This is a genomic window from Streptomyces sp. NPDC060366, from assembly GCF_042725135.1.
Classification (GTDB): domain Bacteria; phylum Actinomycetota; class Actinomycetes; order Streptomycetales; family Streptomycetaceae; genus Streptomyces.
The window spans coordinates 1-56,011 of the sequence record NZ_JBHXDC010000026.1; the positions used below are offsets into that span (position 1 = coordinate 1).

48 protein-coding genes and 3 pseudogenes (1 of these 51 cut by a window edge) are annotated in these 56,011 nt (G+C 69.4%); 20 read left to right on the top strand and 31 right to left on the bottom strand.

The genetic code is table 11. The annotated features are described in order from the left end of the window. Positions 1 to 19: 19 nt before the first annotated feature. Positions 20 to 391: a hypothetical protein gene (locus ACFWHU_RS35315; RefSeq protein WP_387230159.1), complete on the bottom strand. Its 372-nt coding sequence runs from the start codon at positions 389 to 391 to the stop codon at positions 20 to 22. Positions 392 to 1,366: 975 nt separating this feature from the next. Between ACFWHU_RS35315 and ACFWHU_RS35320 the strand changes: the two genes are divergently transcribed. Further along, positions 1,367 to 1,711, top strand: a complete 345-nt coding sequence (locus ACFWHU_RS35320) for a hypothetical protein (RefSeq protein WP_387230161.1) — start codon at positions 1,367 to 1,369, stop codon at positions 1,709 to 1,711. A gap of 820 nt (positions 1,712 to 2,531) precedes the next feature. Here ACFWHU_RS35320 and ACFWHU_RS35325 read toward each other — a convergent pair. Next, positions 2,532 to 3,020, bottom strand: a complete 489-nt coding sequence (locus tag ACFWHU_RS35325; RefSeq protein ID WP_385795407.1) for a GNAT family N-acetyltransferase — start codon at positions 3,018 to 3,020, stop codon at positions 2,532 to 2,534. Between the two features lie 666 nt (positions 3,021 to 3,686). Next, positions 3,687 to 4,163 (bottom strand): nuclear transport factor 2 family protein, encoded by a 477-nt coding sequence (locus tag ACFWHU_RS35330; RefSeq protein WP_387230163.1) that lies wholly within the window; start codon positions 4,161 to 4,163, stop codon positions 3,687 to 3,689. Positions 4,164 to 4,431: 268 nt separating this feature from the next. On the opposite strand from ACFWHU_RS35330, the gene ACFWHU_RS35335 reads away from it, so the two are divergent. After that, entirely contained in the window at positions 4,432 to 5,031 is a 600-nt protein-coding gene (locus ACFWHU_RS35335) for a TetR/AcrR family transcriptional regulator (RefSeq protein ID WP_385795413.1), read from the top strand. A 666-nt stretch (positions 5,032 to 5,697) separates the two neighbouring features. Here the strand turns inward: ACFWHU_RS35335 and ACFWHU_RS35340 are convergent. From ACFWHU_RS35340 to ACFWHU_RS35365, 6 genes are all read right to left on the bottom strand, one after another. Next, positions 5,698 to 6,066 carry a hypothetical protein gene (locus ACFWHU_RS35340; RefSeq protein ID WP_387230165.1) on the bottom strand — a complete coding sequence of 123 codons (369 nt, stop codon included), beginning with the start codon at positions 6,064 to 6,066 and terminating at the stop codon, positions 5,698 to 5,700. A 182-nt stretch (positions 6,067 to 6,248) separates the two neighbouring features. Then, positions 6,249 to 7,364 carry a DNA alkylation repair protein gene (locus ACFWHU_RS35345; RefSeq protein ID WP_387230167.1) on the bottom strand — a complete coding sequence of 372 codons (1,116 nt, stop codon included), beginning with the start codon at positions 7,362 to 7,364 and terminating at the stop codon, positions 6,249 to 6,251. A gap of 13 nt (positions 7,365 to 7,377) precedes the next feature. Beyond that, positions 7,378 to 7,680 (bottom strand): hypothetical protein, encoded by a 303-nt coding sequence (locus ACFWHU_RS35350; RefSeq protein ID WP_387230169.1) that lies wholly within the window; start codon positions 7,678 to 7,680, stop codon positions 7,378 to 7,380. 76 nt (positions 7,681 to 7,756) lie between these two features. Beyond that, entirely contained in the window at positions 7,757 to 8,812 is a 1,056-nt protein-coding gene (locus ACFWHU_RS35355) for an aldo/keto reductase (protein ID WP_387230171.1), read from the bottom strand. A 221-nt stretch (positions 8,813 to 9,033) separates the two neighbouring features. After that, the gene (locus tag ACFWHU_RS35360; protein WP_387230173.1) at positions 9,034 to 10,062 is read right to left on the bottom strand and encodes a saccharopine dehydrogenase family protein; all 1,029 of its coding nucleotides are present in this window, start codon (positions 10,060 to 10,062) and stop codon (positions 9,034 to 9,036) included. Between the two features lie 154 nt (positions 10,063 to 10,216). Further along, the gene (locus ACFWHU_RS35365; protein WP_387230176.1) at positions 10,217 to 11,197 is read right to left on the bottom strand and encodes a helix-turn-helix transcriptional regulator; all 981 of its coding nucleotides are present in this window, start codon (positions 11,195 to 11,197) and stop codon (positions 10,217 to 10,219) included. Between the two features lie 301 nt (positions 11,198 to 11,498). Between ACFWHU_RS35365 and ACFWHU_RS35370 the strand changes: the two genes are divergently transcribed. Continuing rightward, on the top strand, positions 11,499 to 11,771 hold the full coding sequence (locus ACFWHU_RS35370; protein WP_385795433.1) for a DUF1876 domain-containing protein: 273 nt from the start codon (positions 11,499 to 11,501) through the stop codon (positions 11,769 to 11,771). 294 nt (positions 11,772 to 12,065) lie between these two features. On the opposite strand, the gene ACFWHU_RS35375 is transcribed toward ACFWHU_RS35370, so the two are convergent. Next, positions 12,066 to 12,371 (bottom strand): putative quinol monooxygenase, encoded by a 306-nt coding sequence (locus tag ACFWHU_RS35375; protein WP_385795436.1) that lies wholly within the window; start codon positions 12,369 to 12,371, stop codon positions 12,066 to 12,068. Between the two features lie 111 nt (positions 12,372 to 12,482). Here ACFWHU_RS35375 and ACFWHU_RS35380 point away from each other — a divergent pair, with 111 nt between their 5' ends. Beyond that, positions 12,483 to 13,016, top strand: coding sequence for a winged helix-turn-helix transcriptional regulator (locus tag ACFWHU_RS35380; protein ID WP_387230179.1), 534 nt, complete (start codon positions 12,483 to 12,485; stop codon positions 13,014 to 13,016). Between the two features lie 74 nt (positions 13,017 to 13,090). Here the strand turns inward: ACFWHU_RS35380 and ACFWHU_RS35385 are convergent, their stop codons facing one another. Beyond that, positions 13,091 to 13,957 carry an NAD-dependent epimerase/dehydratase family protein gene (locus ACFWHU_RS35385; RefSeq protein WP_385795441.1) on the bottom strand — a complete coding sequence of 289 codons (867 nt, stop codon included), beginning with the start codon at positions 13,955 to 13,957 and terminating at the stop codon, positions 13,091 to 13,093. A 770-nt stretch (positions 13,958 to 14,727) separates the two neighbouring features. Between ACFWHU_RS35385 and ACFWHU_RS35390 the strand changes: the two genes are divergently transcribed. The 7 genes from ACFWHU_RS35390 to ACFWHU_RS35420 all read left to right on the top strand — a co-directional run bounded on the left by ACFWHU_RS35390 (position 14,728) and on the right by ACFWHU_RS35420 (position 23,853). Then, positions 14,728 to 16,701 carry an ABC transporter ATP-binding protein gene (locus tag ACFWHU_RS35390; protein WP_387230247.1) on the top strand — a complete coding sequence of 658 codons (1,974 nt, stop codon included), beginning with the start codon at positions 14,728 to 14,730 and terminating at the stop codon, positions 16,699 to 16,701. A 150-nt stretch (positions 16,702 to 16,851) separates the two neighbouring features. Next, the gene (gene hutH, locus ACFWHU_RS35395) at positions 16,852 to 18,387 is read left to right on the top strand and encodes a histidine ammonia-lyase (protein ID WP_387230181.1); all 1,536 of its coding nucleotides are present in this window, start codon (positions 16,852 to 16,854) and stop codon (positions 18,385 to 18,387) included. Next, positions 18,384 to 18,653 (top strand): acyl carrier protein, encoded by a 270-nt coding sequence (locus tag ACFWHU_RS35400; RefSeq protein WP_385795450.1) that lies wholly within the window; start codon positions 18,384 to 18,386, stop codon positions 18,651 to 18,653. Before hutH ends, ACFWHU_RS35400 begins: the two co-directional genes overlap by 4 nt. Beyond that, complete coding sequence (locus ACFWHU_RS35405; protein WP_387230184.1) at positions 18,650 to 19,780, top strand: AMP-binding protein; 1,131 nt, start codon at positions 18,650 to 18,652, stop codon at positions 19,778 to 19,780. The genes ACFWHU_RS35400 and ACFWHU_RS35405 overlap by 4 nt, the downstream gene beginning before the upstream one ends. Further along, complete coding sequence (locus ACFWHU_RS35410) at positions 19,777 to 22,173, top strand: beta-ketoacyl synthase N-terminal-like domain-containing protein (protein ID WP_387230186.1); 2,397 nt, start codon at positions 19,777 to 19,779, stop codon at positions 22,171 to 22,173. The genes ACFWHU_RS35405 and ACFWHU_RS35410 overlap by 4 nt, the downstream gene beginning before the upstream one ends. 73 nt (positions 22,174 to 22,246) lie before the next feature. Continuing rightward, complete coding sequence (locus tag ACFWHU_RS35415) at positions 22,247 to 23,188, top strand: hypothetical protein (RefSeq protein ID WP_387230188.1); 942 nt, start codon at positions 22,247 to 22,249, stop codon at positions 23,186 to 23,188. Beyond that, positions 23,185 to 23,853 (top strand): O-methyltransferase, encoded by a 669-nt coding sequence (locus tag ACFWHU_RS35420; RefSeq protein WP_387230190.1) that lies wholly within the window; start codon positions 23,185 to 23,187, stop codon positions 23,851 to 23,853. The genes ACFWHU_RS35415 and ACFWHU_RS35420 overlap by 4 nt, the downstream gene beginning before the upstream one ends. A 121-nt stretch (positions 23,854 to 23,974) precedes the next feature. On the opposite strand, the gene ACFWHU_RS35425 is transcribed toward ACFWHU_RS35420, so the two are convergent. Further along, a complete protein-coding gene (locus tag ACFWHU_RS35425; RefSeq protein ID WP_385795460.1) occupies positions 23,975 to 24,532 on the bottom strand; it encodes a TetR/AcrR family transcriptional regulator in 558 nt (185 codons plus the stop codon). A 214-nt stretch (positions 24,533 to 24,746) separates the two neighbouring features. Further along, positions 24,747 to 25,943, bottom strand: a complete 1,197-nt coding sequence (locus ACFWHU_RS35430) for an MFS transporter (RefSeq protein WP_387230192.1) — start codon at positions 25,941 to 25,943, stop codon at positions 24,747 to 24,749. 331 nt (positions 25,944 to 26,274) lie between these two features. Between ACFWHU_RS35430 and ACFWHU_RS35435 the strand changes: the two genes are divergently transcribed. After that, the gene (locus ACFWHU_RS35435) at positions 26,275 to 27,171 is read left to right on the top strand and encodes a LysR substrate-binding domain-containing protein (protein ID WP_387230194.1); all 897 of its coding nucleotides are present in this window, start codon (positions 26,275 to 26,277) and stop codon (positions 27,169 to 27,171) included. A 93-nt stretch (positions 27,172 to 27,264) separates the two neighbouring features. Here the strand turns inward: ACFWHU_RS35435 and ACFWHU_RS35440 are convergent, their stop codons facing one another. The 3 genes and pseudogenes from ACFWHU_RS35440 to ACFWHU_RS35450 all read right to left on the bottom strand — a co-directional run bounded on the left by ACFWHU_RS35440 (position 27,265) and on the right by ACFWHU_RS35450 (position 29,709). Then, positions 27,265 to 28,008, bottom strand: coding sequence for an SDR family oxidoreductase (locus ACFWHU_RS35440; protein WP_387230249.1), 744 nt, complete (start codon positions 28,006 to 28,008; stop codon positions 27,265 to 27,267). Positions 28,009 to 28,095: 87 nt separating this feature from the next. After that, positions 28,096 to 28,883: pseudogene (locus ACFWHU_RS35445) on the bottom strand (oxidoreductase). Positions 28,884 to 29,193: 310 nt separating this feature from the next. Then, the gene (locus ACFWHU_RS35450; RefSeq protein ID WP_385795469.1) at positions 29,194 to 29,709 is read right to left on the bottom strand and encodes a DinB family protein; all 516 of its coding nucleotides are present in this window, start codon (positions 29,707 to 29,709) and stop codon (positions 29,194 to 29,196) included. Between the two features lie 93 nt (positions 29,710 to 29,802). Here ACFWHU_RS35450 and ACFWHU_RS35455 point away from each other — a divergent pair, with 93 nt between their 5' ends. Next, on the top strand, positions 29,803 to 30,096 hold the full coding sequence (locus ACFWHU_RS35455; protein WP_387230196.1) for a hypothetical protein: 294 nt from the start codon (positions 29,803 to 29,805) through the stop codon (positions 30,094 to 30,096). Positions 30,097 to 30,311: 215 nt separating this feature from the next. Then, entirely contained in the window at positions 30,312 to 30,761 is a 450-nt protein-coding gene (locus ACFWHU_RS35460) for a spore-associated protein (protein WP_385795475.1), read from the top strand. A gap of 184 nt (positions 30,762 to 30,945) precedes the next feature. On the opposite strand, the gene ACFWHU_RS35465 is transcribed toward ACFWHU_RS35460, so the two are convergent. The 6 genes from ACFWHU_RS35465 to ACFWHU_RS35490 form a co-directional block, all read right to left on the bottom strand. After that, entirely contained in the window at positions 30,946 to 33,282 is a 2,337-nt protein-coding gene (locus ACFWHU_RS35465) for a glycoside hydrolase family 3 N-terminal domain-containing protein (RefSeq protein WP_387230198.1), read from the bottom strand. 146 nt (positions 33,283 to 33,428) lie between these two features. Further along, positions 33,429 to 35,363 carry a cellulase family glycosylhydrolase gene (locus tag ACFWHU_RS35470; protein WP_387230200.1) on the bottom strand — a complete coding sequence of 645 codons (1,935 nt, stop codon included), beginning with the start codon at positions 35,361 to 35,363 and terminating at the stop codon, positions 33,429 to 33,431. A gap of 145 nt (positions 35,364 to 35,508) precedes the next feature. Continuing rightward, on the bottom strand, positions 35,509 to 36,510 hold the full coding sequence (locus ACFWHU_RS35475) for a LacI family DNA-binding transcriptional regulator (RefSeq protein WP_387230251.1): 1,002 nt from the start codon (positions 36,508 to 36,510) through the stop codon (positions 35,509 to 35,511). 164 nt (positions 36,511 to 36,674) lie between these two features. Then, entirely contained in the window at positions 36,675 to 37,502 is an 828-nt protein-coding gene (locus tag ACFWHU_RS35480) for a carbohydrate ABC transporter permease (protein ID WP_385795484.1), read from the bottom strand. Positions 37,503 to 37,515: 13 nt separating this feature from the next. After that, positions 37,516 to 38,460, bottom strand: a complete 945-nt coding sequence (locus tag ACFWHU_RS35485; protein ID WP_387230202.1) for a carbohydrate ABC transporter permease — start codon at positions 38,458 to 38,460, stop codon at positions 37,516 to 37,518. A 32-nt stretch (positions 38,461 to 38,492) separates the two neighbouring features. Next, positions 38,493 to 39,785, bottom strand: a complete 1,293-nt coding sequence (locus ACFWHU_RS35490) for an ABC transporter substrate-binding protein (RefSeq protein WP_385795489.1) — start codon at positions 39,783 to 39,785, stop codon at positions 38,493 to 38,495. Between the two features lie 432 nt (positions 39,786 to 40,217). On the opposite strand from ACFWHU_RS35490, the gene ACFWHU_RS35495 reads away from it, so the two are divergent. Then, on the top strand, positions 40,218 to 40,412 hold the full coding sequence (locus tag ACFWHU_RS35495) for a CsbD family protein (RefSeq protein ID WP_385795490.1): 195 nt from the start codon (positions 40,218 to 40,220) through the stop codon (positions 40,410 to 40,412). 316 nt (positions 40,413 to 40,728) lie between these two features. On the opposite strand, the gene ACFWHU_RS35500 is transcribed toward ACFWHU_RS35495, so the two are convergent. The 4 genes and pseudogenes from ACFWHU_RS35500 to ACFWHU_RS35515 form a co-directional block, all read right to left on the bottom strand. Next, a complete protein-coding gene (locus ACFWHU_RS35500) occupies positions 40,729 to 41,838 on the bottom strand; it encodes a PP2C family protein-serine/threonine phosphatase (RefSeq protein WP_385795492.1) in 1,110 nt (369 codons plus the stop codon). Between the two features lie 343 nt (positions 41,839 to 42,181). Further along, on the bottom strand, positions 42,182 to 42,574 hold the full coding sequence (locus tag ACFWHU_RS35505; protein WP_387230205.1) for an ester cyclase: 393 nt from the start codon (positions 42,572 to 42,574) through the stop codon (positions 42,182 to 42,184). Between the two features lie 134 nt (positions 42,575 to 42,708). Next, positions 42,709 to 43,449, bottom strand: a complete 741-nt coding sequence (locus ACFWHU_RS35510) for an SDR family NAD(P)-dependent oxidoreductase (RefSeq protein ID WP_385795497.1) — start codon at positions 43,447 to 43,449, stop codon at positions 42,709 to 42,711. Between the two features lie 140 nt (positions 43,450 to 43,589). Beyond that, positions 43,590 to 44,445 (bottom strand): annotated as a pseudogene (locus ACFWHU_RS35515) (helix-turn-helix transcriptional regulator). Between the two features lie 272 nt (positions 44,446 to 44,717). On the opposite strand from ACFWHU_RS35515, the pseudogene ACFWHU_RS35520 reads away from it, so the two are divergent. After that, positions 44,718 to 45,661 (top strand): annotated as a pseudogene (locus ACFWHU_RS35520) (SDR family oxidoreductase). A gap of 185 nt (positions 45,662 to 45,846) precedes the next feature. Here the strand turns inward: ACFWHU_RS35520 and ACFWHU_RS35525 are convergent. Further along, the gene (locus tag ACFWHU_RS35525) at positions 45,847 to 46,947 is read right to left on the bottom strand and encodes a GntR family transcriptional regulator (RefSeq protein WP_385795505.1); all 1,101 of its coding nucleotides are present in this window, start codon (positions 46,945 to 46,947) and stop codon (positions 45,847 to 45,849) included. A gap of 207 nt (positions 46,948 to 47,154) precedes the next feature. On the opposite strand from ACFWHU_RS35525, the gene ACFWHU_RS35530 reads away from it, so the two are divergent. Next, entirely contained in the window at positions 47,155 to 48,558 is a 1,404-nt protein-coding gene (locus tag ACFWHU_RS35530) for a choice-of-anchor Q domain-containing protein (protein WP_387230207.1), read from the top strand. Positions 48,559 to 48,874: 316 nt separating this feature from the next. Then, a complete protein-coding gene (locus tag ACFWHU_RS35535) occupies positions 48,875 to 51,844 on the top strand; it encodes a family 16 glycoside hydrolase (RefSeq protein ID WP_385795509.1) in 2,970 nt (989 codons plus the stop codon). Between the two features lie 260 nt (positions 51,845 to 52,104). Here ACFWHU_RS35535 and ACFWHU_RS35540 read toward each other — a convergent pair whose 3' ends face one another. From ACFWHU_RS35540 to ACFWHU_RS35550, 3 genes are all read right to left on the bottom strand, one after another. Beyond that, positions 52,105 to 52,779, bottom strand: coding sequence for a formylglycine-generating enzyme family protein (locus ACFWHU_RS35540; protein WP_387230209.1), 675 nt, complete (start codon positions 52,777 to 52,779; stop codon positions 52,105 to 52,107). A gap of 25 nt (positions 52,780 to 52,804) precedes the next feature. Continuing rightward, complete coding sequence (locus ACFWHU_RS35545) at positions 52,805 to 52,969, bottom strand: hypothetical protein (RefSeq protein WP_387230211.1); 165 nt, start codon at positions 52,967 to 52,969, stop codon at positions 52,805 to 52,807. Positions 52,970 to 53,204: 235 nt separating this feature from the next. Next, positions 53,205 to 53,591: a hypothetical protein gene (locus ACFWHU_RS35550; RefSeq protein WP_387230213.1), complete on the bottom strand. Its 387-nt coding sequence runs from the start codon at positions 53,589 to 53,591 to the stop codon at positions 53,205 to 53,207. Positions 53,592 to 54,415: 824 nt separating this feature from the next. Between ACFWHU_RS35550 and ACFWHU_RS35555 the strand changes: the two genes are divergently transcribed. Together ACFWHU_RS35555 and ACFWHU_RS35560 are read left to right on the top strand one after the other, a co-directional pair. Then, positions 54,416 to 54,673 carry a hypothetical protein gene (locus ACFWHU_RS35555; RefSeq protein ID WP_387230215.1) on the top strand — a complete coding sequence of 86 codons (258 nt, stop codon included), beginning with the start codon at positions 54,416 to 54,418 and terminating at the stop codon, positions 54,671 to 54,673. A 14-nt stretch (positions 54,674 to 54,687) separates the two neighbouring features. Next, on the top strand, positions 54,688 to 55,734 hold the full coding sequence (locus tag ACFWHU_RS35560; protein ID WP_387230217.1) for a helix-turn-helix domain-containing protein: 1,047 nt from the start codon (positions 54,688 to 54,690) through the stop codon (positions 55,732 to 55,734). 150 nt (positions 55,735 to 55,884) lie between these two features. On the opposite strand, the gene ACFWHU_RS35565 is transcribed toward ACFWHU_RS35560, so the two are convergent. After that, positions 55,885 to 56,011, bottom strand: the end of a protein-coding gene (locus tag ACFWHU_RS35565; RefSeq protein WP_385795521.1) for a TetR/AcrR family transcriptional regulator. 485 nt of this gene lie beyond the right edge of the window; 127 of the gene's 612 nt are visible here — the last part of the coding sequence; the start codon falls outside the window, past its right edge; its stop codon occupies positions 55,885 to 55,887.

Here is a 56,011-nt window from a genome sequence, read left to right on the forward strand (position 1 = left end):
TCCTGACGGAATGACCTGCTCAGTGATTGATCGACAGCGGGTTGGCCGGCGTGTCACCACTGTTCGAATCCCAAGCGCGCACATTGACAGACTCCCAGCCCGCCTCCGGTACGTGGAACGCATACTCGAAAGTAAACATTCCACGATCAATCTCGATGCTGTCTTCGTGGTACACCACCGGATCGGCAGGGTTTCTGAAGATTGCCCACGCAATATCCACACCCCCCTCCATGGTGAAGTTCATTCCACGGATCCGAACATTAGAGCTGCCGATGTTCTCCCCAGCAATGCGTGGCTTCATTGGATAGGGAAGACAGAAATTAAGCGTGCCGTCGAGACTTACGGGGCTGTAATGATCTCCTCCGTCCGCCGGGCAGACCGAGTTGTACATGAAACCACCAAAGAATAGTGCCTGACATTTCCAGCAATTACGCCAATTGCTCTGAAGGTGATCACCGTCACCTAGACCGTGAACCAGTCTGTAGTTGGGTGCGGGGTCACCGTGAACGTGCCCGTGGCCGGGGCGTGCGGGACAGACGCCATCCTCCCCGTAATGCGGCGGACTGTCCGGGTGGCCAGAAAAGTAAAGAACGTAACAGTAGATGCATCGCCGCCAATCCGCCTGGAAGGGAACAAACGGCACCGATGTCTCACCTAGGGTGAACTGCGGCCCTGCGGGTTGATGCATACCACTCTTCGGGCACTTCCCCATGTCGTAATCCTCATGGTCGCCGTAGTAGCCGGCGTAAAAAAGCCCTTGGCAGTCCGAGCAGTTCCGCCACATAAGCGCACCTTCCATCTTCCGGTAAGCCGGCATCTACGCCTGCGTTGCCCCCGGAAGTCTGGGCATTTTGGGACCTCGCATGGGCCCATTTACTCGCCACTATGGAGTCGTCTCAGGTGAAGGGCATCCGGATGCACCCATTCAGGTGAAGTGACGCAGGGCAACGTCATCGCCGCAATATGTTGGACCAGGCCCGAGCTCATCTCGCGCCAGCATTGCTCGACCAGGACAGTCATGGGCATCTCGGCGGCGGCGTCCGCCTGTCCACTCCATAAGGAGAAGGCTCAGCCTGCCGTTTGACGTCGGAAGTCCCTCGGACGATCCTGACCGCGTTCGCCGTGAGGAGGACGTACGCCTGCCATGATCGGGTGCATGACAGTCATACGTCCCCGGCTCGTTGCTGCCCTGCCCCTTCTCCTGCTCGCCGTAGCGGCGGCCGGTTGCGCCGATCGGGCGGCCGATCCCCGCGCAGGCGGGCCGGGTCAGACAACGTCCTCGGCCGCGCCAAAAGGCCACTGTCCACTTCCCGAGGAACAGCCGACGACGCCGTCCCCCTGCATCACGTTCGACTGGAACAAGCGGGTGGCGGAGAACCACGCGTATCGAGAGCCGATGCCGATCACCGAAGAACAGAAGAAGGAGCAGATACCGCGGGCGGACGCGCTGGCCGCGGTCTTGAAGAAGCTCGCGGACGTCGGGACCACGGAGAGCGGCCTCCGAGCTGCGGCTGCCGACGCTCTCGAGCTGAAGCCGGAGCAGATCGAGATGAGGGGGCATGACTTCGCCCCACTCCGCGAAGTGCTGGTCGGCGGGGGCGAGGGGCGGGCGTGCGTCAACGGCACGGTCAACATCGCCGGCCAAGTCGACGCAGAGGTCGTCGGCCGCACAGCCGACGGACCGTGTCTGCCCGGCCTGGGCGGCCACTGAACACATGAGTCGATACCAACGGCTGGATCTCCGCGGCGTCGCCCGGCTCTTCCACGTTGCGCAGTACCACGTTGACGGAGTGTGAGAGTGACATCGCCCGGCGCGTTCCCTGGAAGAAGTGTCGCGCTGCCCGTTCTTCGAGGCCGGAAGGGCGTTTTCGACCTCCCTCGGTTACCGTCGAACTCGCCGGAGAATTCGGCGGGTTTCAGGAAGTCCAGCCCTTGGGTCGCGACGGAGAAGGCGAGAACGACCTAGCGGAGCGGTGCGCGCGTTCGACCAGGCGGTGAGGCCGGGCCGGGAGTCCCGAAGCCGTGCCGGGCCGTCGCCGTCTCCGAAATCACAGCGCTTGCCAGGGTCTTTCCGTCGGGACTGAAGACTCCCGAGCAGCGGTCGCCGGGGCGTAGGCGGAGACTGCCTGGGCCCCCAGCGTCCTTCCTCACCTGGGGCTACCAGTACGGGTTCGATTCCTTGGCCCGTCAGGTTCCACGACTCGAAGTCGGGGTTTGGGCCAACTGACGAGTGCGCTGTCGAGGCGTGTGCCGACGTGGCGTAGTAGGCAGCGAAGGGGATTCGGGCCTGACGGGCGAAGGCGGTGCGCGAGACACGGGCAACGGCCTCACTCCGAGACACGCGGAAGCCGCGTGCCGCGGCTTGAAGCCGTGGGGCCGCGGTTAGGTTCGGTACCGTGAGACGGCGTCGGCCGCCGAGCACGCGGCTGCGCTCCGTCCGGCCCTTGCACGGGCACGGTGGTTCGCGTAGGTGCGCCGCTCGGCCCTGTAGGAGAAGGCCCCCTCGGTTGTCGGCTTCCTGAGCTTGTCTTTTAACCGCCGGTGCGGGCACCGGCGTTGGGGAGTCGAGTGCTCGGGCAGAGGAAGAAGAGTTCGGGATCCCCCTCGTCGAGACCGTGGAGCAAACCGGCCGGGTGCCACTGGGCGTGTTGCAGTAGCCGCTGCATGGGGTGGTTGGAGACGTTGGTTGAAGTGAACAGCTTCGTGGTGGTGCACACGGTCTCGACCGCCGTGAGGAGACGTGCTCCTACGCCTCGTCGGCGGGCACTGGGGGCGACCATCAGCATGGTGAGGAAGCCCTGTTCGAAGAACGTGTACTCCAACACGCTGTAGCCCACAGGTCCTGATGTGTCTCGGGCCATGTGGATGACACCGTGTTCGCACCAGCGCCGGATGGTGTCCCGTCGCGCGTGGTCGCCTGCTGCCGCGACGGAATCGATCTTGGTTAGCGCCGGCCAATCCGATGTGTCGGCGCGGTCCACTTGGAGCCCACGGAGGTTCTCGACATCCATGTGGTGCATCGTGGCAGCGTACGGGTGGTCGACGCTCTCCTATTGGCATTCGGCGCGGCTCCCTTCTTGGGGTGGGCTGGTCGGTTGAACGCGTCGACAAATGCTGCATCAGTCGCCCCGGGTGATGGTTGAAAAGGAGGCCGCCGATAGGGCTTTTCGGCCACTTCGTGTCGTCGAACCGACCGATGGACATCGACGGTTTACTACGTCTGGACGGGCCTGACGCCCCGCCGGATGCAACTGGCTTGCGGAGAAGGTCATCTGCGACGCGTGAGGGCCAGCGGCTACCCCGCGTGGGTCAGTCGGCGAAGTTATGCCTGCAGCGCCGCTGACACCCTCGAAAGCGGCGATCCGACAACTATCGTCCCGTCCGTGCAGGATCAGTTCCTCAACACGTCCTGCCGGTTCCACGCCCCTATCAACCCCGTCGAAGCGTCGATCAACGTCCCGGAGAACGGGTCGTCAGGTTCGTCGGCGGTGAACGGGATTCACTCCGTCTCCGACCCCCTGGGTGATTCAGCAAGTAGGAGGCGTCACCAGTGGTCACATCTCATTCGGCAGGTGACGCACTCGCATGCCAGGTAAGGACTGACCGCGAGCCCGCACTGAACACCGGCCTTGTGCTCAGGGCTGAGTCTCCGGCCTTCGCTGTGTGCGGCCCTGGCCGACGGTGTTCTAGATGCCGGAGAGGACGGAGGGGTCGCCCTCGGTCCAGGCGTTGTCGACGGTGAGGTGCTGGATGACCCACACCTCGCCCTGCCTCGCCAGGTCGACGTCGTACCGGTTGGTCATCAGGACGTGGCGCGAGTGGTCCTCGCGGGGCAGATGCTGGCAGGCCATGATGCCTTCGAGGTGAGCCGTGTCGCCGTTGAGGTTGACCCGCGGGTTGCTCAGCGAGTGCGTGGTGTCCAAGTGGCTGAGCGAGCCCAGCAGGGCTGTGGCGATGGTCTCCCTGCCCTTGATCGGTGGGTACTCCTGGCCGGCCTTCTTCGTGGCCGGACCGAAGTCGGCCACCGCGTCGTCCGCGAAGGCTGAGGCAAGCAGGTTCTTGTCGCGCAGGTCGAGGCCTGCGGCGTAGCGGTAGAGGGTCTCCACCGCGGCGAACTTGTCCTCGATCGCCGTGGGGGAGGTGGTGCTGTCGGTCGTCGACATGATGCGTCCTTGGTCGATGGGTTGTTCCTTCTTCACCGTAGACCGCTGATCGACACCTGTCGAATAGTGGTAGCGTCGAGGGTGACCCAGTTGAAGGAGTGTCATGTACCGACCTGCTGGACAGGAGCAACGCCAACACAGTGACGAACGGCCCCACGGGCGCCCGGGAGGTGTCGACGCCATCTCTGAGCGCGGGCGCGCCGCACAAGTGGCCGTCGGAAGCCGAGGGGGTGGAGCCGGTCGATGACCTGCGCAGTAGTGTGCGTGCATGGTGAGTGATCAGTCCTCGGCCGTTGAAGCGGATCCGCGCTTCACCCGCTCGCGACGGGCGATCGCGGACGCACTGGCCGACGTCATGCAGCGGACGCAGTCATGTCCTTCGGTCTCCGCCCTGGCGGAAGCCGCGGGCATCCACCGCGCCACCTTCTACAACCACTTCGACTCGGTCGAAGAGGCCGCTGTGTACGTGATCGCGGAGGATTTCCGCGCCCTGCACGACCTGAACATCAGCGAGCGGCAATCGGGCGGAGACCCGGCCGAGGTGGCCGTGGCGACGCTGAACGCCATGCTCGACTCCCTCCGGCAGCGCAGGAGCCTCTTCCTGCTGGCTTCGACCTGGCGGTCGTCGAGCGGGCTGATGGGTATCGGCGACCTCCTGCTGGAGCAGCTCTACGCTCTTCGGCGTGATCTGGGCGTCGACGAGGGGGAGTCCGGCCCGCACAACTCGGTCGAGGACGTCTACACGGCCTCCGGTGTGCACGGAGTCTTCTCGGCAGCTGTCGGGGGGAACACCGACTGCGACCCGGAGGAGATCGCCGGCCGCCTGTACGCCCTGCTGCCTGCCTGGATTCGTCAGCCCCCGCAGTAGGCGACGACCCGAACCGGCGACTCTGCCCCGGCCATGACGGCGAGCACGCTCAACGGCATACCCCGCTGTCCGCCGACATGCCCTTCTCACCATGGCGCCCGGCATGACCGGCGGGCGGGCCGTCACGGCCCCGCACCGTCGGAGATCTCCCCCGCACGCATCCAAGCTGCAGTATCAACCGCATCGGCTCAGACGAGCCGGCCTCCGGCCCGGGCGACGGCCAGGACTTCCGCTACAACAACAAGCTGATCGAGCAGGTGGCGACCAACGCCGAGGCCGGCGGAGCGGTCAGCGTCATGCGTCTGACCGCGGGCCGCGAGGACGCACCCCCGCTGCACGCCCACAGTCGGGAGGACGAGAGCTGGGTAGTCCTGTCCGGCCGCGTCCGGTTCTGGTCGGATCGACCTCGCTGGACGAGTGCGAGGTCCACGACGCCGAACCCGGTGCCTACGTATACGTGTCCCGACTGGTCCCGCACACCTTCCAGACCACCACACCGACCGCAGAGGTCCTCGTCATCAACAACCCCGGAGCCATCGAAGGCCTCTTCCACACGGTCGGCGCCGCAGATGCCCGCGCGGACGCCGAGCACACCGACCTCACGTCGGACTGCGGCATCGTCAAGCTGTCGGGCCGGGGCGGTCGTAAGCCGCGTGTGTCAGCCCCTCAGGCGCCCATGCCCTCCAGGGTCCGTCGCAGGCCGGCGTCGATGTCGTCCATGGTGGCCACGTAGGCCCCCGGCATGTCGACGTCGAGTCGGTCGGCGAGCACGAAGACCCACCACAGGCATTCGGCCAGCTTGTGCCGCAGTTCGGTGTCCACGTCACCGTCGATGCCCCAGGTGCGCTCGGTGGCGAGCACCAGGCGCCCTACGTAGGCGGCGTCGTTGGTGAAGCCCAGCGCGAATTCCGGCAGGGTCCAGGTCCTGCCCAGGACGCGCTGTTCGATCTGTTCGTACTGGGCTCGGACCTTCAGCGCCCTGTCCTCGGCTTCGACGAGTCCGGCTTTGTCGTCGTGCGCCGAAGTCTCGTTCATGGGGTGTCCTTCCGGGGAGGTTATCGATGCTATTTGCAACGCTAAAGGCAGATGTGGACGTTTTCGGTCCTGGTCTTTCGGGTGTGATGACTCGGTCTGTCAGGTAGACGGGTGACGCGCGGGGCCGGTGCGGACGCGGACAGCGGTCGCCGACCAGGACCTCGATCCCTTTCCTGCGCGCGTCAGGGCGTGTCCGTGGTGGCCAGTTCGAACTCGGCCCGGTCGGACTCCACTCCATTGATCTGTACGGAGATCGCGTGCCGCCCGGCGTGGTACCGGCGCGTCGTGATCGGCCTGAACGAGTGCTCCCGCGTCACCTCGATCCGCTCGCCCGGCGCGAGGGTGCGGGTGGTGAGTTTGAAGGTCTTGCCGGTCCGGCCGCCGTTGGCCTTGCGGTGGTGCACGATGTAATCGATCGCCAGCCGGGCCGGGGAGTCACCGGCGTTGCGTATCGACGCGGTGAAGCGGACGCTCCCGCCGAACGGAACGACGTCCCGGTCCAGCCGGGGCCCGTCGACGTCCAGGACGGCGGGAGAGAAGCCGAGCAGTTCGAGCGCCCCGGGGTGGCCGCGTTTGACGAGCGTCCGCAGCCCTTGCCGGACCAGACGTTCGGTGTTGCCGTCGGAATCGTCCAGCCAGTTGCGTGCCGCGTGGACGACGACATCGGGATGGTCGCGGCTGAGGTCGTTGAGATGGTTGGCCACCGAGCGGCGCACGTACTCGCTCTCGTCCCGGTACAGAGCGTCCAGGACGGGCACGGTCACTCCGGGGCGAGCCAGGATCTCCGGCACCCGTACCGACCAGGGCAGGTAGGGGCGGGTGCCTTCGGAGGCGAGCCTGCGCACGTCGGCGTCCGCCGACCCGGTCCAGCCGCCGACGACGGTGCCGAGGGCCCGGTCGAGATCGTGTCGAAGCAGGGTTCTGATGGCGAACTCCGAGGACAGCCGCCCGGTGAGGCTCGCGAGCAGCGCCAACGCGTCATCGAAGGAGGCGGTGTCACCTTCCTGGACGGCACGGGTGGCGACAGCGCTGGTGACCGGCCAGATCAGCCATCCGGTGAAGTGCGGTGCCTCGTCGCGGGCGGTGCGTACGGTCCGGGCGAGTGTGGCGTAGTCGCCCGGGATGTCCGCCAGCAGTGCGTCGCGCAGCAGGTCTGCGCGCTGGCGCAGGGGGAGCGGGTCGATCTGTTGGGGCGCCGCTCGGAGCGCCGTGAGGTCGGCGTCCGGAGCGGCGGTCCGAATGGCGCGCGTGAGGCTCTGGGCGGTGTTGCGGCTGATGAGTTCGTCGGCGAACGGCATGCTGGTCTCTCCGTCAGGCGATGTTGTGCAGTGCGGTGGTGAGCTGCCAGTCCACGCTGTCGTGGTCGATGGTGGCGTGAACGGCAGAGTCCGCCATCTCACCGGTGATGCCCGCGGCACCGGCGCGCGCGTGCGGCAGGCTGTCGTAGGCGACGATGTCGATGATGCGTCCGTCGTCGGTCTCCACGATGCGTCGCCACAGGAAGCCGGGCTGCCGCTTGAGGTAGGCGTCGATATCGGCGTTCGCCTCGACGAAATCGGCGGCGGTGCGACCCGGAGCCGGGCGGAGAATGGTGATTTCGAACGTCTCGGCCATGGTGTGTTCCGTTCTCGTCGCCTGGTGCTCGTTCACGTGCGTCTGGGTGCGTCTGGGTGCGTCCGGGTGCGCGTGGTCAGCGGACGAAGGCCTTGGCGGCCAGTCCGTTGATCGAGGTATCGCCCTGCTGGAAGCCGACCATGGACTCGATCATGCTGTGCGGGTAGTCGAGGCTGGGTGCCGTCAGACTGTCGAGTTCGGTGATCTGGGCCTCGGAGAGCGCGACGTCGAGTGAGGCGAGGTTGGCGGACAACTGCTCCTGTGTACGGGCGCCGACCAGCGTGGACGTCACCTCGGAACGCTGACGGACCCAGGCGAGCGCCACCGCGGCCACGGTCGTACCGAGGCCGTCGGCCATCTCCTTCAGGGCGTCGAGGAGAACGAAGGTGGATTCGGTCAGGTAGGAGGCGGCGTACGCGGTGCGGCCGGAGCCGGCCACCTCGGTGGTGGTGGACGAGTACTTGCCGGACAGGACACCGCTGGCCAGCGGGCTCCACGGGGTGATGCCGAGCCCGAAGCGGCGGGCGGCGCCGAATGTCTCACCCTCGACACCGCGGGCGAGCAGGGAGTACTCGACCTGGAGGGCGGCTACGGGCTCACAGTCGCGCAGCCGGGCGGTGGTGGCGGCCTCCGCGACCCACCAGGCAGGCACGTTGGACAGGCCGATGGCGTGGATCTTCCCTGCGCGCACCAGGTCGGTGAGGGTGGACAGGGTCTCCTCGAGGGGCGTGTGCCTGTCCCACTGATGCATCCAGTACAGGTCGACGTACTCAGTGTTCAGCCGGCGCAGCGAGCCCTCCAGCTGGGCACGGATCGCCTTACGGCCGGCGCCGCCGGAGTTGGGGTCGTCGGCCACCATGCTCCCGCCGAACTTCGTCGCGAGGACGACACGGTCACGGCGGCCGGGTCGCTGCGCGAAGTAGCGGCCCAGGGTCTCCTCGGAGGCGCCGCCGTTGTACATGTTGGCGGTGTCCACGAAGTTGCCGCCCGCGTCGAGGTAGTGGTCCAGCATCCCGAACGAGGTCTCCGGCCCGGAGCCCCAGCTACCGTCGTCGAAGTTCATCGCGCCGAAGGCGAGCGGGCTCACGCGCAGACCGGAGCGGCCGAGGGTGCGGTACGAGGTGAGAGACATGGCGATCCTTCTTGGTTCTCGAAGCTGAGTTCGTGAAGGTGAAGATGTGGTGGGGCGTGGACACACCTGCTGTCCCGGAGCGGCCGGCTCACCCCCGTCGGGCGAACACCATCAGTCCGGTTGCGCGACACCTCGCCAAGAAAGACGTGTCCCACCCGGGTGCCACACTCCTGGGTCCCGCGCAGTTGCCTGCGGCGGTCGGCCGATGTGCGAGGCGGTCCCTAGAGGTCCTTGATCTGCGTGTCACCGACCGAGAGAGCCAGCTCAGGACCGTAGGCGGAGGAAGGCGACTGGAAGCCGGGGGTGAAGGAGCCGGCCAGGACGCGGCGAGCGATCTCCACGGACGAGAGCTGAGTGAAGCGGTAGCCGGTCGGTGTGTCGATCAGGGACCGGGCCACGCTGCCGTCCCGGCCGGTGACCTCGGCGACGACCTTGCTGCGCCCCACCTCCCGCTCCTGCGCGGTCGGCCCGTCGGGCAACGCCGAGAGGTCGAGGTCGATGGGCAGCGGCCGGCCCATCTGCACGTACACCTCGATCGAGGGGACGCCCGTGGCGTAGTGACTGGTGATCAGGTCACCCATGGACACGGACACGCACTCCTCCAAACCCTCGTCCCCGAAGTCGAACGAGGCGACCTTGGGCTCCGGCAGCTCGACGATGTCCCCGTCACTGCGGACCAGCACGCCCAGGTCGCCGATGCCTTCGGTGGCGCTGACGATCGACCCGCGGGAGAAGAGGTTCAGGCCCGCCGCCTCCTCCGGGGTGGCGCTGAGGAGCTTGAGCGCGAGACGCAGGCCGACCGGCTCGTCGACGCGTGCTGCGGCGTGGGCGGCGACGCAGTCGCTGGGTACGACGTCCCAGCCGACGCCGGACATGACCATCACGCCGGCGGCCGTGGCCTCGGCGTGCCGGGAGCGCGCGGTGGCGAAGACGTCGTACTCGGCGGTGGTGTCGAGGTAGTGCACACCCTTGTCGATGCAGGCGTCCATCAGCGGGCCCGCGGTGCGGTGGAAGGGGCCGGCGACGTTCAGGACCACGGTGATGTCGTCGAGTGCTTCGCGCAGGAGGGCGGGGTCGTCGACCGTGAAGACGCGGCTCTGGAAACCCAGTTCCTCGCCGAGTGCCGTGACGCGCTCCCGGTTCCGGCCGGCCACGACGACGTCGAGGCCTGACTGCCTCGCGTGCTCCGCGACGAGTCTCCCGGTGTAACCGGTGGCTCCGTAGACCAGCAGGCGGGGGGTGGCTGACATGGGTGTGCTCCCGAGAACGGTGAGGACAGAAGAGGGAAGGCCCACCCGGAGCGGCGACGCGCTCGGCGGTGTGTCCCGCATTCAGGCTAGGAGCAGATCCGGACACCTACTGTCCTGGTCTCTCACCGGTTCGGCCCGGGCGTTCCTCCGGCCGTCACCCCTGCTCGTCGGCCGCCGGCCGACGTACGTCGTTGCCGGCGTAGAGGGCATCGAGGCGGGTGAGCAGCGCCTTGCGGACGGAGCCGGGTGACAGGACTTCCAGCGGCGTGCGCAGGCTGAGGAGGTAGCCCGCGAGCTGGTCGGGGTCGGATCCGCCGATGACGATGACCGTCGCATCCGGCCCGTCCGGTTCGTGGGTGGCGACAATGGGTGCCACCAGGCGCCGGGCTTCGTCGTAGGGCAGGGGAAGCCGGACGCGGGCGTAGAAGGGGTACCCGGTGCGGGTGATGGTGTCGGAGACCATCCGGGCGGCGTCAGGAGCATCGGGCAGGCTGACCACTTCCCCGGTGGACCTGGCTTCGACCACCCTGTCGGCGCGGAACGTCCGCCAGGCCGAACGCTCGACGTCGCGGGCCACGAAGTACCAGTGGGCGCCGGTGTACACCAGACGGTGCGGATCGACGCACCGCACGGTGGTGGCCCCATGCATGTCGCGGTAGGTGAGCGTGGTCCGTTCGGACGCCCGGCAGACTGAGGCCAGCAGCAACAGCACGTCCGCGGGCGCCTGCGGGGTCTCGCAGCGCTCCGTGTGCTCGACGGTGGCATCCAGGCCCGCCAAAGTCCTCGCCATCCGTGCGGGCAGAATCTGACGCAGCTTGAGCAGCGCCGACAGCGCCGCCGGGTCGGCGCCGAGTGCGGCGCCTTGTGCGGCCTCCCTGAGTGCCACGGCCACGGCGAACACCTCGTCGTCGTCCAGGTTCAACGGCGGGATGCGGTTGCCCGCGCCGAAGCGGTATCCGCCGCCCGGCCCCGGTACGGACTCCACGCCGTACCCGAGCTCACGCAGCCGGTCGATGTCCCGGCGCACCGTGCGTTCGGTGACGTCCAGTTGCCGTGCCAGCTCCGCGTTGGACCAGGTGGGCCTGCTCGACAGCAGGGACACCAGCCGCAGGAGCCGGGCAGAGGTGGCGATCACGGTACGAACCTATCCGGGTGCCACATGCGGCGTCGTCCCGCGTACGTCGCGGCCGGCGCCGAACTCTCTTGCGTACGGGGTTGGCGCGGCATCAGGCGGTGACCGCACCCCGCTCAACCGGCGCGGCTGGGTAGCCGATCGCCGCGGCGCTCGCGCTGCCGGCCTCGGGAACGCCGACCAGGAACTGCTGCATCGCCCGCCTTCGACTCGCTCCGGGGCTGGGTCGGGCGCAGGCTGGAAAGGGGGAGCGTGCAGCGTCATGCGTGCACGACGCAGGGGGGTGACCTGGAGGCGATTCATCATGTCCACGCTCGTCGGATGGCACGTGGAACTGCAGTTCACCGAGGAAGGCAACCGCACCGCCGCTGCGGCACTGGTCAGACTTGCCGACGGCTCGGAACTGAGAGGTCGGGGCTACGCGTTGCGTCACCCGACCGACCCGGAGCAGCTGCGGGTGGGCGAGGAGATCGCGGGCTCGCGGGCCTTGGCGGACCTCGCGTCGCAGCTCCTGGAGAAGGCGCACGCGGAGATCGACGAGACGACGGGCCGTCACTCGCACCCGATCAACCACTGAGGGCCCGGCTCCGCCGAGCGCCTGTCTCCGTGCCTTCGGTTTCGGACGGGCGCCCCGGATCCGCACTGGCAAGCTGATCGGCAGCGAAGGAGGCCGTGTGACCGGGTTGCGATTTCGCTTTGCAGAAGGCTGCCGCTCTTGATGCGGTTCCGCTTGCCTGATCGCCAACGCCTGGCGCTGCCCGCCCAGGCAGCCGTGGGGCGCGCCTGCCGTACCGCAGCGGCCACCAGACCGACCATTCCTGCCGCCTCGCCAGTACCCGGGCGTGAGCTGAGGAGATCCGCCGGACTGGGGCTAGATCTCCGCCTTTTCGCCGACGAGGTTGCCCTTCATGAGCCACGTCGGGCCTTCGGCGTAAGCGCTGACGTCAGCGAAGAATTCCGCGAAGTAGGGGCCGGTCGCGTGCGTGTTGAAAGCGTCGGCGTCGGCGTAGACCTCGTTCAAGTAGATGAGGTTGGGGTCCGCCTCGTCAGCGATGACTTCGAAGCGATGAGATCCGGGCTCATTCGCGAGCGACTCGCGCGCTGTCTTCCGAGCTGCGCGAACGAAGTCCTCCCGACGCTCCGGCTGGACAGTGAACGAAACGAGAAACTGGTACATGATGCTCACTCCTCTGACCCCGAGGCTGGGTAGTTCACTGACTGAACTGCCTTCTCAGAAACCGTAACACGCGCCAGTTCGTTGAGTGAACTGAGCTGTTACGGTGGAGCCATGTCCTTGCCCAACACTTACGCAGACCGCAACTGTTCACTGGCGCGGACCCTGGAGGTTGTCGGGGAGCGGTGGACGCTTCTGATCGTGAGGGACGCGTTTTATGGTGTCCGCCGGTTCGGCGAGTTCGTCACCCAGCTCGGGATTCCGCGGGCCGTCCTGACGAACCGGCTGAAGTCGCTGGTGGGCGAAGGTGTCCTCAGCCGTCACGACGAAGCGACCGGCATCGAGTACCGACTGACCCCCAAGGGCGTCGCCCTGTGGCCAGTCCTGCATGCTGCGATGAACTGGGGGGAGGCGTACTACTCGCCGGCCGGAGCGAAGCGGGTGCTGCGCCACGCACAGGACGGCGGACTTATCGGCCCCGGCGGCCAATGCCAGGAATGCGGCTCAGCTGTCCCGGTGCCGGATGTCCACGTCGAGCCGGGTCCCGGATTCCAGGAGGAAGGCCCGGACCAGGACGTCGTGTCCCGGGCGATCAACACGCCGCGACGCTTGCTCGAACCGCTCGCGACGTCCCGGGCTCCCGGCTGACCCGGGCCCCGGACCGCTCGATCGAAGAAACACGCGTGCGGAAGGCGCACGGGAGCCCACGCGGCACGCGCGGCTCACCCCTCGGCGAGTTCGGTCAGGGCGTCGAGACGGGTGGGCGTCCAGCCGAGCTCACGACGCGCCCGGGCGCCGCTGAACTGCTGGTCGAGGGCGAATGCCTCGGCGATCGGCCCCATCCGCCGGACGGCCTCCTGGAGAGTCAGCGATTCGATCCTGCCGGGGTGTCCGGCGGCGTGGCTGAGCGCCTGGGTGACGTCCGCCAGCGGAAGGTTCTGGCCACTGACTCCGGCGTAGACGGAACCGGCCGGGGCGTTCAGGGCCAGGACGTACAACTCGGCCAGGTCGTCGACGTGGACGAGCGCCCAGTGGTTGAGGCCGTCCCCGATGCGAGGCACGGCACCTGCGGCGCGTCCCGGCTCGACGAAGAACGCCTGCGCGAGTCCGCCGGAGCGGCCGTAGACCAGCCCTGGCATCACCACCACCGGGCGCTCCCCGGTGGCGGCGCGGGCCAGCACCAGCTTCTCGTTCTCCGGCCGCCAGGCGGTGATGCGCGGCGGGCTCAGCGGGGCGTCCTCGTCGACGACCCCGTCGGTGTCGCCGTACACCCACACGCCGCCCGTGTGCACGTAGGGGCGCTCTCTCACACCGTCCTGAAGTGCCTTCGCCGCTGCGCGGTCGACGTCTGCGGTGCCCTCGGCGTACGCCACGCCGAGGTGAATGACCCCGTCGGCCGCACGGGCTGCCTCACGGAGGACATCGGTGTCGGTGAGCGCCCCCTCAACCGGGACGGCACCAAGGTCGGACACGGTGCGTGCTGCTTGCCGGCTGCGCGCCAGCGCGGTTACACCGATGCCGTGCCTGGTCAGTGCCCGGATGGTGGAGCGGCCGATATAACCGGAGCCGCCGGTGATGAAGATCTGCATCGCTCTCACTGCCCTTGTCGGTGGCGGAGGTGGGATTTCGCCGCTCCTCCATCCTGACCCCGTGCCGCAGTCGCATCCAAGATCTCTTCGGCCGGTGGTGATGCCCTCAGGGCACCAGTACTCGGCAGTGGCGATGTCGGCGAACTCCGCGAGCAGTCGAGAACGGGTCCCGCGCTCCGGGCGAGGCGAATTCCTCGCGCGGGCCGATTTCGGCGAAGACCGACAGCCGGGGCCGCCCGTCTCCGCACCGACTGAAGCAGCACCGGGCCCGTGGCCGCTGTCCTTCGGATCGGGCCGGGCACTGACGAGAGCGGTCTGGTAGGCGATGAAGACGAGCTGGGCCCGGTCCCGGGCGTGCAGTTCCTGACTGACGGCGTCCGCCGCGAACGGGCTGACCGCGCTCGCGACCTGGGAACCCTTGTCGGTCTCGGCGACGAAGTCATCGGGCGTTGGCGCCGTTGGCGTCCAGCGCCATCGGAAGGCACCACGGCCGAGTCGATACAGGAAGGTAGCCACGAGAACACATCTCCAGGTCAGGTCTTGGGTACGCAGCCAGACTCGCCTCCGGGCCCCCTCCACGTCGTCGTGCGCCTGCCGTGACTGCGCACTGGTGCGCTCGGCGGAGAGCGCGAGTCGCCTTCGCGCGGGTTGGACACCGGGGACCGCCCGACCGGCCGGGCAGGGGACGGGTATTCCTCATCCGTACTCCGGAACACGGCAACACGGTTTGACCTGAAGGTTGGTTGAGGTTCTACGGTCCTCCCATGAGTATGGAGTCCACAGCCTGGACGCAGTTGCACAACGTCATGAACGCGCACTCCGAACGCCGGCCGTTCGCCCGTGCCACCCTCCGGAGAATCGCCGGCTTTGCCCGGCCGCACCGCCGCCGCATCATCCTGTTCGTCCTGCTCGGGGTCGCCACCGCGCTGCTCGCGGTGGCGACCCCGGTCCTCGCGGGCCGTGTCGTCGACGCGATCGTGTCCGGCGGTGACGAGCGGCTCGTGGTTCAGCTCGCTCTGCTCATCGCATTCATTGCGGTCGCCGAAGCCGGTCTCGGCCTCCTCGGCCGCCGACTCTCCGCCACCCTCGGCGAAGGGCTGATCCTGGATCTGCGGATCGCGGTCTTCGACCACGTCCAGCGCATGCCCGTCGCCTTCTTCACCCGTACCCGTACCGGAGCCCTGGTCAGCCGGCTCAACAACGATGTGATCGGCGCACAGCGCGCCTTCAGCAACACGCTCTCCGGTGTCGTCAGCAATGTGGTGACGCTGCTGCTGACCCTCGCCGTGATGCTCACACTCTCCTGGCGCATCACGCTCCTCGCGCTCGTCCTGCTGCCCGTGTTCGTGATGCCCGCGCGCCGGATGGGCACGCGCATGGCGAGGCTCCAGCGGGAGGCGGCCGACCTCAACGCCGCCATGGGCAACCGGATGACCGAGCGGTTCTCGGCACCCGGCGCAACCCTGATCAAGCTGTTCGGGCGGCCTGCCGACGAGTCCGCGGAGTTCGCGGCGCGGGCCCGCAGAGTACGGGACATCGGAGTCCGTACGGCTATGGCCCAGTCCACGTTCATCACCGCCCTGACACTCGTCTCCGCCCTGGCCCTCGCGCTCGTCTACGGGCTCGGTGGCTCCTACGCCCTGCGCGGCAGCCTCGACCCCGGCGCGGTGGTCGCGCTCTCCCTGCTTCTCGTCCGCCTGTACGCGCCGCTGACCGCGCTCGCCGGCGCGCGCGTCGAGGTGATGAGCGCCCTCGTCAGCTTCGAGCGGGTCTTCGAGATCCTCGGTCTCAAGCCCCTCATCGTGGAGCGACCCGACGCCCAGCGGGTTCCCGACGGGCCCGTCTCCGTCGAGTTCGACGCCGTACGCTTCGGTTACCCCTCCGCCGACAAGGTCTCCCTGGCCTCGCTGGAAGAGGTCGCCTCGCTCGACACCCGCGGCGGCGCCGAGGTGCTCCACGGCATCTCGTTCCGCGCCGAGCCCGGCCAGACGGTCGCCCTCGTGGGCTCGTCCGGCGCGGGCAAGTCGACCATCGCGCAACTGCTCCCGCGCCTCTACGACACCGACGCGGGCGCCGTCCGTATCGGCGGTGTCGACGTACGCGACCTGTCGGCCGAGTCACTGCGCGCCACGCTCGGCATGGTCACCCAGGACGGTCATCTCTTCCACGAGTCCGTTCGCGCGAACCTGCTGCTCGCCCGGCCCGAAGCCACCGACGACGAGCTGTGGGACGTCCTGGGCCGGGCCCGCCTCAGCGGTCTCGTCCGGTCACTGCCCGACGGGCTCGCCACCGTCGTCGGCGAGCGCGGCTACCGGCTCTCCGGCGGCGAACGCCAGCGCATGACCATCGCCCGGCTGCTGCTCGCCCGTCAGCGTGTCGTGATCCTCGACGAGGCGACCGCACATCTCGACAACACCTCCGAGGCCGCGGTCCAGGCGGCGCTCGCCGAAGCTCTGGAAGGCCGGACCGCCGTCGTGATCGCGCACCGGCTCTCCACCGTACGGGCCGCTGATCTGATCCTCGTGGTCGAGGACGGCCGGATCGTGGAACGGGGCACACACGTAGACCTTCTCCGTGCGGAGGGGCGCTACGCGGAGTTGTACCGCACGCAGTTCGAGGGTGGAGAAGCGGGTGGATACGTCGCGCGCGACCGGGATCCGGGCAAGCTTGAGCTCTGTGACCTCCCGCCCTGCCGGGACCTCGGCGCGGGAGGCGGCGCGGACGTCGCGCGTACGGCCGGGTAGGGCGGGCCGCCGCAACGGCCGGCTTCCGCGCTCCACGATCTCGCGTTTCCTCTGGGGTGGTCAGTCGTTGATCAGTCAGCGCCTGAGCAACTGTTGCGTATACCGCTCCGGATCGCTGCGTCCCAGTACACGAACCGCAGGGATTGAGCCATGCTCCTGGACTCCGACCTCCTCCCCACGATCCCACTCACGGGCCGGCTCACTCCGGAGGTGCTCGAGCGGGCCGCTCTTCCCGTCCACTTCGAGCCCGGCCCGGAGGTGCGCCAACGGGTCGCCGAATGCCGTGAGTTCACTCTGCTGGCCATGGGGGACGGGCAGCAGGTGTACGGGGCGACCACCGGGTTCGGCCCGCTCGTGGGCTTTCCCGGCCGGGACAACGGCGCCGAGCAGTGCGACAACGCGCTCAACCATCTGGTGGCCGGGCAGGGCGGGGACCTGGCTCCCGCTGTCGTGCGCGGCGCGCTCACCGTCCGGCTCTGGTCGCTGTCCCAGGGCCGTTCCGGTGTCTCGCCCGAGGTGATCGACGCGCTCCGCGCGGCCCTGCGAACCTCCTTCGCACCCGCGGTACCGACATACGGATCGGTCGGTGCCAGCGGAGATCTGATCCCGCTGGCCTACGCGGCACGAGCCCTGCGCGGTCAAGGGCACGCCTACCTCGGCGGGGAGCGCCTCCCGGCGGACGAGGCGCTGCGCCGTGCCGGTCTGCGTCCGCTGGAGCTCGACGGACGCGACGCGCTCGCCCTGGTCAACGGAACGTCGGTGACCGTCGCCGCGGCCGGTCTGGCACTTGTCGGGATCCGGCGCTCGTACGAGGCCGCGCTCACTCTCAGCGCCTGTCTCACCGAACTGCTCGGTGCCGCACCCGCCTTCCTCGCTCCGCAACTGCTCCGGGCGTACGGGCACCCCGACGCCGCGCACGCGGCCGCCGCGCTGCGCGAGCGGCTCGAAGGCGGTGTTCCCTCGGGTGACCGGCCACTTCAGGAGCCGTACAGCATCCGCTGTACGCCGCAACTGCTGGGTGCCGCCAGGTCCTCGCTCGGGCACGCGGCGCGGGTCATCGCTGATGACCTCGCCGGGGTCAGCGACAATCCGCTCTTCTTCGCCGAGGACGGCCTGGTCGCCCACGGCGGCAACTTCTTCGGGCAGCCGGTGGCCTTCGCCGCCGACCTCCTCTCGATCACCGCGACACAGATGGGCAACCTGGCCGAGCGCCAGCTCGATCTGCTGGTCGATCCGCACCGCAACGGGGGACTGCCGCCGATACTGGCCGTCGAGCCGGGCCGTCAGCACGGGGTGCAGGGCGTCCAGTTGGCCGCGACCGCCACGGTGGCCGCGATGCGCCGGGAGGCCGTTCCGGCGTCCGTGCAGAGTCTGCCGACCAACGGCCACAACCAGGACGTCGTGCCTTTCGGTACGCAGGCCGCTCTCACCGCCCTGGCCCAGGCGGAGCGGCTGCGCTGGCTGCACGGCTCGCTGGCCGTGGCCGTACGGCAGGCCGCGCATCTGTCCGGGCGCCGGTCGGCCGCTCCGCGGTGCGCCGATGTCGTGGATCGCCTGATCGCGGCGATCCCTCCGGTGGACCCCGACCGGCCGCTCGATGTCGAGGTGCGGCGTGCCGCCGATGTCCTGGACGAGTTCAGCCGTATCGCCGACGCCGACGCCGAGGGCGAGGTGCGGTGCTCATGACCGAAGCCGTCACCCCCGCCGTCGAGTTGGCCGCCAGAATCCGCGCCGTGGTCGAGGGGGCACTGGGGCGGTCGCTGGACGACTGGCCCGCCGACGTGTCGCTCACCGAGTTCCCGAGCGCAACCTACGACAGCCTCATGCAGTTGGAGGTCGCCACTCGGCTTGAGCGTGAATTCGGCCTGGAGACAGGGGCGTTGGACATGAGTGATGTCGGCTCGCTGGACGCGGTCGCGGCCCGGCTCGCCGAATTGGGCGGCCCTTCATGACCACAACTCCCGACCCGTACACCGAGCTTGTCTTCGACGCGCTGTGGGACACGCCCGGCATCGGCTCGGCCCCGGCCGGGGCCGAGCCCCCCGCCGCGCCGTGGCACCTCCCGTGGGACCGCCTCCCCGCGGCGGACGCCGCGGCTGTCCGTGCGGGACTCGAATCCCGAAGTTATGTATTCCGCACGTCAGGCAGCACCGCCGAGCCCGTGAGCCGCACCCTGTCCGGCTCCCGGCTGAGCGCCGACGGCACACAACTCGCCCGCCTGGTGCACCCGTACGCCCCGCAGGCCGTTGTCAGTTTCGCACCGGTCCGGCACGCTTACGGGGCCTCGGCGACGATGCTCCTGCCCGCGGTGACGGGACTGCCGGTGTGGTTCTGGCCGACGTTCGACTGCCCGCCGCCGATCGTGCCGGCCGCCCGGATCGTCGTGGTCGCCATCCCGTGGACCTTCCGCATCCTGGGCCGGCACCCACGCTGGCTGGCTTCCTTCGAGCACATCACGTTCCTGCACAGCTCCGCCGAACTCCCCCCTGAGGCTGCGGAATTGTGCGACGGCGAGCGCACCGCCGTCGTGGAGGTACTGGGCTCCACCGAGACCAGCGCGGTCGCCCACCGACACGGCTGGGACCCGTCGGGCCCCTGGACCCTGTTCGACGACGTGGCGTTCGCACGCACCCCCGACGCCGAGTCCGGCCCCGCGCAGGCCGGTGACGGTGTTCCTCTGACGGTGTCAGGCCCGCGACTGGCCGCCCTCCCCGACGGCAGTCACCCGGCCTGCCACGAACTGGACGATCTGATCCGGCCTCTGGACGACCGGCGCTTCCTGCGGCTGGGCCGCAGGGCCCACTTGGTGAAGGTCAACGGAGTCCGGCACGACCTCAACGGGATCGCCGCCCGGCTCCGTACGGCCCTGGACTGTGCGGACGTGGCCTGCGTACGAGTCCCCGACCCGCTGCGCGGAGAGACCTACGACGTACTGGTCGCGGGCGGTACCGGACTCACCGAGGACGCGGTGCGGGCCACCGCGCGCAGCCTCGGCGCGGCGCCACGGGAGATCAGGATGGTGGATCGCGTCCCCCGCAGCTCCCTGGGCAAGCCTCTCGCGCCCCGGACGACCCCATGACCGCGCCGGCCGCCATCGCGGGCGTCGCGGTGACCGGGATCCATCTCGCATGCGCACTGGGTGACACCCCCGCCACCGTGTGGACGGGAATCTCCGGAGCCCTCCCGGGACTCACGCGGCGCGCGGAGCGCCACACCTGCGGTCTGCTGGCGCGGGACGGCAGTGAGGACACCGTACGGCTGGCAGTACGACACGCTGTCGCGGCCTGGGAGCAGGCCGGGCTCGCCAGGCTCCCGGAGGCCGGCCCGTCCGCCGGGCGGGTCGCTTCCGGGCCGGTTGTTCCCCAGCGGGTCGCTCTCGTGCTGGGAACCACCGACTGGGGAGCCGCGGACTTCGGGCACCACCTGCCGGCGAACCGGGAACAGGCGCTGGCACGGCCCCACACCACGGCGGACGCGATCGCCGCGGCGCTCGGGCTGACAGGGCCGCGAGAGGTCTTCGTCAACGGCTGCGTCGCCTCCGCCTGCGCGCTCGGGCGCGCCACCGAACTGATCCGCGCGGGAAGGGTCGACACCGCGCTAGTGGGCGGAGTCAACGTCCTCGACGACTCTGTACTCGCGGCCTTCGACAGCTGGCGGGCCCTGGACCGCGGCCCGTGCTCCCCGTACGACCGCAGCGCCGGCACCAGCCTCGGAGAGGGCGTGGCCTTCCTCGTCCTGGAGGACGCGGCGGCGGCCGAGCGGCGAGGGGCGGAGCCGGCCGGATACCTGACCGGTCACGCACTGACCGGCGACGCCCACCACATCACGGCGCCGCACCCGCAGGGCGAGGGCCTGCGCAGGGCGGTCTCCGCCGCGCTCGCCGACGCCGGTCTCACGCCGGACGAAGTCGGCTACATCAACGGCCACGGGACCGGCACCCGGGCCAACGACACCGCCGAACTGGCCGCCCTGGCAGCCGTGTTCCCGAGCGGAACGACACTGAGCAGCACCAAGTCCCAGACCGGCCATACGCTGGGCGCCTCAGGTGCCCTGGAAGCGGCCGTCACGCTGCTCGCCCTCCAGCGCGGCGTTGTGCCCCCCACCCTCGACGGCGCCCTGGGCCCGGCCGCCGACCCGCCGACCGACTCTGTCACGCCGGCAGCCGAAGATCTCTCGGGGCCCACGGCCCGCGGCGAAGCACAGGACACGACCGACTTCCGCCACGCCGTCAGTGTCTCCGTCGGCTTCGGCGGACAGAACGCCGCTCTCGTATTCGCCGCCGCCCGGCCCCCGGTGAGGCTGTCGAAACCTGCCGCACGGGAGGTGATGGTCACCGGCGCCGGAGTCATCACCCCGAGCGCGTACGGACGTTCGGCGTTTCTCGCCCACCTGCGCACCGCCGGACCCGCACCGCTCGAACCGGCACGTGAGGCAGTACTCGACGAGGACGAGCTGGCACCTCATATCCCCTCGGCGCTCTGGACCAGGCTCGACCCCTTCGGCCGGATCGTGCTCGCCGCCGCCGGCCTCGCCCGGACAGACGCGTTCGGCGAGGACCCGCCCGCCGGGGAACGCGTCGGAGTGGTCATCGCCACCGCCTCCGGTCCGGTCACCACGCACACCGCCATGGCGGAACTGCATGCCCGGGGCCTGACCCCCAGCCCGCTGCTCGCTCCCAATTCGGTCGCCGCGGTCCACGCCGGGCACGCGGCCATGGCACTCGGCGCCCGAGGCCCGGCGGCGGTCGTCAGCGCGGGGGACGCCTCCGGTCTGCTCGCGCTGGGCCAGGCCGCCGACCTGATCCGTCACAACCACGCCGACACGGTGTACGTCATCGCCGCGGACGAGGCGGCTCCCGCGCTGCGCGCCGCCTTCGCCCACCACGGGCTGCTCAGCAAACACACCGGCCGTCCGTACGATCTCGACGCCGACGGGGGAGTGCTCACCCCGGCCGGGGTTGCCCTGGTCCTCGAGTCCGCCGGGCAGCCGGCCCGTCGAAGCCTCCGGACGCTCGGCAGCGTGCTCACGTGCGCCAACGCCGGGGCGCCCGTCGAGCCCGGCGGCGTCGAGGCGTCCGGCGAAACACTGGCACGGTGCCTCACCGAAGCCGCGACCCGCTCCGGCCTCGTACCGGGAACACCCCTGCACCTCTACGGCACCTCGTGGGGGAACCCGGCTCTCGACGAGGCCGAAGCCCGCGCACTCGCCACGGTCCCCGGTGCCGTACTACCGACGAACATCACCGGCATCACCGGCCACACCCAAGCCGCCGGGGGGCTGCTCGCCGTCCTGGCGGCTCTGGAAGCCTGCACGGACCCGGCCGTCGGCCGGCGCCCGCTCACCGGAACCCGGCGCCCGCTCCCCGAGATCACCCGCTCCCTCAGCCACCCCGGCCCCGCCCGCGCCGCCCTGGTGACCGCGACCAGTTGGGGCGGCACATGCGCGGCGGCAGCCGTACGCGCACCCGCTTGACACGTCACTCCTCCCGAAAGCGACGACCGTCGATGACCGCTGTCCCGCCTGCTGTACTCCTCCCTGTCACGTCATGGTGAGCGTCTCCCCGACCGGCTCAGCCCCGACCGGCTCGGCCCCGACCGGCTCGGCCCCGACCGGCCCCGCCCCGACGGTCACGCTCTCGCCGCTGCTGCTGCCCATGCCGGACGAGGAACCAGCCAACTGCTCCCACCCCGACTGCCCGGATCTGCTGCGCGTCGAGCTGTCCGCCCTGCGCCACGCGCTGTCCGGTGAGCCACCGGCGACCCACATCGCACCCTCCGATGAGGTGGACCGGGCCCGCCACCGGTGGTTCGTCGGCCACCATGCCGCCTTCGCCGTATGGCAGTTGCAGGCCCGCGCCCTGCACGCCGTCGCGGCGACCCCGGAGCCCGCGGCTCAGCCGGCGGTCATCAGGGCGGCGACCCTGTACGACGCCTACTCCGTGCTCTTTCTCTACTCGGGCAGTTGCTCGCCCGAGCTCTACGCCGCTGTCGTACGCCCTCACATAAGCGCGGCGCACCCCGCGTTCAGCGGCGCGTGGGCCCGTGACCACGCCGCGGTTCCGGCGGCCCTGCGCGTTGTCCGGGCCCGCCACCCCGCCGCCCTTCTCGCTCCGCTGACCCGCGCCGTCCGGGACAATCAGCGAGCACACATGGCGGTGGCCGGGAAACTCGTACCCAGCGGCGCTTCCCTGCTCCAGCAGGCCGGGCGGCACCCCGCCAACATCACCACCGCCGCCGAACACGACCTGTACGACGCGTACTTCCGCGTGCACCGGCAACCGGTCTGCCGTCTCGGCTACGAGACGCAACTGGTTCGCCGCCTCGCTCAGTGCGCGAGCGACATCATTGGGTACGGCCTCGGCCCGAACCCGGACGGATGCCCCGAACGCTTCACGCACGACGCGCTGTCCCTCCTCACGGCTCCCGCCGAGCACATCGCGGCACGGCAGGCACCAACTCCACCCCTGACGAAGGAAGTCACGACATGAGCAGCCCCGCGGACCAGATCAAGTCGGTCCCCCTCACCCCCGCCCTGTACGACTACATCGTGGCCCAGGCAGAGCCGCCCACCCCCGTCCTGGAACGGCTGATCGCCCGCACCCGGGCACTCGGCGGGCCCTCCCAGATGCAGATCCCCCACGAGCAGGGAGTCCTGCTCACCCTGCTGGCCCGGCTCACCGGCGCGCGCCGCATCGTCGAGGTGGGCACCTTCACTGGTTACTCGACCCTTGCTCTGGCCGCGGGGCTGGCCCCCGGCGGCACCGTCCTGACCTGCGACATCTCCACGGAATGGACCACCATCGCCCAGGACGCGTGGGAGGAGGCCGGCCTCAGGGACCGTATCGATCTCCGCATCGCCCCGGCCCTCGACACCCTCCGGGCCCTGCCCGCCGAGCCGTATATCGACGTCGTCTTCCTGGACGCGGACAAGACGGGCTACCGTGCCTACTGGGACGAACTCGTACCGCGCGTACGTCCGGGCGGGCTCCTCCTCGCCGACAACGTGCTGTACGGCGGTGCGGCGGCGGACGCCGACGCCGAGGGCAACGGCCTCGCGATCCGTGAGTTCAACACCCATGTCCGTGCCGACAAGCGGGTCGAGTCCCTCCTCCTGCCGATCGCGGACGGCCTGACCATCGCCCACAAACGCTGACCATCTTCCAGGGCCTCCGAGGGCTTGCCCGGTGACGTCGAGCGGTTCGCGGTCAGGCTCGCGGATCTTCCGGCCGGGGCTGCGGGGGCCTTGCGATCTGGTGGCTCCTGCGGCACTTCGGTCAGATGGCCCGGCTGCCGGTCGTGGTGATGCGTGTGACGGCTTCCAGGGTCAGGGCGTGGTTGTGGGGTTCCTGGGCGAGGGCGCGGTGCAGGGTCAGGCCCTCGATGAGGGCGTCGAGTTGACGGGCGGTGTCCGGGTCGAAGTGCTTCTCCAGGTGGGTGCGGCTGCGGGCCATCCACTCGTGGGTGAGTTCCCGGTAGGAGGGCTGCCGGGCGGCGAGGGTGTACAGCTCCTGGGTGAGGACGAGGTCGCGCCGGCTTCCGTCGGACAGGGTGTGGATCAGGCCGGCGACCGCGGCTCTGGCCTGGTCACGGTCGGCCGGGGCGCTGAGGTAGGTGTCGAACAGCTCGACGATCTGGTCGGTGAAGCGGCGGAACGCCTCCCGCAGCAGTTGGTCGATGCCGCTGAAGTGGTAGGTCATCGAGCCCAGGGGCACTCCGGCGCGGGCGGCGATCTTCCGGTGGGAGACGCCGGCGACTCCCTCGTCGGCGATGAGGTCGAGGGTCGCGGCGAGGATGCGTTCGCGGCGCTGGGGGTCCGTGTGTCCGGTGGCCATGGGTGTGCGGGCTCAGAGGGTGCGGAGCGGGCGGACGAGGTTACCGGCGGCTCCGACGTCCGGGGGGTCGCCCGCCCGCGTGCGCTCCGGGTTCGTGCGCGGGGCCTCGGTGAGGTGGTCCGTCGTCGGCATGCGTGCGAGCCTACACGCGAGAGCGTACGAACGTACCTTCTGGTCGGTTTCGCCCCTTGTGCGGCCTGGGTGGATGTGTCGCTCAGCGCCGCCGGGGCTGGAGCACTCCGGCGAGGAGTACGACGAGTACGCCGGCCAGGGGGACCACCAGAAGGCCCAGCCGGAGGCTGGTGCTGTCGGCGGCGAGTCCGACCAGGGGCGGGGAGAGCAGGAAGCCCAGGCGCATGAGCCAGGAGACGATCGTCAGGCCCGAGCCGGGTTTGAGGCCGGGCAGTGCGTCGGCTTCGTGCATCGCGGCGGGTACCAGGGTCGCGACGCCGAAGCCGGCGGCGGCGAAGCCGAGGAGGGTGCCGGGGAGGGTGGGCACGGCCAGGGCCAGGCCCATGCCTGCTGCGGCGATCAGGCCGCCGGTGCGGGCCACGGTGCGCTGACCGAAGCGGTCGACGAGGCGGTCGCCGATGAGGCGGCCGACGAACTGGGCGCCGACCAGAGCGATGTAGCCGGTCGCCGCGAGTGCCGCGGAGGCGTGCAGGGAGTCGGAGAGGTAGAGGGCGGCCCAACTGTTGCCGGCGTCCTCGACGAGTGTGCCGGCGGTGGCGATCAGGACGAGGGCGACCAGGACGTACATCGTGCGGCGGGCGGTGCCGGTGTGGAGTGCGTCCTTGGGCTGGTGGTCCTCGGTCTCCGGTTCGGTGTCGGGGCCGGGCAGGCAGTACCGCAGGGCGAGGCAGGCCGCGGCGGCGAAGACGACCCCCGATATCGCCAGATGCTGCCCGCGCGAGAGGCCCAGCGCGATGGCGCCGGCGGCCATCGCGCCGCCGGTGACCGCGCCGACGGACCAGGTGGCGTGGAAGGAGTTGATGATGGACCGCCCGTAGCGGCGCTGCACGCGCAGGCCGTGCGCGTTCTGCGCGACGTCCGTGAGCGCGTCCATCGCCCCGGCCAGGAACAGCGCCACCGCGAGCAGGGGCACCGATCCGGCGACACCCGCGGCGAGGGCGCCGGCGCCGGTCAGGAGAGTGCCGACGACCGCCACGCGCGCCGAGCCGTACCGGCGGACGAGCACTCCGGCAGCCGGTCCGGCCACGATGGCACCGGCCGGGAACGCCGCGACGGCCAGCCCGTAGACGGAGTTGCTCATCCCGAGGCCGGCCTTGATCTCCGGGTAGCGCGGCAGCAGATTGGCGAACAGGGCCCCGTTGGTGAGGAACAGCACGGCGACGGCGGTACGAGCCCGCCGCTCGACCGCGGAAGGCCGGACCAGTGTGTCGACTGTCATGTGCGCGACCCTACAGGGGGAGCGTACGAACGTACACTCTGGGTCGGGGCGCCTCACCGGACGCGGTTCACCCGCCGCGTGACCTGGAAGCCACCCGCTGCGGAGGCCGGCGAACGCGGCCGGACTGCGTCCCGAACGCCATGAGCTCGCCGACGCCCGCCGGCCGAGGGCTGGGGTCCTTGGCCGGGCGTTTCGTTGGGCTGGACAGGACATGGCCGACCGGCTTCAGCCGTGTCCGCGGGAATCATCGCGGGCGGAGCCGAGTTGGCCGCTGTGACGACGATTACCAGCAGGTGAACCGCGGTCCGCCGCGGGGAGGGGGCGGGAGCCGATGAGCCTTCGTCAGTACGAGTACGCCCTGGCCGTTGCGGAGCAGGGCTCGGTGACGGCGGCGGCGGAACTGCTGCGCGTCGCTCAACCGTCGGTGTCCCAGCAGATCCGCGGCCTGGAGCGGGAACTCGGCGTGGAACTGTTCGCCCGTACGCCGACCGGGCTGGTGCCCACCGCGGTCGGTCGCGCGTTCCTGCGGGAGGCGGAGGTCGCGGTGAGCGCGTCGCGGCGGGCGAGGGCGACGGCGCGGGCCGGTGCCGACGAGCTGGTGGGCGAGCTGGTGGTCGCGGTGCAGATGGGCTTCGGCACGCGGCAGCTGCCAGGCGCGCTGGGCGCGCTGCGCCGCCGCTTCCCGCGGCTGGAGGTCACCGTCTTCGAGGAACCGAGCTCCGCCGAGCTGGAGCGGCTGTGCCGCCGGGGTGTGCTGGACCTCGCCCTGATGGCGGCGTGCGAGCGGAGCCCCGCCGACGCCCACCACCTCGGCGACGAGGAGCTCGTCGTGGTGCTGGGCGCCGGACACCGGCAGCTCGCCGCGGACCGGGTCGAGCTGCGGGAGCTGGAGGGGGAGCCGTGGGTGAGGTTCGACCGCGACAGCGCGCTCGACGGCGTGCTGCTGAACGTGCTGCGGGACAACGATCTGCCCCCGACCACGGCCGCCCGCGTTACCCAGACGGCGACGGCCGTACGCTGGGCCGCCCACGGATTGGGCGCGGCGCTCGTCCCGGCCGCCGCAGTGCCCCACGGTCACGAGCACCTCGCCCGCCCCGTGTTCCCGGTCGTCTCCCAGCCCGTCATCGCCGTGGTCCGGCAGGGCGCGGGCCCGGCGGAGACTGCCCTGCTCGAACTCCTGCGTCAGGAGACCTGGCCGGAGCCCGCTTCCGTCTCACCGGTGCCCTGACAGCGAGAGGGAAGCGGGGGCGGCCGAATCCCTTTTCGAGCAGCCAATGTCCCGTAATGCCCCGCGAGTCGATGACGGAACGGCACGTCAGGGTCAGAGCTGGGTGGCGCCTCCGTCCACGGCGAACTCGGAGCCGGTGGTGTAAGTGGCATCGAAGGCGAGGAAAACGGCCGCCCTGGCGACCTCGTCGGGGGTGCCGAAACGCCGCATGGGATTGTCCGCGACCCGCTCCGCCTTGAACTGTGCGGCGGCCTCTTCGGTCATCATGGCGTCCAGAATTCCCGTGTCGATGGGACCGGGGCTGACCGCGTTGACACGAATCCCGCGCGAAAGCAGCTCGCGGGAGAGGCTGCGGGCCATCGAGCGCAGCGCAGCTTTGCCGGCCGCGTAGACACTGGTCTCCGGCATGCCCATGACGTTCGCGACCGAGGTGGTGAGGACAACGCCGGCTCCCGTGCTCAGCAGCGCGGCGAGCCTCTGCACGGTGAAGAAGGCGCCCTTGACGTTGATCGCGAACAACTCGTCGTACACCTCCTCTGTCACCGACTCGAAGGGCGTGAGGGTTGCTATACCGGCGTTGACGAACAGGGCGTCGATCGCGCCGAGTTCGCTCTTCACGCGGTCGGCCAGAACATCCAGGTCGGACAGTGAGGCCACATCGCCTCGGACGGCCACCGCGTTGTTGCCGAGCCGCTCCCGCGCGGCGTCGAGCGTCGCCTGAGAACGACCGGTGATCACGACGCGCGCTCCGCCTTCCACCAGCAGTTTGGCCATCGCGAATCCCATGCCGCTTGCGCCACCCGTGATCACTGCATTCTTTTCACTGTACCTACCCATGCCAGAATTCATTCCCTCTCTCACAGTGCCCCGGCGTAAGCCCACGAACGCAATTGTCTGAACTGGCTTTTCCGAATTCCGTCGGCGTCAGCCCATGGGGAATTCTCCGCCGTCCACGATGAGCTTCCGCCCGGTCAGCCAGCTCGCCCGGCGGGACGCGAGGAACATCACCGCGTCGGCGATGTCGTCCGGCCGGCCGTCGCGCCCCAGCGGCGGGCTGTCGTCGGCGTTGATCTCGGCTCGCGCCGCACCCGTGCTCGCGGATACCTCCGCCCACTGCTCCCGCGTCGCTTCGCCGCCGGGAGTGGCCGTTCTGCCGGGCGCCACGGTGTTGACCCGGATCCCGAACGGGGCCAGCTCCAGGGCCAGGCCTCGGCTGTAGTTCTCCAGCGCCGCCTTCGCCGTGGTGTAGTGCAGGATGGTCCTACCGGGGTGAGGACCGCGGCCGAGGACAGATGCACGATCGTCCCCGAACGCCGTTCCCGCATCCCCGGTACCAGCAGTGAGTCCAGCCGCACCGATGCCAGGAAGTTCAGGTCAAGCGCGTTCTGCCACTCCTCGTCGGGGATGGCCGTGGCGCCTTGGTGCGGTCGCGCCCCACCCGCGTTGTGGACCAGGACGTCCACCCCGCCGAGCACCTCCTGCGCGGCCGCGGCGATTGCCTCCGCTCCGGCTCGTGTCGAGACGTCGGCCTTCACGAAGGTGGCCCCCTCCGGCACCGTGCTCGTCGCCGACCTGGCGGTCGTGAGCACCTCGGCGCCCGCGTCCAGGAGTTGACGCACGACGGCCGCTCCGATTCCGCGCGTACCACCCGTGACCAGGGCTCGCTTTCCCGCGAGTTCCCGCGTTTGTGATCCGTTTTCGATCGTGGTCATGCCACCGGTCCTCTCGATTGCGTTTTTGTCCACTCGACGGAAATGAAACAGACGTGCCGGAGTGCGAATCTTCGGAGAATTCGCAGTAAGCACCTCGTCGAGCTGTTTCACCGTACTTCTGGAAAATGGCGAGAGGCAAAGACGAAATTCAAGTAGGTGGTATAGGGGATTCCTATGGCGTTTCGGTTCGGACCTCACCACCAGCTGCTGCGCATCCCTGCGGCACGCTGCGCAACCTCGCGGGGTCCGTGGCGCATGGGGCGACGACCGTGCTCGCCCGTGGGCTACGGCCTGTCGTTTGGATCAGGCCCTAGACGCCGGTCTGTCCGTCGACGAGTTCGCGCACGACATCGAGGTGACCGTTGTGGCGGGAGATCTCTTCGATGAGGTGGAGGACCACCCAGCGCAGGTCCACGTGGCGGCCGTCGCCGATAGGGCGCTCGGCCGTTGAGTTCAGGTCGCGGTCGGCCACCAGGCGGCGATAGCGGGCGCTCTGTTCCTCGTACTCGGCGAGAAGTTGGGGCAACGGGACGTCGACCGCCGTCCGCATCTCGGGGTCGGGATCGGCGTCGGTCGCCGCCGTGAGGGGCCCCTCGGGCTCCTCACCGAGATACATCACCTGGACCCAGTGATGCTCGACCCATCGCAGGTGGCTGATCAGCCCGCACATCGTCATCAACGGTGAATTCGGGAGCGGTGCCTTGCGGGCGTCTTCCTCGGACACGCCCTCGCACTTGGCTCGCGCCGTCTCACGGGCGTATTCCAGAAAGGTGGCCAGCTGCGTACGTTCGTCCCACGTAGGGGGTGTATCGGTTCGTTGTGTCATCGCGGGTGAGGTTCCCACAGCTCGGAGGCGGTGTCGCGTGATTATGAAGCCGCGCGGGCCTCCGGCGGATCACGAGGTCAGTAGGGTCGGACCATGATCAATGTGCAGGTCCGCTCCGAGAGCGGCACGATCGAGGCCCGTGCTCAGCACGGTGTGGTCTGGGGTCCGGAGCTGGCCGGTCTCGACCAGTCGGTGTTTCCGATGCTGGGGCACCTGTTGCCGTACGCGGATACCGTTTTCAACCACCGGCAGGTGTCCACCCTGCTGAGGGAGATACCGCGACTGCCTCCGGGCGTGCTGACCGACGAGTTCGCGCGCGAGGTCCTCGAGTTGGGTCGGACGGTTCTCGACGGGGAGCACTTGTATCTGTGGTTCCTCGGGGACTGAGGCAGCAGGTTTCCTCAGGCCCGGAGCCACAGTCGGGCGGCTGCGGCTGCGGTTGTGACGGTGCGAAGTGAACGTGCCCGGTTTGCTGGATCCGTCAGTCCGTCCGACCGGTGTCGGCACCGTGACACCTCGTCGAAACCGGGTACAACCATCCGTGCCGTTCGGGGGTCTACCAAGTGTGAGCAAACCGCTCTCGGAGTAACAAGGGGGAAATTATGGGAATCACGCGTAATGCCGCGGCTGCGGGAACGTTAACCGCACTGGTGATCGGCGCCACCGCCACATTCGGTGCCACCGCCCACGCCGCGCCCAACGTCACGCCGCAGGGAGTCTGTGGCAGCGCCTACAAGACCGTGAACTCGGCTCCCATCGGTTCGCTCGGCACGGTCTACCTCACGTACAACTCCTCGAACGGCAAGAACTGCGTCGCGACCATCCGCTCCAGCCCGGGCACCGCCAAGAACATGTCGGCGTACATCTACGTGCCCGACACCGGCGAGTGGGCCGAGGACTTCGGGAACTTCACGTCGTACGCGGGTCCGAGCCGTGTCTACGGCAAGGGCTACTGCGTGAGCTGGGGTGGCAACATCGCCAACGTGTACGTCTCGGTGGACAACTCCAACTGCGCGGCTCTGAAGGAGCACCGGGTCACCACCATCCGCTGACCCCGGCTCAACCCCGCGGGAAATCACGGCGGTTCGGCCGGCCCGAGTGGACCCGGGTCGGCCGAGCTGCCCCAGAATTCACCCTGCGCCCGTTGGCGTACGTCTCGCGCCGTTGTGGCGTCCAGTCGCCGGCGACTTCGTGCACGCTTCGGCGCGCGGCGCCTGCGCGTAGGCGCCGCGCACGCTACCGCGACCCGCCGGTCGTCGGTACGGTCACGAGGAGCCGGGTGCCGCGGGTCCGGTCCGAGGACGGGCCCGTCTCGATCGCGAACTCGCCCGGCTCCACAGCGCGCTCCCACCCGCGAGTGACGGACGCCAGGGTCCGCGCCCCCACCCGGAAGCAGACCTCGGCCGCCTCCCCGGGCTCGAGCACGACCCGGGCGAAGCCGCGCAGTTCCCGCACGCGCGGCCACGACGTGCCGCCGACCACCCGGCGCACGTACAACTGCACCGTCTCCCGAGTGGACCGGTCGCCCGTGTTGCGGACCTCGACCGTGCACAACAGCGGCTCCCCCGTCCCGGCGGACGAGCCGCCGACGAACTCCGCCGCCGCGACGGACGCGCGGGACAGCCGGGGTTCGCCGTACTCGACCGTCGTGTAGCCCAGCCCATGGCCGAACGCGTGACGCGCGATGGCGGGCTGGTCGACGTAGCCGCGGTAGCCGTGGTCCTTCCCGTTGTAGAACACGGGCAACTGCGCCGCCGACCGGGGGACCGAGACGGGCAGTCGGCCCACGGGTTCCGCCGCGCCGAACACCACGTCAGCCACCGCGCGCCCGCCCCACGGGCCCGGGTACCAGGCGCTCAGCACCGCCCCGGCCCGGTCCGAGAGATCCGGCAGGGCGTGCGGACGTCCCTGGACCAGCACCACGACGACAGGGGTCCCCGTCGCCGCGACCGCTTCGAGCAGCGCCGACTGCCCTTCGGGAAGCCCGAGTTCGGCCAGGTCCACGCCCTCCCCGCAGGTCATCTCCACGGGGTTGCCCGATGAGACGACCGCCGCCCCGTTGGCGTCGAAGCGCGTCCCCGACTCCCGCGCGCTCGAACCGCCGAGCACCACCACCGCGACATCGGCACCCGCGGCCAGAGCTACCGCCCCGGGCAGGGCCGACAGGTCACCGCCCACGAGATCGCAGCCCCGGGCATGAACGACCGTCACGCCGTCCGGAGCCCCGGCCCTGACCCCGTCGAGGACGCTGATGCCCGTGCCGGGCCACTGGGGCGCGGTGTAGTCGCCGATCTGCTGCGGTACGGAGTCGGCGTTCGGACCGATGACCGCGACCCGCCGGACGCCGCCGGTCAGCGGGAGGGTCACGCCGTCGTGCGCGAGCAGGGTGACGGATTCCCGGGCGATGCGCTCGCTCAGGTGCTCCGGCCCCGGAGCCGGCGCGCGCTCCCCGGTGTACGGGTGCTCGAACAGGCCGAGTCGGAACTTCAGTGCGAGGACCCGCCCGACCGCCGTGTCGAGCGTGCGCTCGTCGACCAGCCCACGCCGCACGGCCTGCTCCAGCCGGGGGAAGCAGTCGTCCCACAGACTCAGGTCGGTCCCCGCCTCCAAGGCCGTCGCGCCGGCCGCCACCGGGTCCCCGGCCAGCCGCACCAGACGGTCGAGCGCGAGTCCGTCGGCCATCACCAGACCGGTGAACCCCCAGCGTTCGCGCAGGATCCCGGTCAGCAGCTCCCGGTTCGCGGCACAGGGGACGCCGTCGAACTCGTTGTACGCCGCCATGACCCCCGCCGCCCCGGCGCGGACCCCCGCCAGAGCGGCCTCCAGATGGATCTCGTGCAGCTCACGGGCGCCCAGCTCGGTGGCCGCACTGTTACGGCCGCCGACCGTGGCACCCTGCCCGGCGAAATGCTTGAGCACGACAGCGGCCCGGTCCGGCCCGATGCGCTCACCGGGCGGTCCCTGGACGCCGCGTACCAGTGCTTCGGTGAACCGTGCCGCCAGGTAGGGATCCTCGCCGAAGCACTCCTCCGCGCGGCCCCAGCGTGGATCCCGCACCAGGTCGAGCGCGGACACCAGCGCCACATGACCGCCGCGTGAGCGGAGCTGCGCGGCGGCGAGGGCGACGGCCTCCTCGTACAGCTCCGGGTTCCAGGTGGCGCCGACCGCCAGATTGACGGGCAGCAGCGTGCCGTCCAGCGCCTGGAGGCCGTGCGGCATCTCCTCGACCAGCAGGACGGGAATGCCGAGACGGGTGTTCTCCACGACGTGCCGCTGCACGTCGTCGCAGACCCGGGCACCGTCCGCCGCGCCGATGCCCGTGGCCGCCGTCACGCCCGACCAGGGGTCGGCGCGCTGCAACCCGTACAGCGCGCCCATCCCGTCGTACGCGGCCACTTCCGTCCGGAACGCCTCGGTCAGCCGGTGGCCCGAGGGGGTGCGTTCGTACGCGTCCCACCCGTACATCCGCTGGTTGACCTGGCCCACCTTCTCGGTGAGCGTCATCCGCGCCAGCAGGTCACTCACCCGGCCGGCGACGGGCGCCGTGGGATCCCGGAAGATCGGCTCGGACATCGGGTGGCTCACTTTCACGTGACAGGAGGGGTGGGTGCGCCGGTACGGCAACACATCCGGTGGGCAGACCGGTTCGCGCCGGGCCCGGAGACACGTGGCCGTGGCCTCGGCCCCGGCACGAACGCGGCCGGTCGGCGCAGTTCGGGTCAGCGCAGTTCGAGGACGCGCACCCCGTACGGGGCGATCACCACGTCCCGCACCGGCTCGCCGCCGCCCGGCTCGCGCAGCTCCCCGTCCGCCGACGGACGGACCGTCAGCTCCTCGCCCGACTGGCTCACCAGCCACACGTAGCGGACGCCGTCCTCCCGGACCAGGGTGTCGGCGGCGACGTACGGCGTGTCGACCGTCACCGGCCGTGCGGCCCCGGCGAGTTCGGCGAGCGCCGCGTACAGCCGGTGCGTCTGCTCGGGGTTCGCGCGGGCCGTGCGGGCGGCCATGTGCTCCAGCGGGTAGGTGGCCAGGACCGTACGGCCCTCGCCCGTCTCGTGGCACAGCAGCGCCGGGCGGCCGTGCGCGTCGGTGGCGACGACGCGCGCACCGGCCGGTACGACGGGCAGGTAGGCGCGGCTGTCCTCGTTGCCGGCGACCGGGAAGACCAGAGTCTCGCCCGCGGCTATCGAGCCGAAGTCCTCGGCGAACGTCATCTCCAGGACGTCGTCCTCGATCGGCTCCGCGACCCCGTAGGAGAGCTGGAGCTCCACACCGAACAGACCGTCCAGGTCGTGGAACCACGGACCGCGTGTCGCCGGGTGCTCGCCCGAGCAGAACGACAGGTAGACGGTGGCGCCCTCACGGACCCGCCGCTCCAGCACCCGCCGGGTACGGGTGGTCAACTGCCGTGTCGAGGGCAGCAGATACAGCGCGGCGTCCTCCGGCAGCCCGTCCGCCTCCCGGGCGAACGCCACGGGCAGGTCCGCGCCGCGCGCGGCCACGTACCCCTGGTGCAGCGAAGTGAAGATCAGCGGCCGGTCGGCGGGCCGGCTGTAGGGGTAGCCGCGCTCCAGGAAGGCGGGCACGACCAGGGCGGTGTCGGCGTCCGTCCGGCGGCAGCGGGCGAAGTCGACCCGCTTCAGCACCTCGGCGAAATCGGCCAGCTCCCGCAGCGGCTCCTTGGGCCGGCCGGTGTGGTCGGTGATCCCGAAGTGCATCTCGAAGGGGTGGTGGTCGTACGGAGACTGCTCCCACAGTTCGTCGTAGTCCGTGTTGTTCCAGGCGATCCAGCCCGTGGCCCCGCCTAGCAGCGAATTGTGGAGGGTCTGCCGGTAGAACACGCCCGCGTTCGCCGCCGACACCGTGTCGGTCGACAGCCCGAACTCCTCCAGCACGACCGGCTGGCCGGTGACGGCGGCGAGCTCGCACTCGAACGCGGCACGGTAGTGCTGGCGCGCCCGGTCGGTGTCCGAGCGGTAGACGTGCGGCCCCACGAAGTCCACGTACTCGGCGGTGTCGCGCAGCGAGAAGCCGTTGTCGCGGCCCGTCACCTCGATGCCCCACGCGCCGTCCCCGAGCGACACGGGCTGGGTGCCGCCCGCCGCCCGCACCGCGTCGCACATGAACTGCGCCCAGGCGGTGACGACATCGCTGGAGGGCGGGTCGACCTGGTAGATACGGCCGTAGCCCGGCATCTCGTTGGTGATCAGCCAGCCGGTGACCGCGGGATGGTCCTTGAAGCGGCGGGTCATCTGGGAGACGAACCACGCCTGCCGCCCGACGAGCCACACGTCCTCGTACAGATCACGGTCCCCGCGCCAGGCGGGATCCCAGTTCTCGCCCGACATGTGGCCGACGATGAAGGTGGGAACGGTCCCCATCCCCGCCTCTGTGTGGGCGTCCAGGAAGTCACGGAAGCGGTCGCACAGTTCCTCGTCGATCCGCCCCGGCTCCGGGTGGAAGTCCGGCCAGTAGAAGAAGGACCGGGTCATGTTCAGCCCGTGGTCCCGCAGGACGGCCAACTCCTCGCGGACCGTCTTCGGCTCGTAGTTCCGCCACATCAGCGGACCACCGGTGCGGGACCAGAAGTTGGCGCCGAGCCAGGGGAGGACGGCGGAGTCATGGGTGAGCTGGGCGCTATGGCGTCGCATGGTCTTTCTCTGACCTCTTCGAAGTGCGGGGGTGGGGCCGGTGCGGCCGGCGCAGGGCCGTTCGGGCCGGGCCGGGTGAGCCGCGCGGCAGGGCGGGGCCGTGCCCCGGCGGTCCGCGTGCGGTACGGAGAAGCGGGCCCATGCTTCAGGGCGCGGACGGTACGGGACCGGTGGACTCCCGTACGACCAGGCGCGGGCGTCCGTCGAGGACCGGCGGGGGTACGTCCTCGCCGCACCGGACGAGCAGCGCACGGGCGGCGGCCGCGCCGACCCGCTGCACCTGCTGGTCCACGGTGGTGAGCCGGGGGTGCAGCCAACGGCCGAGCGGCAGGTTGTCGTACCCCACCACCGACACGTCCGCGGGCACCCGGAGCCCGCCGCGCTGGGCCGTACCGATACCGCAGACGGCCATGGAGTCGTTGGAGAACACCAGCGCGGTCGGCCGGTCGGCCAGGGCGAGCAGTTCCTCGGTGACGGCGACGGCCGCCCGCTCCGTGAAGTCGGTGTGCCGGACGGCGACGGGCCGCAGCCCCGCTCCGGCGAGGGCGTCCTCGAACGCGGCCCGGCGCAGCCCGGTGTGCACCAGGTCGGACGGGCCCGCGATGTACGCGAGACGCCGGTGGCCGAGCTCCAGCAGGTGTGCGACGGCCTCCCGGACACCGGCGTCCTGCTGTCCGAGGCCGATGCCGGGCACCGGCGACGCCGGGTCCGGGGCGCCCAGCAGTACGGCGGGCAGCCCGAGGCCCCGCAGCAGCCGCGGGCGGGGGTCGTCCGCCCGCGCGTCGGTCAGAACCGCACCGTCGATCCGGCCTTCCGCGGCCAGCCGTTCGTACAGCGCGCTCTCCTGGGCCATATCGGCGACCAGATGGAGGAGCAGACCGTAGCCCCGGGGGGCCAGTTCGCCCTCCAGACCGGTGATCAGCTCACTGAAGTGCGGGTCCGCGCCGAGCACATCCGTGGGCCGCCGTACGACGAGCGCGATCGTACGGGTGCGCGCCCGGCGCAGGGCCGACGCCGACGCGCTCGGCGACCAGCCCAGTTCGGCGGCCGCGTCCAGGACCCGGCGGCGGGTGGCCTCCGAGATCCGGCCGGTGCCGTTGACGGCCTGGGAGACCGCGGCGGTGGAGACCCCGGCCGCGGCGGCCACGGCCTTGATCGTGGGCCGGGCCGCTCCCTCGGATCCCGTACGGGTCCTGCCCCCGCCGGGAGCGCTGTCCGGGATCCGGTCCGGGCTCGCGGCCGGGGGCTGTGACCCCGGCGACGTGCCCGTGCCGCTCCCCGCGTCCTCGGGACGCTCCTCGAAACGTACCTTCACATCTTCACCGCCCCGCTGACGAGAGCCTGTTGCATGCGCTTCTGGAGCACGGTGTACACCACCCAGACCGGGACCAGCGTCAGAACCGTGCCCGCGGTCAGAATGCCGTAGTCGGTGCCGGTCAGGGACTTCAGGGTGGGCAGGGCCACCTGCACGGTGCGCTGCTCGGGGTCGGGGCCGACGATGACGAGCGAGTAGAGGTACTCGTTCCAGAAGGTCAGGAAGTTCAGCAGGAGGATCGTCGCTATCCCCGGCATGCACATCGGCGTGTAGATGTGCCGCAGGACGGCGAAGGTGGACGCGCCGTCCAGTCGTGCCGCCTCCTCCATCTCGCGCGGGATGGTCCGCATGAACTGCACCAGGATCACGACCGAGAGCGGCATCGCCGTGGCCGGCAGGAACAGCACCATGAACATCCGGGTGTGGAACAGCCCGGTCGCGGCGGCGAGCAGGAACGTGGGGAACAGCGCGGCGAACGTCGGGACCAGGAATCCCAGCGAGAACACCCGCTCCACGAACGCGCCGAGGCGCCCCTCGCTCCGCGCGATGGCGAAGGCCGCCGGAATGGCGAGCGCCAGGGTGAGGACCAGCGCGAGCACCGTGACCAGCACCGAGTTGACGATGGCCGTACCCAGGTCCGCGGAGGAGAACGCCTCCCCGAAATTGTGCGACGACAAGGAGGCCGGCAGGGAGAACGGGCTCCCGAAGATCTGATCGTTCGTCTTGAACGCCGAGACCAGCAGGTAGTAGAGGGGGACCACGAGCAGTGCCGCGTACAGCCAGGCGAGGATGTGGGCCGGCAGCCAGGACCTTCCGAACTTCATGGAACCGCTCCGATCAGTAGTTCTGGCGGAAGACGCGACGGATGGTCAGCAGCCCGGCCAGACCGACCAGGAACAGGACCACGCCGACGGTCTGGCTGTAGCCCAGATCGGCCGCGATGAACGCCTTCTGGTACACGAGGAAGGACAGCGTTGTCGACGAACTTCCCGGACCGCCCTGGGTCAGCAGCAGCACGTTCTGCGCGGAACCGAACAGGGTCCACAGGAACTGAAGCATCGTCACGACACCGACGAAGTCCCGGATGACGGGGAAGTGGATGCGCCACATGGCACGCCAGTGACCGGCGCCGTCCAGCGCGGCGGCCTCCCCGATCTCGTCCGGCACGCTGCCCAGCCGGGCCGCGAACAGCACGGCCGTGAAGCCGATGCCGCTCCACACGTCCAGGACGATCAGGCAGTACAGGGCGGTGGACGGCGAGGCGAGCCAGGCGTCCGTCAGCGAACCCAGACCGACCTTGTCCAGACCGCCGTTGAGCAGCCCGTCCGGCGAGAGGACCGCGTAGAAGACCATCGCCTTGGCCGGGGTGGAGATCAGACCGGGGATGAAGAGCAGGTACCGCAGAGCGCGGTGGCCCGGCGGCCTCTGCGCGACGTAGTACCCGAGCATGTACGCGCCCACGATCATCACGGGCAGCGCGACGACGAGCTGTACGGCGGTGTTGCCCACCGCGTCCCAGAAGACCGGGTCGTCGAGGACGGCGCGGACGTTGCCGGAACCGGCGAACGACACCGGCTGGAGCATGCCCGGCCAGTGCAGGGCGGCGATGACGAAGATGGCGACCAGCGGGCCGACCATGAAGACGAGGTACCAGACCAGCGCCGGTACGGCCAGGACGACCCCGCCCTGCTTGCGGCGCGGCGAGGGAGCGGCGGGGGACGGCGACGGGGGGTCCGGCCGGCGGACCGGGGCGCCGCCCGGGGCGGACGAGAGCAACGTCATGAGGGGACTCGCAGAGGGCTCGGGCGCGCGGATCAGGCCGTGCGGTAGGCGGATTCGAGGGCGGAGCGCACGGCGGCCGCGCTCGTCCCCGGGGTGAAGGCGGTGCTGGTCGCCGTGATCAGCGGCTGGGTCGCCGTCGGAGGGACGTACAGATCGGGCAGGAGGACCTGGCTGACCCGCTCACCGAGCCGCTGCGCCTCGGCCACCAGCGGGAACTGCTTGCTGACGGTGTCCGTCACGAGAGCCATGTCCCGTCCGCTCTCGGTGATGAAGCGAGAGACCACCTCGGGCCGGTACATGAAGCGCAGGAACTTCTCGACCGAGGACAGCTTCTTGACGCCGTTGGGGCTGATCCAGAAGCCGATGAGGGTGTACGAGCGCAGGATCGTCGGTTTGCCGTGCGAGGCGCCGGGGGCCAGCGGCCAGCCACCGATCGCGGTGTGCCCGGCAGGCTTCGGGGCGACCTTCGCCAGCGCCGAGGACATCGCGGACTGGATGGCCGCCGCCTCGGTGTTGTACTGCGTCGTCATCGTGTCGGAGGTCAGTCCCTGCGCCTTGTCGGCGAAGACACCGGCGTCGCGCAGCTGGACGAAGTAGTCGATGCCTTCGCGGACGCCCCTGCCGCCGCTGAAGTCACCGGTCGAGTAGACGTTCCTGGCCTCGTCGGGCGTGAGGAAGGTCTGGATGATCTGGGCCAGCAGCTTCTGGCCGGTCCAGTCGTTGCCGCCGACGGTGACCGGGGCGATGCCCTTGGCGCGCAGCTTGCGCGCGGCGCCGATCAGCTGGTCCCCGGTGGTGGGTACGGAATCGACGCCGGCCCGCTCCAGCAGGGCGGTGTTGTAGGCGACGGGCCAGTTGGTGGCGAAGTAAGGGAAGGCGCGCAGCCTGCCCTTGCTGTCGGTCCACTCCTCCAGGGCGGCGGGCAGGACGCGCTCGCGCAGCCCCCAGTCGTCGAGATACCCCTTCACGTCGACGGTGGCACCGACATCGGTCCAGGCCAGCGTCTTGTCGTAGAGGTTGACCATGACCACGTCCGGCTCCTTGCGGGCCAGCCGGGAGGTCTCGTACACCTGGGGAAGGTCGTCGCCGTTGACGAGGTTCTTGATCCGGAGCCCGGGGTTCTCCTTCTGGAAGGCCTTGACGACGGCCTCGTAGGTGGGGGAGCCCGGTGCGGTGGTGCCGAGCTGGGTGTGCACGAGCAGGGTGCCGGGGTCGGAATCGGCCGAGGCGAGCGTGGAGCAGCCGGACAGAGCGGGAAGCGCGGTAGCGGCGGCGAGGCCGGAGCCTGCTGCGAGGAAACCGCGCCGACTCGGGGATGAGCGCACAGCGGGATGTCTCCAACCAGGACGTTAACCATGTGGTTAATCGATGTACCAGTGGGCTGCGAGAAACTTAGGGGTACTTCCCGAAACGGTCAACCCCCGGTTGCGCATGCCGAAAACACGGACATCTCAGGTGAATTGATGACTTGACGAGAAGGGGTGGACCGGGTGGGCCCTCGCAATCCGCCTGCGCCCTACGCGAGTTGACGGCTGCGGCCGCGCCCGGAGTTGAGGAAGCGGCGGGCCGTACGGGCGGCTCGGGGCGAGAGGTCGGAACGTGCGAAGTCGGCGTGCGTCTCGGATTCCTGATTCCGGCCCGGCCGACCCGATCGACGTAGGCCGACGGTCAGGGCGTGCTTCCCGTGCACGGCGGCTAAGAACATTTTATAGTTAAACGTAGAAATCAAACTGATTCCTACGCGTAACGGAGCAATCGTGAGTAACGACAAAGACATGGACAAGGCCAAGGGCAAAGCGAAGGAAATGACCGGCAAAGCGACGGGCGACAAGAGCAAGGAGACGGAGGGCAAGACGGACCAGGTCAAGGCCGCCGCCGAGAAGAAGGCCGCCGACATGCGCGACCGCGTCGACGGAGTCAAGGAGTCGCTCAAACGCGACGACGACTCCTGACCGCGCCGGGCGCCGTCCTCGTAGACACGCCGGCGCCGGTGGGCGACGACCAGGACGACGGCTTACCCCGCATCCCGCTCCGATACGACCGCGCGAACTGCGCCGCCTCCAGGAGGTCTCTACGCGGGCGGGCGAACGGTCGCGCATGAGGACGGCCCGGCACCATGACCGTCAGGACGGCGGTGCACCAACGGCCGTTGCGCGAGAACGGCCGGCAGACGCACCACCCCCGGGAGCCCAGGTTCCACGTCGGCTCCGATCCGCAGTGCGCCGTCGTCGAGGTCAAGTTGTACGGCACCGGGCCCGGAGCAGCCGGTCACGCCCGGCCGCCGGCGTCGTCGCCGACGCGTGCGACGGCGACCACCGCCATGTCGTCGTCGCGATCGCCCTTCGTCCACCGGCCGACCGACGAGAACAGGGCGCCGATCAGCCGCTCCGGGCCCCCGTCCGGGACCGGCCTCAGGTCTCGGCAGGGGTCGTAGAAGGTCCCGGCCGCGTTCCGGGCCTCCGTCACTCCGTCCGTGACGCACAGCAGGGTGGTGCCGGCGGGGAAGTCGTACGATCGGGGGCCGCCGGTGCCCGGCGCGAGGTCCCGCATCCCCAGCGGCGGTGTCGCCTCGCCGGTGTCCAGCCGGCACAGCTCGCCGTCCCGTAGGAGATACGGCGCGGGGTGGCCGCAGCTCAGCAGCCGCAGTGTGGTGCCGGGCCGGTCGATCTCCACCAGGAGCGCGGTGGCGAAGGCCTCGGCGGCATCGGCGGCCTCGGGCGCGAAAGGGTCGGCGTACTGCTCGAGGGACCGGGCGACGGCCCGGTCGAGGCGTTCGGCGAGTCCTACCAGGTCGGGCTCGGACTGGGCGCGCTCACGGAACGCGCCGACGATGACGGAGACGGCGGAGACCGCGCCGAGACCCCTGCCGCGTACGTCGGCGATGAGCAGCCGCAGACCGAAGGGTGTCTCCTCCACGGCGTAGAGGTCGCCCCCGATGCGGGCCTCGGTGGACGCCGCCTCGTAACGGCAGGCGACGGACATGGGCCCGACAATCGTGGGCAGCGGTGGCAGCACGGCCCGCTGAAGCGTCTCGACCGTGGATCTGACCAGGGAGAAACTCGCGCTCTGTCTGTCAAGCATGCGCCGGACGGCCAGCGCGAGAGCGCCGGCGATCACGACCTCGCCGATCTGTACACCCTTTTCGAAGTTGGTGAACTCACTCAGCAGCGCGGCGACGAAGATGATCGCGACTCCGATGGTCACGATCAACAGGGTGTCGCGAAACGTGGCGGTGATGGCGGCCACCATGCCGGCGACCGCGACGAGCGCGGCCCCGTTGACGATCGCGGGAGTCAGCAGTTCGAGGCCGACGGCCCCGGCGAGAAGCACCGGGGACAGCCAGGGGTACTGCTGGATGCGGGAATGCCGCTCGTCCATGTCACCGGTCCCTGTCCGCTCAACCCCGTCTCTCCGTTCAGCCACCACATCACGAGAACAGTGTGTTCACCCCGCTACAAAACCACCTTAAATCACATAAAACTACAAAAGAGCAATGTGATTGCCGGAGGCCGTGCCAGCGGGCGAGGACCAGAAAGAGCACCCCGGCCGGCCACCGAGGCGCGCGGCCGTCTCCGGTGGACCTGGTGACGCGACAGCACTGCGTCCGGCTGGCGCGGATGGAGGACTTCTGCGGTCCACGCCGGCATCGGACGTGACCTGTCGCAGCGAAGGTTGAGCGAGCGCTCCGCGCAGATGACCCGGACGGGCCGTCAGAGGCAGGTCAGGCGACCAGTTGTCGCTGCACTGCCTGGGCGTCGATCAGATAGTTCATCTCGTAGAAGCGCCCGTCACGAACCTTGTGGAAGGCGTACTCGGCATACTCGACCGTGGCGCCGGTTGGGGACACGCCGAACCACTCCTTCGCGGGCGTGCCCTTGTTGAACAGACGGGCCGCCACTCGATCACCGTCGACGGCGAGGTCCTGGACCCGCCAGGTGAAGTCCGGCACCGCGTCGCCGTGCCCCTCCAGCTCGGCGATGACGTCGTCCCGCGTGACCGGGTGGCCGTTCATGATGAGTTCGTCGTGGATGAATTCGGTCATGCGGTGAAACTCATGAGCATTGAGCGCGTCGATGTAGCGCTGGAAGAAGTTGCGGAGTTCGGCGTCAGACATGGTTGCCTCTCAGTGCCCCGGATCGGGGTGTATTCGAATGGCGATGCTCTTTTACGATCCAGCCGGTACGGAGGTGAGCGCGGCGGCACCCTTCCCTGGTTGTCCGCTTTCCCGTGTGCCACCCGGCGGTCCGGTCAGATCTGGTTCATTCCGCCGTCGACGTAGAGATTCGCGCCGTAGATGAAGCTGCTGTCCGACGAGGCGAGGAAGGTCACGGCGGCGGCGATCTCGTCCGGGTCGGCGACTCGCCCGGCGGGCAGGCCGGCCGCGACGGTCTCCTTCATCTCCTTGGCGCGATCGCCGAAGGCGGCGTCCCACATCGGGGTGTTCACCGGGCCGGGCGAGATCGCGTTGACCCGGACACCCCGAGTGCCGAGCTCGTCGGCCCAGGCGCGGGCGTAAGCCCGCACGGCAGCCTTCGATGCTCCGTAGGCGCTCATGCCCGCCGCGCCTCCTTCGGCGGCGGTGGATGAGGTGAGGATCACCGAGGCGCCGTCGTTGAGCAGCGGGAGGGCCTTCTGCACAGTGAGGAAGGTGCCCTTGACGTTGATGTCGAAGACCGAGTCGTGGATGTCTTCGGTGAGTTCGGCCAACGCCGCGATGTGGTTGATGCCCGCGTTGGCGAACAGCACGTCCAGGCCCCGTCCGTGCTCCCGCACGCGCTCGTACAGGCGATCCACATCGGCCGCGACGCTGACGTCACCGGAGACCGCGGTGGCGTTGCCGATGGCGGCGACGGCCTTCTCCAGCTCGGGTTCGCGCCGGCCGGTGATGAACACGTGCGCGCCCTCGGCCGCAAGTCGCTTCGCAGTCGCCAGACCGATCCCGGTGCTGCCGCCGGTGACGACTGCGGTCCTACCCTCAAGCTGCCCCATGAGCATGACCTCCGCAAATATAAGTACCGATCGATACTGAATGGGACTGTAGCACCTTCAGTATCGATCAGTACAAAAGAAGTGCGAGCGAGTGCATGGAGACACGACGGAAGGTTCTCCCCCGTGATCGTGGGGATGTCTCAGCCGGCCGGGCCACGGAGCGCCTGCGTCCCTATGACGGACAGCAGTTGCAGCTTTTCGTGGCTCTCGCTGCCGGGAATGGCGGTGTAGACGAGCAGGAAGTGCGTCTGGACCGGGTCGAGGAGTGTCTGGCAGGTCAACTCCATCGCGCCTAGCTCGGGGTGGACGAAGTGCTTCACCTCGTGGGGGCGAATGCCGACCTCGTGGTCGTTCCAAACCTCCCGGAACCCTTCGCTTCGCGCGAGAAGCAGGTCGGCGAGGTGCGCGGCCCCGGGAACCCGGTCCTCGCAGCGTGACCACCCCGCGCAGACCCGAGGCGAACATACGGGTGAGGAACGGATGGTCGTCGGGAGCGTAGAGCTGCCGGGTGGCGGGGTCGGTGAACCAGCGGTAGCCGATGCTGCGAGCCGGGCCGCTGTGGGTGGTCAGGTCGCCGGTGAGCGCGATGCCCAGCTCGGTCTGCCGCAGCGTCTCGCCGAGCTCGGTGACGATCTCCGCGGGTGTGTCGTGCAGGCGGTCGAAGATGCGGAGCAGGCCGGGACTGATGTGCTCGCTGATCGTCCCCCGGGCGGGCGGGTTGTGGCCGGCGAGCCGGAACAGGTGGTCACGCTCATCGAGGGACAGGTGGAGTCCTTGCGCGATGGAGGCGATCATCTGCTCCGATGGCTGGGGTCCGCGCTCCCGCTCGAGCCGCGCGTAGTAGTCGGTCGACATGTGGCAGAGGGACGCCACTTCCTCCCGCCGTAACCCGCTTGTCCTGCGGCGTTGGCCGCGCGGGAGGCCGACGTCTTCGGGTTGCAGCGACTCCCGGCGATGCCGGAGGAACTCCGCCAGTCCGGTCCGGTCGATCATCATGCGTGCCCTCCTTCGGCGCAGCATCATTACTACCGTCCGGGCATCCGCGTATCCACGGCCTGCTGATCCCCCCGTCTCGAGCATGTCGCTGCGACAAGCAGGCCACGGCCCTCCGGTGATCCTTCGAGTGATCGCTACGCGCGCTCCCGCGCCCCCAGATACGGCTCCGGCCGAAGTGTGGTCCTTCCGTATCAGTGGATCGACCGGCCCTGTATAACGCCGCCGTCCTCCACGACGGTGGAAGCAACGACACAGCTTCCAGGAGTGAACACATGCCACGCACGCCCATCGACATCACCGTCCCCGACCTGTCCGGTAAGCGCGCCGTCGTCACCGGAGCAAGCGACGGCATCGGGCTCGGCCTCGCCACCAGGCTCGCCGCGGCCGGGGCCGAAGTGCTCCTGCCCGTGCGAAATCCACGCAAGGCCAAGCCGCGATCACCGCGATCCGCCGGACGGCCCCCGACGCGAACGTGTCGCTTCACGCCCTCGACCTGTCCTCGCTCGCCTCCGTCGCAGCCCTCGGCGAGACCCTGCGAGGGCAGGGGAGCCCGATCCACATCCTCATCAACAACGCCGGCGTCATGACCCCGCCCGACCGGCAGACGACCGCCGACGGGTTCGAGCTTCAGTTCGCCACCAACCACCTCGGCCACTTCGCGCTGACGGCCCAGCTGCTGCCACTGCTGCGCGACGGCCACGCAAGCGTGACCTCGCAGATCAGCGTCGCGGCGAACCGGAACTCCATCAACTGGCAGGACCTGAACTGGGAACGCTCCTACGACGGAATGAAGGCGTACAGCCAGTCGAAGATCGCGTTCGGGCTCTTCGGCCTCGAGCTCGACCATCGCAGTCAGGCCGGCGGCTGGGGCATCACCAGCAACCTCTCCCACCCCGGGGTCGCGCCGACGAACCTGCTCGCGGCGCGCCCCGAGGTCGGCCGCGACAAAGAGACCGGGGGCAGGAAGCTCATCAGCGCACTGTCCGCCCGGGGCATCCTTCTCGGGACCGTCGAGACCGCGAAGCTGCCGGCCCTCCATGCCGCGACGGCTGCCGATGCCCGGGGCGCCCGACTCTACGGACCGAGCGGACTCGGTCATCTCGGCGGACCTCCTGACGAACAGAAGCTCTACTCCCGCCTTCGCAGCACCGAGGACGCCCAGCGCATCTGGCGGGTCTCCGAAGAGCTGACACAGGTGTCGTTCCCCAATGCCTGACGCACGCCCCCGCCGCGATCGCCGACACGCTCATCGACAGGCACGGCTGGACGGCCAGGGCGGTGACGACATCGCCTGCTCCCGCTCGACCTGGAAGCTCACGCGGCTGACGTCACCCGGCTGGGGATCGAGCACGCGTTCGCGGACTGGTCGGCGGCCACGGACTCGGGGGAGTGCCGACGTATTCAGCGGTGCCGGGGCGCCGGGCCGGTGGAGTCGCGTACGACAAGCTCGGGTACGAGTGTTTCCTGGCGTCTCGGCGCGTCGGGGTGGGCGATTCGGGCTCTGATGAGTTCCGCGGCCCGTCGGCCGATGTCCGCCTTCGCCGGGGCCACGGCGGTCAGCGGCACTTCGCACAGGTCGGCGACCTCGTTGTCGTATCCGATGACGGAGAGATCCTCCGGAACGCGCAATCCGCGTCGCCGCGCAGCGCTGACCAGCAATGACGCCTCACGGTCGGCGAAGCAGAGCGCGGCCGTCCCGTGCTGCCGCAGCAGCTGATCGAGGAAGCGGTCCGCGTCCTGTCCCGTCCAGCGGCGCAACGAGGTGGCGACCACGGGAGCCGGGTCGAGACCGGCGCGCTCCAGCCCGACGGTCAGGCCCGACCGGACCTGCGGCGCCGTGTGGGGACTGATCCTCTCCGCGTAGCCGATCCGCGTGTGGCCGAGGCGCAGCAGGTGCTCGACAGCCGCGCGTGCTCCGGCGGCGTGGTGGGAGCAGACGAACTCCACCGATGTCGCCGGGAGTTCCGTCCCCCGCTCGACGAGCACCATGGGCACGGCGGACTCCTCCGCCTCTCTGAACCAGGAGCCGGGGCCGTCCTCGTCGAGAGTGGGCACCACGATCAGCCCGTCCGATCCCGATCGGGTCAGCTCCTCGACGGCCCTGCGCTCCAGCTCGGTGTCCCACTCGGTGCACCGCAGGAGCATCCGGCAGCCGTGGCCGGAGAGTTCGCGCTCGATACCCGCGATGACACGCGGGTAGTAATACGTCAGTGAGGGCATGACGACGCCTACCGCGTACCCGGTCCCCACCGCCGGAGAGGCCGAGATATAGGTCCCGGATCCTTGCCGCCGGTAGACCAGACCCTCCTGAACCAGCAGATCGACCGCCCGCCGTACGGTGTTGACGCTCACTCCCTGATCGCGGGCCAACTGTTGCTCGGTCGGAAGCTTCCCCGCGGGCCAGCGGAGTTCCGCGATGGCCTGGCGCAGGTCGTCGGCCAGATGGCGGGTCTTGTGGCCGCGCGGTGCGGCGGTGCCGACGGGAGCGTGCGACGGACTCATCCCACCCCCTTTGGTGTGTACGGGCGCTGCCCAGAGGTGACGATCGTACGCTCCCCATCCGCCGGGCCCCCTCGCTACTGACGGTCCGTCAACTCCCTATTCATTCCAATGAATCTGTTGACGCATGGCATGACTTGACCCAAACTCCTCACGAGATACAGCAGGAGCCGGCGCTGTCCCCCACACACAAGAAGCTGAGGTCTCGTCGTGGCCATCACCGTGTCCAGAGGCAGAACGAGCAAGCGTGCTCTCGTTCTTGCCTGCGCCCTGTCGGTCCTGGGGCTCCAGGTCAACCAATCGGCCTTCGCGGCGGGACCCCCGTCCGCCGCCGCCACCGTCTACTACGTGGACCCGGCCACCGGTTCGTCGGCCAACCCCGGCACGGCGGACCGGCCGTGGCGAACGCTTCAGGAGGTTTTCGCCACGGGGAAGACCTTCGCCGCGGGTGATGTCATCCAGCTGCGGAACGGCAACCACGGGAGCCCCGTCGTCACCGGGGGCATCGCGTCAGGCGTACGGACGATCAAGGCCGCTCCCGGCGCGACACCGAGGATGAAGACGCTGAGGTTCGCGTCGGGCGCGACGCGCTGGACCGTCGACGGGGTGCTCATCTCGCCCCAGGAGGCCGACGGCAGCCACACCACGGGCAACCTCGTGCAGTTCGACGCCGGCGCCACCCACGACATCCTCCAGAACTCGCAGGTCCGCGCGGCCGGCGACGCGTCGGCCGACACCTGGTACAACAACGACTGGGTCGCCCGCAGTGGTACGGCCGTCCTGGTCGTCGGAGCCAACAACCAGGTGCTCAACAACCGGATCCGCAACGTGCGCAACGGTGTGATGCTCGAACGCACCTCGCAGGCCGGCGCGGGCGCCACCGGCGCCGTGGTCAGGGGAAACAGCGTCGACCACTTCTGGGAGGACGCCTACCGCTGCAAGATCAGCGGCTGCCTGCTGGAGTACAACTCCGCGGTCAACAGCTACGCGGTCGTACCGCCCGGCACGGAGAACGACCCGCCGCACCGCGACATGTTCCAGAGCTTCCGCGGCGACGGCGGCTTCACCCCGGTCAGCGACGTCGTCCTGCGCGGGAACGTCTTCACCAGCCGCAAGGGCACCCGTTACGGCAAGATCCCCTTCCAGTACAACGGCAAGTACACGATCCAGGGCATAGGCGTCTTCGACGGTCCCTACCGGAACTGGACCATCGAGAACAACGTCGTCCAGGTGGAAGTCGGCCTCGCGATCGGCCTCTACGGCATGAACAACAGCAAGATCGTCAACAACACCGTCGTCCCGCGCTCCCCGGCCACGGACAGTGAGATCCGGCTCACCAATCAGAAGGACGGAACGCCGTCGAGCGGCAACATCGTCCGCAACAACCTGGCACGCACCTTCAACACGGGCGCGGCGATCAACACCCAGCACTCCAACAACATCACGGTGGGCACCGCCTTTTCGACGTACTTCGTCGACCACCCGGGCGGCGATCTGCATCTGAAGCAGGGTTCTCCCGCCATCGGCACCGGAACGAACAGGGACGCGCCCACCCTCGACGCCGACCGGAAGCCGCGCTCGGCCTCCTTCGACGTGGGGGCCTACGAGTACTGACCGCACCACGCGACGGTGGCGTGAGAAAGCCGGCAGACGCGGTGACCGCCCGCGTCCGCCGGCACGGCGAGTGATAGCGCTTCCTACCCCCGACATCCCGAAGGCTTGCTACCAACTGCCGTTATTGTAACTATTTTTCGGCTTTCTGGTGTGCAACCGGCCGAGCCGGGGCAGCCGGACGGCATCGATTTTTCCATCGTTGTCAGAAAGCGCTTTCCCACCCGTTGCCTTTTCGGTGGAGGCTCACCTTCACTGAGAACGGCAGCCCGTCAGCCACTGGACCGCCGGCTGCCTCGGCCCTCAAGGAGGAAGGCCCATGCGGCCGTTCGTCGCACTCTTCTCAGCACTGTTCCTGGTGCCGCTCGTCCCGGGCCAGGCCGCCGCGGAACCCCCCGACATACCACCCCAGGAACCGGGCGTGACCATGCGGGTGTTCGACGTGCAGGTGCCTCTCGAAGACTTCTGCACGCTCAAGCCCGGCCAGACGCCCAACATCGACAAGCTGAAGCCGACGATCGACTGGACCACTCCGGAAGACTTCGGGCTGGGGGAGAATTTCGTCACCGAGGTCACCGGCTACCTCGACATCCAGACACCCGGCAAGCACAACTTCCGTATCACCAGCGACGACGGATCCCGGTTGATCATCGATGGCACGCAGATCATCGACAACGGTGGCAAGCACGGCCCTCAGCCGAAGGACGGCTCGGTCGAGCTGACCGAGGGTCATCACCCGCTGCGCATCGACCACTGGGACGGCGCCTTCACCCAGCGCCTCCTGCTGGAGTGGCAGCCGCCGGGTGCGGCCGGGTTCTCCCGCGTGCCCACCTCGGCGCTGAGCACCGACGCCGACGTCACCCGAGTCACCTCGCCGGGACGCAAGGCGTGCGAGGGCGTCGACGAGTCTCCCGGCGACGGTCTGCCGCTGGCCGGCGTGCACCCCGACTACACGCTGACGAACCTGCGTCCCGACGGCTTCGAGCCGCAGGTCACCGGCATGGACTGGCTGCCGGACGGCCGCATGGCGATCAGCACGTGGGGCGGCAGCAGGGAGAGCGAACTCGGCGAGGTGTACCTGCTGGACAACGTCACAGGCGCCACCGACCCGTCGAAGGTGACCAAGAAGCTGGTCGCCAAGGACCTGTTGGAGCCGATGGGCCTCAAGTACGTCGACGGCACCCTGTACGTGTCCGAGAAGGACGGCCTGACCGCGCTGATCGACAAGGACGGTGACGAGGTCACCGACGAGTACCGCAAGATCGCGACCTGGCCGTTCGGCGGCAACTACCACGAGTTCGCGTTCGGCCTGCTGTACGAGAAGGGGCACTTCTACGTCAGCACGGGCATCGCCATGGTTCCCGGTGGCGCGACCAGGGACCCGCAGCTCGTGCCCAACCGCGGCAGCACTCTCAAGATCAACAAGGCCACCGGCAAGGTGTCCTACGTGGCCGGAGGGCTGCGTACACCGAACGGCCTCGGCTGGGGTCCGGAGGGCGACATCTTCGTCACCGACAACCAGGGCGCCTACCTGCCGACATCGAAGCTGGTGCGCATCAAGCAGGGCGCCTTCTACAACCACCACACGAACCCCGACGGCGTGTACGACAGCCAGCCGGTGACCGAGCCGGTGCTCTGGCTGCCGCACGGTGAGATCTCCAACTCGCCGAGTAATCCCCTCGTACTGCCCAAGGGCCCTTTCGCCGGCCAGATGGTGTTCGGTGACGTGACCTACGGCGGCCTGCAGCGGGCGTACCTGGAGAAGATCGGCGGCGAGTACCAGGGCGCGGTCTTCCGTATGACGCAGGGTCTGGAGGCCGGCGTCAGCCGGATCAGCCTCGGCCCGGACGGGGCGATCTACGCCGGCGGCATCGGCGACTCGGGCAACTGGGGCCAGCAGGGCAAGCTCAAGCACGGCCTGCAGAAGCTCTCGCTCACCGGCGACGACGCGTTCGACATGCGTGCCATGCGCGCGGTCGACGGCGGCTTCACGATCGAGTACACCCAGCCGCTGTCCGAGGAGACCGCGAAGGACCTGGCGGCGAAGTACACCGCCGAGCAGTGGCGGTACGTGGCGACCCCGAGGTACGGCGGCCCGAAGGTCGACGAGGAGACCCTCGACGTCACCTCGGCGACACTGTCCAAGGACCGGAAGACCGTGACGCTGAAGATGGACGGCCTGCGGCCCGGCCGGGTGGTGCACGTACAGTCCCCGCGCCCCTTCGCCGCTGAGTCCGGTGCCGAACTGTGGAGCACCGAGGCGTGGTACAGCCTCAACACACTGGCCGACGGCTCCAAGCCGCCGCCGGTGTACGAGGCGGAGTCCGCCTCGCTGGACGGCGGGACCGGGTTCAACGACAACCACTCCGGCTACTCCGGCGCGGGGTTCATCGACCGCAACTGGGAACCGGGTGCCCGCACCACCTTCGCCGTCCGAGCCGACAAGGCCGGCCGCCACGACCTCGCCCTGCGGTACGCCAGCGGGATGAACTCGGACCCGGAGCCCGTTCCCCGGTCGATGAGCGTGTATGTCAACGGCGAGCGCTGGAAGCAGATCTGGCTCGACAGCACACGCACCTGGAACACATGGGCGACCCACGTCGAGTCGGTGCCGTTGCGGAAGGGCGCGAACACCATCGCCTACGTCTACGAGTCCGAGGACGTCGGCCATGTGAACCTCGACAATCTGACCGTCACTCCGACGAAGCGCGTCAGCCTGTTCGACGGGGCGAACCTCGACGCCTGGGAGTCGGCCGCCGGTGGTCCGGCGAAGTGGCCGGTGGCGGGCGGCTCGGTGGAGTCGCTCGGCGGAGACATTCGTACGAAGGAGAAGTTCGGCGACTTCCGGATGCACGCCGAGTGGTACCAGCCGGACTACCCCCCGGAGGTGACCGGACAGGCCCGGGGCAACAGTGGGGTCTACATCCAGGAACGCTACGAAATGCAGGTACTGGAGTCCTTCGGGGTCGCCACGCCCCGCATCGACGATGCGGGCGCGATCTACCGGCAGAAGGCGCCGGACGTCAACGCGGCGACCGCGCCCCGCACTTGGCAGAGCTACGACATCGAGTTCCGGGCGGCTCGCTTCAACAGCGACGGCGACAAGGTGGAGAACGCCCGCGTGACCCTCCGCTGGAACGGCAAGTTGGTGCACAAGAACGTCAGCATCGCCGGCACCACAGGTGCGGGCCGGCCCGAGGGCCCGGCACCGGGCCACATCCGGTTGCAGGACCACGGAGACCCCGGCGACAACCCGAGGTTCCGCAACATCTGGATCGAACGGCTCTGACCCCCTCGCCACGGCTGGTGGCGGACCCGTTCCGATACATGGCGACGGCTCCGCCACCAGCGTTGGCCTGTACCTTGATCCGGCGGTGGTTGCCCCGGCCGCGACAACGGCAGCAACCGCAGCCTCGACGCGGAGTGGGTCGACGTCACCAACACCGGTCGCCAGGCCGTGAATCTCCGGGGCTGGACCCATCGATACCGAGTCCTGGCGCCACCCGGAGGCGGCGGACGTCACGTTCGACGACGCGCGGGAACCGGTCGTCACACAGTGGAGCGCGCGATGCGGAACCCTACGTCGTCGACTTGGAAGGTCGGGTGACTGCGGCGCCGCGCAGAGGCGCGGCAACTCCAGTGCTCATCGAACCAGCCTCCGCCGCGGAGTACTCGGTAGGTGCCGTAGACCTCGGCGTCGTAGACGTCCCAGCACCAGTCCCAGACGTTGCCGAGCATGTCGTAGAGACCCCACGGGTTGGGGCGCTTTTCGCCCACGGCGTGGATGCGCTCGTGCGAGTTGCCCCGGTGCCAGGCGATCTCGTCGAGCGGCCCGTACCGTGGGCCGGTCGTGCCCGCCCGGCAGGCGTGCTGCCACTCGGCTTCGGTCGGCAGCCGATACCCGTCGGCGGATGCGTCCCACTCGATGCCTTCGCTGTCGGCAGGGAGGAGGTGGTAAGCGGGCGTGAACCCGTCGCGCAGGGACAGGGAGTTGCAGAACCGCACCGCGTCCCACCAGGAAACGCACTCAACGGGCAACTGGTCCCCATGGGCGGTGCTCGGCCGCTGGCCGGTTACCTGCGCATACAACGCCTGGGTGACCGGGAATGCCGCGAGCTGGTACGGCGCGACCTCGACCGGCCAACTGCGCTGCGTCCGCCGGTCCGACAGAGTTACCTGCCCCGGCGGGATGACGACCATCTCGTTTCCCGCGACCACATCCATGATCAGGAGATCCTACCGAGACTTGTCAGTCCGCCACGGCGGAGACGAGGCCGGCGATCGCCAGATGCGTGTCGTCGTAGTGCTCGCGATGTCCGATGTACCGCTGAAGGGTCCGCCACTGTTTGGGCTCGGCGTTGGCGTGCGCGACGTAAATCCGTTCTGAAGACGGCTGCTTGCGGCCTGTTCCCATGCCGCGCCATCCACGGGACAGCCAACTCGGCGAGGAGCGAACCGAGCTGTTTCCTCGGGATGCCAGTGCAGATGGGATGTGAAAGAGCCGTACGGGCCATGACGGACGTCACAATCTCTTCAGTCCGTACGGCTCCCCTCATGCCATGGCGAGGCACGGGATTTCGCGAGAAGTCTGGTCGATTTTCTCCCTGCTTCATCAGAGTTCAGGCAAGGAGAGGTCGGGCTGCGGCCCCTCACCACCGGAATTCACCGTCGTAGAGGCGTCGGTGCCACCATTCGCCATGCCACCGCGGGCGCCGGTAGGCGTGCGGGTCGGGCAAGGTCCGGCGGCGGAGTTCCGCGTCCAGACACGCCACCAGTCGCCCGAGTTCGGCGCGGGGCGGCTGTGGAAGTGAACGCAGCGCTTCTTGCAGAATGTCCCGGGCGTTCGCCACGTCGACGAGCGAGGACTCCGGATGGGGCGAGGCTGGGAAGTACAGGTCCAGGTAGCGGCCGGGCTGTCGCAGGAACGCCCGGTAGTGCTTGAGCGCGGCTTCCACCGCCCCTTCCCACAGCCCGGCCCAGGAGTCACCGTGCTCACGCTCCGTGCGCTGGATGTCGGCGCAGGTGCGCTCGCACAACCCGGGAATTCGATAGGTCCGAGGGCTCCAGACGGGCGGGACCGGACTTTCGGCGCGAAGCGCGCCGGGCCGTCTACGCGGCATGGGCCTTTCGTTTGGTCATCATGCCGCGATCATGCGGGGCGGCCTGACAGCCCACAAGTCCCTGCGGCCCTTACCGCTTCCCGGCAACTCGCACCATCCGAAACGCTGTCCCCAGGGATGGACGAAGCCACCTGCTCCAGCCCTCCGGTTTACCCGGTGCTACCGATCCGCCAGCACCGGCCGGCCGCCACCACGCCCCCGGTCGGGGGCGGCCCGCTCGGACCCCTGCCGTGCAGCAGGAGCCGGGGAAGCGAAAAGCCGGGCCCCTGTCCGGGGCCCGGCCCGCCGCGTGCTCGTGCGCCAACACGAAGCACGCAAATTGTCCCTGTTCAAGCGTGGTTGGAGCCGACCGCCTCAGAGAACGCCGTGCATCGAGCAACGGCCTCCCGGATCGTGCCAGCCCGCCGATTCGACGGCAACCAAAGTGAGACGTGTGCGGTACAACGCGACCCCCCTGTCGGAACCAGGAGTAACAGGAGCACTGACCGCGTCACCCGGGCCGCGCGTCCTTCCTGGTCACCCAATCGGCCACGGTTGTCCCAGTATTCCGATTGCTGTCCCAGCCTCACGCGCGACTAATTATCCACCGGGACTGGCATACGACAACGGGCCTCGGGCGGGTAATCAGGCTGGCACGATGCTCATCACTGCTGCTGGCAGCGCCAACTGCCGGTGCAGGAGCCGTATTTGGAGCACCGTCTCGGCGCGTCCGCGCGCCGTGCTGAACCTTGGAGAACATCGTGCTGGCACGTCCTACCACGACGCACTGCGTCCTGCCCGTTCCGAGCACGCTCGGCGGCGCGGAAGCCGTAGTCGTCATCGTGATCGTCGTGATCTCTGCCGTCCTGAGCGCCGCGGGCACACCGGAGGCCGACACCCTGCTGCTGCTCGCCGGTGCCGGCACGGTTGGAGCCTCGATCGCGGCGTTGGCCGCCCGGGGCCCCGGATTCATGCTGCGCTCCCTCGTCCAGGGCCTGTCGGCTCCTGGACGTCACTGAACGGGGCACCGCTCATGGGACGCCCCGAGAAGGAAATCCCTCATCCTGAGAGCGCCCTCGGTGCTCTCGCCGTATACCTGCGACGCGCCCGAGCCCGAGCGGGACTTACCTACGGTCAGATGGAGGTGCGCTGCGAGATCAGCATCGCCACCCTGGCCCGCGCCGCCGGCGGCGAACGCCTGCCCACCAAGTCCGTGGCCGTCACCTACGACCAGGTGTGCCGTGGCGGCGGTGATGTCCACGAGCTGTGGGAGAAGGCCCATCGCGCGGAACGCGGCCACAGGACCAGTGTGGTCGCCGCGCCACGCCTGGACCTCGTGAGCAACCGTGCGGACCTTGGCAACGCGTTGGTGAAAGTCCATTCGCAGCTGGGCGCACCAAGCCTGCGGGTCATGGAGAAGCGGGCCGAGGAGAAGGTGAAACTGCACGGGACTCTCTCCCGCTCCACCGCGCACCGCATCCTTACCAGAAGCGCTCTTCCCAAGAGTCCGCAGCAGCTCCAGGCATTTCTGAACGCCTGTCAGGTTCCGGAGCGTGACCACACGATGTGGCACAGCGCGTGGAGACGCGCTCAGCGTCAGCACGAGGACGAACGGCCCCGGCGGACCAAGCCGGAACTTCCGCGCCGGCCGATCCGCCCGGAGGTCGCCGTCACCATGCTGCACGATGCGGGGTTCACCGCGGAGGAGAAGTTCCGTGGCCTCACCCGGCCGTGGACCGTCCGCTGCCAGACCTGTCACACGCTCTGCCGCATCCGGCTGTCCGACGCCTGGCAGACAGGCGTCGGCTGCCCCGGGTGCCAACGTTCCGGACGACGCGTCCCGCTGTCTTCTCCGGCGGTCCGTGAAACCCCGGCGAAGGTGTGCCCGGTCTGTGACGATCCTTCGACCGCTCATCCGCGGGACGGGCTCCGTGAATGTTCCGGCTGCGGGAAAGAGCCGGCTGAGCGGATGGATCAGAACCAGGCCGCGCTCACTTTCTCGACAGCGGGCTCGCCGTTCCGCATACCGGCGAGGGGTAAGCCTGGAGCCGGTCGATCGGGTCTGCGGGGGCGCCTCTGAACGCTGTGGCGAAACCAGCCCTCGGGCTCGGCAGGGCGCCCTCAGCCGCTGTCCTGATCACGGACACAAGGGCTTCAAGATCCCGCTCCAGGACGCGTCAACTCGCGCGCAGGGAGTAGCGCGCGCCCAGCTCGGCGACGCTGTGCCACATCAACTCGACACGTCCTTCCGTCGTCGGTCATCGCCGGCTGTGGCGGGGATGGCGTTGTCGATGAGGACGGCGGCGATGGCGGCGGCGGTGGGGAAGGCGTCGGCGTTGAGGACCCGGGTGCGGGCC

Bases quoted from the DNA above. Each gene is read 5' to 3' on its own strand.
- ACFWHU_RS35315 (WP_387230159.1), bottom strand. From the start codon at position 391: ATGTACAACTCGGTCTGCCCGGCGGACGGAGGAGATCATTACAGCCCC.
- ACFWHU_RS35560 (WP_387230217.1), top strand. From the start codon at position 54,688: ATGGGACGCCCCGAGAAGGAAATCCCTCATCCTGAGAGCGCCCTCGGT.
- ACFWHU_RS35440 (WP_387230249.1), bottom strand. From the start codon at position 28,008: ATGGGTAGGTACAGTGAAAAGAATGCAGTGATCACGGGTGGCGCAAGC.
- ACFWHU_RS35415 (WP_387230188.1), top strand. From the start codon at position 22,247: ATGGTGAGCGTCTCCCCGACCGGCTCAGCCCCGACCGGCTCGGCCCCG.
- ACFWHU_RS35545 (WP_387230211.1), bottom strand. From the start codon at position 52,969: ATGGGAACAGGCCGCAAGCAGCCGTCTTCAGAACGGATTTACGTCGCG.
- ACFWHU_RS35450 (WP_385795469.1), bottom strand. From the start codon at position 29,709: ATGACACAACGAACCGATACACCCCCTACGTGGGACGAACGTACGCAG.
- ACFWHU_RS35360 (WP_387230173.1), bottom strand. From the start codon at position 10,062: ATGTCAGCCACCCCCCGCCTGCTGGTCTACGGAGCCACCGGTTACACC.
- ACFWHU_RS35350 (WP_387230169.1), bottom strand. From the start codon at position 7,680: ATGGCCGAGACGTTCGAAATCACCATTCTCCGCCCGGCTCCGGGTCGC.
- ACFWHU_RS35460 (WP_385795475.1), top strand. From the start codon at position 30,312: ATGGGAATCACGCGTAATGCCGCGGCTGCGGGAACGTTAACCGCACTG.
- ACFWHU_RS35505 (WP_387230205.1), bottom strand. From the start codon at position 42,574: ATGTCTGACGCCGAACTCCGCAACTTCTTCCAGCGCTACATCGACGCG.
- ACFWHU_RS35325 (WP_385795407.1), bottom strand. From the start codon at position 3,020: ATGCACCACATGGATGTCGAGAACCTCCGTGGGCTCCAAGTGGACCGC.
- ACFWHU_RS35470 (WP_387230200.1), bottom strand. From the start codon at position 35,363: ATGCGACGCCATAGCGCCCAGCTCACCCATGACTCCGCCGTCCTCCCC.
- ACFWHU_RS35500 (WP_385795492.1), bottom strand. From the start codon at position 41,838: ATGGACGAGCGGCATTCCCGCATCCAGCAGTACCCCTGGCTGTCCCCG.
- ACFWHU_RS35430 (WP_387230192.1), bottom strand. From the start codon at position 25,943: ATGACAGTCGACACACTGGTCCGGCCTTCCGCGGTCGAGCGGCGGGCT.
- ACFWHU_RS35535 (WP_385795509.1), top strand. From the start codon at position 48,875: ATGCGGCCGTTCGTCGCACTCTTCTCAGCACTGTTCCTGGTGCCGCTC.
- ACFWHU_RS35340 (WP_387230165.1), bottom strand. From the start codon at position 6,066: ATGAACGAGACTTCGGCGCACGACGACAAAGCCGGACTCGTCGAAGCC.
- ACFWHU_RS35330 (WP_387230163.1), bottom strand. From the start codon at position 4,163: ATGTCGACGACCGACAGCACCACCTCCCCCACGGCGATCGAGGACAAG.
- ACFWHU_RS35480 (WP_385795484.1), bottom strand. From the start codon at position 37,502: ATGAAGTTCGGAAGGTCCTGGCTGCCGGCCCACATCCTCGCCTGGCTG.
- ACFWHU_RS35455 (WP_387230196.1), top strand. From the start codon at position 29,803: ATGATCAATGTGCAGGTCCGCTCCGAGAGCGGCACGATCGAGGCCCGT.
- ACFWHU_RS35435 (WP_387230194.1), top strand. From the start codon at position 26,275: ATGAGCCTTCGTCAGTACGAGTACGCCCTGGCCGTTGCGGAGCAGGGC.
- ACFWHU_RS35385 (WP_385795441.1), bottom strand. From the start codon at position 13,957: ATGCAGATCTTCATCACCGGCGGCTCCGGTTATATCGGCCGCTCCACC.
- hutH (WP_387230181.1), top strand. From the start codon at position 16,852: ATGCTCCTGGACTCCGACCTCCTCCCCACGATCCCACTCACGGGCCGG.
- ACFWHU_RS35425 (WP_385795460.1), bottom strand. From the start codon at position 24,532: ATGGCCACCGGACACACGGACCCCCAGCGCCGCGAACGCATCCTCGCC.
- ACFWHU_RS35510 (WP_385795497.1), bottom strand. From the start codon at position 43,449: ATGGGGCAGCTTGAGGGTAGGACCGCAGTCGTCACCGGCGGCAGCACC.
- ACFWHU_RS35390 (WP_387230247.1), top strand. From the start codon at position 14,728: ATGGAGTCCACAGCCTGGACGCAGTTGCACAACGTCATGAACGCGCAC.
- ACFWHU_RS35420 (WP_387230190.1), top strand. From the start codon at position 23,185: ATGAGCAGCCCCGCGGACCAGATCAAGTCGGTCCCCCTCACCCCCGCC.
- ACFWHU_RS35380 (WP_387230179.1), top strand. From the start codon at position 12,483: ATGTCCTTGCCCAACACTTACGCAGACCGCAACTGTTCACTGGCGCGG.
- ACFWHU_RS35335 (WP_385795413.1), top strand. From the start codon at position 4,432: ATGGTGAGTGATCAGTCCTCGGCCGTTGAAGCGGATCCGCGCTTCACC.
- ACFWHU_RS35355 (WP_387230171.1), bottom strand. From the start codon at position 8,812: ATGTCTCTCACCTCGTACCGCACCCTCGGCCGCTCCGGTCTGCGCGTG.
- ACFWHU_RS35525 (WP_385795505.1), bottom strand. From the start codon at position 46,947: ATGAGTCCGTCGCACGCTCCCGTCGGCACCGCCGCACCGCGCGGCCAC.
- ACFWHU_RS35400 (WP_385795450.1), top strand. From the start codon at position 18,384: ATGACCGAAGCCGTCACCCCCGCCGTCGAGTTGGCCGCCAGAATCCGC.
- ACFWHU_RS35345 (WP_387230167.1), bottom strand. From the start codon at position 7,364: ATGCCGTTCGCCGACGAACTCATCAGCCGCAACACCGCCCAGAGCCTC.
- ACFWHU_RS35410 (WP_387230186.1), top strand. From the start codon at position 19,777: ATGACCGCGCCGGCCGCCATCGCGGGCGTCGCGGTGACCGGGATCCAT.
- ACFWHU_RS35465 (WP_387230198.1), bottom strand. From the start codon at position 33,282: ATGTCCGAGCCGATCTTCCGGGATCCCACGGCGCCCGTCGCCGGCCGG.
- ACFWHU_RS35370 (WP_385795433.1), top strand. From the start codon at position 11,499: ATGTCCACGCTCGTCGGATGGCACGTGGAACTGCAGTTCACCGAGGAA.
- ACFWHU_RS35375 (WP_385795436.1), bottom strand. From the start codon at position 12,371: ATGTACCAGTTTCTCGTTTCGTTCACTGTCCAGCCGGAGCGTCGGGAG.
- ACFWHU_RS35485 (WP_387230202.1), bottom strand. From the start codon at position 38,460: ATGACGTTGCTCTCGTCCGCCCCGGGCGGCGCCCCGGTCCGCCGGCCG.
- ACFWHU_RS35405 (WP_387230184.1), top strand. From the start codon at position 18,650: ATGACCACAACTCCCGACCCGTACACCGAGCTTGTCTTCGACGCGCTG.
- ACFWHU_RS35540 (WP_387230209.1), bottom strand. From the start codon at position 52,779: ATGGATGTGGTCGCGGGAAACGAGATGGTCGTCATCCCGCCGGGGCAG.